Origin of the sequence: Pseudomonas sp. TWR1-1-4, from assembly GCF_049897165.1 — a bacterium.
Taxonomy (GTDB): domain Bacteria; phylum Pseudomonadota; class Gammaproteobacteria; order Pseudomonadales; family Pseudomonadaceae; genus Aquipseudomonas; species Aquipseudomonas canadensis.
In genome coordinates this window covers 55,033-111,023 of the sequence record NZ_JAFCVS010000010.1, presented here as the reverse complement: position 1 = coordinate 111,023, position 55,991 = coordinate 55,033, and the positions used below count along the sequence as shown (strand labels likewise).

52 protein-coding genes and 1 pseudogene (1 of these 53 running past the window's edge) are annotated in these 55,991 nt (G+C 60.6%); 36 read left to right on the top strand and 17 right to left on the bottom strand.

The window, feature by feature from the left end:
• The first annotated feature begins 203 nt into the window (after positions 1-203).
• The 9 genes from recC (at position 204) to ACP7C6_RS28740 (ending at position 14,953) form a co-directional block, all read left to right on the top strand.
• Positions 204-3,656: an exodeoxyribonuclease V subunit gamma gene (gene recC / locus ACP7C6_RS28780; protein ID WP_426109559.1), complete on the top strand. Its 3,453-nt coding sequence runs from the start codon at positions 204-206 to the stop codon at positions 3,654-3,656.
• Complete coding sequence (gene recB, locus ACP7C6_RS28775; protein ID WP_426109558.1) at positions 3,653-7,327, top strand: exodeoxyribonuclease V subunit beta; 3,675 nt, start codon at positions 3,653-3,655, stop codon at positions 7,325-7,327. The genes recC and recB overlap by 4 nt, the downstream gene beginning before the upstream one ends.
• Complete coding sequence (recD, locus tag ACP7C6_RS28770; RefSeq protein WP_426109557.1) at positions 7,324-9,390, top strand: exodeoxyribonuclease V subunit alpha; 2,067 nt, start codon at positions 7,324-7,326, stop codon at positions 9,388-9,390. Before recB ends, recD begins: the two co-directional genes overlap by 4 nt.
• A gap of 146 nt (positions 9,391-9,536) precedes the next feature.
• The gene (locus ACP7C6_RS28765) at positions 9,537-10,112 is read left to right on the top strand and encodes a YfiR family protein (protein ID WP_028617940.1); all 576 of its coding nucleotides are present in this window, start codon (positions 9,537-9,539) and stop codon (positions 10,110-10,112) included.
• Entirely contained in the window at positions 10,109-11,371 is a 1,263-nt protein-coding gene (locus ACP7C6_RS28760) for a diguanylate cyclase domain-containing protein (RefSeq protein WP_426109556.1), read from the top strand. Before ACP7C6_RS28765 ends, ACP7C6_RS28760 begins: the two co-directional genes overlap by 4 nt.
• Positions 11,372-11,375: 4 nt before the next feature.
• Complete coding sequence (locus ACP7C6_RS28755) at positions 11,376-11,867, top strand: OmpA family protein (RefSeq protein WP_426109555.1); 492 nt, start codon at positions 11,376-11,378, stop codon at positions 11,865-11,867.
• A gap of 295 nt (positions 11,868-12,162) precedes the next feature.
• The gene (locus tag ACP7C6_RS28750) at positions 12,163-13,104 is read left to right on the top strand and encodes a TauD/TfdA family dioxygenase (protein WP_426109554.1); all 942 of its coding nucleotides are present in this window, start codon (positions 12,163-12,165) and stop codon (positions 13,102-13,104) included.
• Between the two features lie 53 nt (positions 13,105-13,157).
• A complete protein-coding gene (locus ACP7C6_RS28745) occupies positions 13,158-14,006 on the top strand; it encodes an SMR family transporter (protein ID WP_426109553.1) in 849 nt (282 codons plus the stop codon).
• Entirely contained in the window at positions 14,006-14,953 is a 948-nt protein-coding gene (locus ACP7C6_RS28740; protein WP_177109953.1) for a LysR substrate-binding domain-containing protein, read from the top strand. The genes ACP7C6_RS28745 and ACP7C6_RS28740 overlap by 1 nt, the downstream gene beginning before the upstream one ends.
• 45 nt (positions 14,954-14,998) lie before the next feature.
• Here ACP7C6_RS28740 and ACP7C6_RS28735 read toward each other — a convergent pair whose 3' ends face one another.
• Positions 14,999-15,289: a DUF3077 domain-containing protein gene (locus tag ACP7C6_RS28735; protein ID WP_426109552.1), complete on the bottom strand. Its 291-nt coding sequence runs from the start codon at positions 15,287-15,289 to the stop codon at positions 14,999-15,001.
• Positions 15,290-15,615: 326 nt separating this feature from the next.
• The gene (locus ACP7C6_RS28730; protein ID WP_028617937.1) at positions 15,616-16,563 is read right to left on the bottom strand and encodes a LysR family transcriptional regulator; all 948 of its coding nucleotides are present in this window, start codon (positions 16,561-16,563) and stop codon (positions 15,616-15,618) included.
• A 129-nt stretch (positions 16,564-16,692) separates the two neighbouring features.
• On the opposite strand from ACP7C6_RS28730, the gene ACP7C6_RS28725 reads away from it, so the two are divergent.
• Positions 16,693-18,210 (top strand): CoA-acylating methylmalonate-semialdehyde dehydrogenase, encoded by a 1,518-nt coding sequence (locus tag ACP7C6_RS28725; protein ID WP_028617936.1) that lies wholly within the window; start codon positions 16,693-16,695, stop codon positions 18,208-18,210.
• Positions 18,211-18,225: 15 nt separating this feature from the next.
• Positions 18,226-19,113 carry a 3-hydroxyisobutyrate dehydrogenase gene (mmsB, locus tag ACP7C6_RS28720; RefSeq protein WP_028617935.1) on the top strand — a complete coding sequence of 296 codons (888 nt, stop codon included), beginning with the start codon at positions 18,226-18,228 and terminating at the stop codon, positions 19,111-19,113.
• Between the two features lie 48 nt (positions 19,114-19,161).
• On the opposite strand, the gene ACP7C6_RS28715 is transcribed toward mmsB, so the two are convergent.
• On the bottom strand, positions 19,162-19,506 hold the full coding sequence (locus ACP7C6_RS28715) for a cupin domain-containing protein (protein WP_025858010.1): 345 nt from the start codon (positions 19,504-19,506) through the stop codon (positions 19,162-19,164).
• A 375-nt stretch (positions 19,507-19,881) separates the two neighbouring features.
• Between ACP7C6_RS28715 and kynB the strand changes: the two genes are divergently transcribed.
• Together kynB and kynA are read left to right on the top strand one after the other, a co-directional pair.
• A complete protein-coding gene (gene kynB, locus ACP7C6_RS28710) occupies positions 19,882-20,532 on the top strand; it encodes an arylformamidase (RefSeq protein ID WP_028617934.1) in 651 nt (216 codons plus the stop codon).
• On the top strand, positions 20,529-21,386 hold the full coding sequence (gene kynA, locus ACP7C6_RS28705; protein ID WP_028617933.1) for a tryptophan 2,3-dioxygenase: 858 nt from the start codon (positions 20,529-20,531) through the stop codon (positions 21,384-21,386). The genes kynB and kynA overlap by 4 nt, the downstream gene beginning before the upstream one ends.
• Positions 21,387-21,523: 137 nt before the next feature.
• Here the strand turns inward: kynA and ACP7C6_RS28700 are convergent, their stop codons facing one another.
• The 4 genes from ACP7C6_RS28700 to antA form a co-directional block, all read right to left on the bottom strand.
• The gene (locus ACP7C6_RS28700; RefSeq protein ID WP_177096856.1) at positions 21,524-22,921 is read right to left on the bottom strand and encodes an amino acid permease; all 1,398 of its coding nucleotides are present in this window, start codon (positions 22,919-22,921) and stop codon (positions 21,524-21,526) included.
• Between the two features lie 72 nt (positions 22,922-22,993).
• Positions 22,994-24,001, bottom strand: coding sequence for an anthranilate 1,2-dioxygenase electron transfer component AntC (antC, locus tag ACP7C6_RS28695; RefSeq protein ID WP_305382782.1), 1,008 nt, complete (start codon positions 23,999-24,001; stop codon positions 22,994-22,996).
• 117 nt (positions 24,002-24,118) lie between these two features.
• The gene (gene antB, locus ACP7C6_RS28690) at positions 24,119-24,610 is read right to left on the bottom strand and encodes an anthranilate 1,2-dioxygenase small subunit (protein WP_028617930.1); all 492 of its coding nucleotides are present in this window, start codon (positions 24,608-24,610) and stop codon (positions 24,119-24,121) included.
• A complete protein-coding gene (gene antA, locus ACP7C6_RS28685; protein ID WP_028617929.1) occupies positions 24,610-26,001 on the bottom strand; it encodes an anthranilate 1,2-dioxygenase large subunit in 1,392 nt (463 codons plus the stop codon). The genes antB and antA overlap by 1 nt, the downstream gene beginning before the upstream one ends.
• Before the next feature lie 310 nt (positions 26,002-26,311).
• On the opposite strand from antA, the gene ACP7C6_RS28680 reads away from it, so the two are divergent.
• Positions 26,312-27,298, top strand: a complete 987-nt coding sequence (locus ACP7C6_RS28680) for an AraC family transcriptional regulator (RefSeq protein WP_028617928.1) — start codon at positions 26,312-26,314, stop codon at positions 27,296-27,298.
• Here ACP7C6_RS28680 and ACP7C6_RS28675 read toward each other — a convergent pair.
• Complete coding sequence (locus tag ACP7C6_RS28675; RefSeq protein WP_028617927.1) at positions 27,295-28,170, bottom strand: LysR family transcriptional regulator; 876 nt, start codon at positions 28,168-28,170, stop codon at positions 27,295-27,297. The two genes, ACP7C6_RS28680 and ACP7C6_RS28675, sit on opposite strands and share 4 nt — an antisense overlap.
• A gap of 114 nt (positions 28,171-28,284) precedes the next feature.
• On the opposite strand from ACP7C6_RS28675, the gene ACP7C6_RS28670 reads away from it, so the two are divergent.
• The 3 genes from ACP7C6_RS28670 to catA are packed head-to-tail and all read left to right on the top strand — an operon-like array spanning position 28,285 to position 30,686.
• Positions 28,285-29,412, top strand: a complete 1,128-nt coding sequence (locus tag ACP7C6_RS28670; RefSeq protein WP_028617926.1) for a muconate cycloisomerase family protein — start codon at positions 28,285-28,287, stop codon at positions 29,410-29,412.
• A gap of 12 nt (positions 29,413-29,424) precedes the next feature.
• A complete protein-coding gene (gene catC / locus ACP7C6_RS28665) occupies positions 29,425-29,715 on the top strand; it encodes a muconolactone Delta-isomerase (RefSeq protein ID WP_426109551.1) in 291 nt (96 codons plus the stop codon).
• A 41-nt stretch (positions 29,716-29,756) separates the two neighbouring features.
• A complete protein-coding gene (gene catA, locus ACP7C6_RS28660) occupies positions 29,757-30,686 on the top strand; it encodes a catechol 1,2-dioxygenase (RefSeq protein ID WP_426109550.1) in 930 nt (309 codons plus the stop codon).
• A 56-nt stretch (positions 30,687-30,742) separates the two neighbouring features.
• On the opposite strand, the gene ACP7C6_RS28655 is transcribed toward catA, so the two are convergent.
• The gene (locus ACP7C6_RS28655) at positions 30,743-31,216 is read right to left on the bottom strand and encodes an Lrp/AsnC family transcriptional regulator (protein ID WP_016974903.1); all 474 of its coding nucleotides are present in this window, start codon (positions 31,214-31,216) and stop codon (positions 30,743-30,745) included.
• Between the two features lie 144 nt (positions 31,217-31,360).
• On the opposite strand from ACP7C6_RS28655, the gene kynU reads away from it, so the two are divergent.
• Together kynU and ACP7C6_RS28645 are read left to right on the top strand one after the other, a co-directional pair.
• Complete coding sequence (kynU, locus tag ACP7C6_RS28650; RefSeq protein WP_426109549.1) at positions 31,361-32,611, top strand: kynureninase; 1,251 nt, start codon at positions 31,361-31,363, stop codon at positions 32,609-32,611.
• A gap of 134 nt (positions 32,612-32,745) precedes the next feature.
• Complete coding sequence (locus ACP7C6_RS28645) at positions 32,746-34,152, top strand: amino acid permease (RefSeq protein ID WP_028617923.1); 1,407 nt, start codon at positions 32,746-32,748, stop codon at positions 34,150-34,152.
• On the opposite strand, the gene ACP7C6_RS28640 is transcribed toward ACP7C6_RS28645, so the two are convergent.
• Complete coding sequence (locus ACP7C6_RS28640) at positions 34,098-34,988, bottom strand: LysR family transcriptional regulator (RefSeq protein WP_126571423.1); 891 nt, start codon at positions 34,986-34,988, stop codon at positions 34,098-34,100. The two genes, ACP7C6_RS28645 and ACP7C6_RS28640, sit on opposite strands and share 55 nt — an antisense overlap.
• A gap of 182 nt (positions 34,989-35,170) precedes the next feature.
• Here ACP7C6_RS28640 and ACP7C6_RS28635 point away from each other — a divergent pair, with 182 nt between their 5' ends.
• From ACP7C6_RS28635 to ACP7C6_RS28615, 5 genes are all read left to right on the top strand, one after another.
• The gene (locus tag ACP7C6_RS28635; RefSeq protein WP_426109548.1) at positions 35,171-35,935 is read left to right on the top strand and encodes a sulfite exporter TauE/SafE family protein; all 765 of its coding nucleotides are present in this window, start codon (positions 35,171-35,173) and stop codon (positions 35,933-35,935) included.
• Positions 35,936-36,036: 101 nt separating this feature from the next.
• Positions 36,037-36,627 carry an NAD(P)H-dependent oxidoreductase gene (locus ACP7C6_RS28630; RefSeq protein ID WP_028617920.1) on the top strand — a complete coding sequence of 197 codons (591 nt, stop codon included), beginning with the start codon at positions 36,037-36,039 and terminating at the stop codon, positions 36,625-36,627.
• A gap of 30 nt (positions 36,628-36,657) precedes the next feature.
• A complete protein-coding gene (locus ACP7C6_RS28625; RefSeq protein ID WP_028617919.1) occupies positions 36,658-37,554 on the top strand; it encodes a LysR family transcriptional regulator in 897 nt (298 codons plus the stop codon).
• 103 nt (positions 37,555-37,657) lie between these two features.
• The gene (locus ACP7C6_RS28620; protein WP_323987629.1) at positions 37,658-38,551 is read left to right on the top strand and encodes an NAD-dependent epimerase/dehydratase family protein; all 894 of its coding nucleotides are present in this window, start codon (positions 37,658-37,660) and stop codon (positions 38,549-38,551) included.
• Between the two features lie 209 nt (positions 38,552-38,760).
• On the top strand, positions 38,761-40,206 hold the full coding sequence (locus ACP7C6_RS28615; protein WP_028617917.1) for a SulP family inorganic anion transporter: 1,446 nt from the start codon (positions 38,761-38,763) through the stop codon (positions 40,204-40,206).
• A gap of 4 nt (positions 40,207-40,210) precedes the next feature.
• Here the strand turns inward: ACP7C6_RS28615 and ACP7C6_RS28610 are convergent, their stop codons facing one another.
• The gene (locus tag ACP7C6_RS28610; RefSeq protein ID WP_426109547.1) at positions 40,211-40,591 is read right to left on the bottom strand and encodes a lysozyme inhibitor LprI family protein; all 381 of its coding nucleotides are present in this window, start codon (positions 40,589-40,591) and stop codon (positions 40,211-40,213) included.
• 248 nt (positions 40,592-40,839) lie between these two features.
• Here ACP7C6_RS28610 and ACP7C6_RS28605 point away from each other — a divergent pair, with 248 nt between their 5' ends.
• From ACP7C6_RS28605 to ACP7C6_RS28590, 4 genes are read left to right on the top strand one after another with little or no spacing between them, the layout of a single operon-like run.
• Positions 40,840-42,189, top strand: a complete 1,350-nt coding sequence (locus ACP7C6_RS28605; protein ID WP_185035940.1) for a gluconate:H+ symporter — start codon at positions 40,840-40,842, stop codon at positions 42,187-42,189.
• Between the two features lie 25 nt (positions 42,190-42,214).
• Positions 42,215-43,075 (top strand): MurR/RpiR family transcriptional regulator, encoded by an 861-nt coding sequence (locus tag ACP7C6_RS28600; RefSeq protein ID WP_028617914.1) that lies wholly within the window; start codon positions 42,215-42,217, stop codon positions 43,073-43,075.
• 1 nt (position 43,076) lies between these two features.
• The gene (locus ACP7C6_RS28595) at positions 43,077-44,540 is read left to right on the top strand and encodes a D-aminoacylase (protein WP_323987625.1); all 1,464 of its coding nucleotides are present in this window, start codon (positions 43,077-43,079) and stop codon (positions 44,538-44,540) included.
• A 29-nt stretch (positions 44,541-44,569) separates the two neighbouring features.
• On the top strand, positions 44,570-44,938 hold the full coding sequence (locus tag ACP7C6_RS28590) for a glyoxalase superfamily protein (RefSeq protein ID WP_025858036.1): 369 nt from the start codon (positions 44,570-44,572) through the stop codon (positions 44,936-44,938).
• Between the two features lie 179 nt (positions 44,939-45,117).
• Here the strand turns inward: ACP7C6_RS28590 and ACP7C6_RS28585 are convergent, their stop codons facing one another.
• A complete protein-coding gene (locus tag ACP7C6_RS28585) occupies positions 45,118-45,981 on the bottom strand; it encodes a methyl-accepting chemotaxis protein (protein ID WP_371923957.1) in 864 nt (287 codons plus the stop codon).
• Positions 45,973-46,902: pseudogene (locus tag ACP7C6_RS28580) on the bottom strand (methyl-accepting chemotaxis protein); the annotation flags it as partial. The gene ACP7C6_RS28585 and the pseudogene ACP7C6_RS28580, both read right to left, overlap by 9 nt.
• A gap of 384 nt (positions 46,903-47,286) precedes the next feature.
• Between ACP7C6_RS28580 and ACP7C6_RS28575 the strand changes: the two are divergent.
• Positions 47,287-47,904, top strand: a complete 618-nt coding sequence (locus ACP7C6_RS28575) for an FKBP-type peptidyl-prolyl cis-trans isomerase (protein ID WP_068937259.1) — start codon at positions 47,287-47,289, stop codon at positions 47,902-47,904.
• A 139-nt stretch (positions 47,905-48,043) separates the two neighbouring features.
• Here ACP7C6_RS28575 and ACP7C6_RS28570 read toward each other — a convergent pair whose 3' ends face one another.
• The 3 genes from ACP7C6_RS28570 to ACP7C6_RS28560 form a co-directional block, all read right to left on the bottom strand.
• Positions 48,044-48,301 carry a hypothetical protein gene (locus ACP7C6_RS28570; protein ID WP_028617909.1) on the bottom strand — a complete coding sequence of 86 codons (258 nt, stop codon included), beginning with the start codon at positions 48,299-48,301 and terminating at the stop codon, positions 48,044-48,046.
• Between the two features lie 162 nt (positions 48,302-48,463).
• Complete coding sequence (locus tag ACP7C6_RS28565; RefSeq protein ID WP_027617845.1) at positions 48,464-48,805, bottom strand: zinc ribbon domain-containing protein YjdM; 342 nt, start codon at positions 48,803-48,805, stop codon at positions 48,464-48,466.
• Positions 48,806-48,920: 115 nt separating this feature from the next.
• The gene (locus ACP7C6_RS28560) at positions 48,921-49,889 is read right to left on the bottom strand and encodes a polyprenyl synthetase family protein (protein WP_005791318.1); all 969 of its coding nucleotides are present in this window, start codon (positions 49,887-49,889) and stop codon (positions 48,921-48,923) included.
• Positions 49,890-50,128: 239 nt separating this feature from the next.
• Here ACP7C6_RS28560 and rplU point away from each other — a divergent pair, with 239 nt between their 5' ends.
• The 7 genes from rplU to ACP7C6_RS28525 all read left to right on the top strand — a co-directional run bounded on the left by rplU (position 50,129) and on the right by ACP7C6_RS28525 (position 55,821).
• Positions 50,129-50,443, top strand: coding sequence for a 50S ribosomal protein L21 (rplU, locus tag ACP7C6_RS28555; RefSeq protein ID WP_007950961.1), 315 nt, complete (start codon positions 50,129-50,131; stop codon positions 50,441-50,443).
• 34 nt (positions 50,444-50,477) lie between these two features.
• Positions 50,478-50,735: a 50S ribosomal protein L27 gene (gene rpmA / locus ACP7C6_RS28550; protein ID WP_003176049.1), complete on the top strand. Its 258-nt coding sequence runs from the start codon at positions 50,478-50,480 to the stop codon at positions 50,733-50,735.
• Between the two features lie 192 nt (positions 50,736-50,927).
• A complete protein-coding gene (cgtA, locus tag ACP7C6_RS28545) occupies positions 50,928-52,151 on the top strand; it encodes an Obg family GTPase CgtA (RefSeq protein ID WP_016976186.1) in 1,224 nt (407 codons plus the stop codon).
• 111 nt (positions 52,152-52,262) lie between these two features.
• Positions 52,263-53,381 carry a glutamate 5-kinase gene (proB, locus tag ACP7C6_RS28540; RefSeq protein ID WP_025999729.1) on the top strand — a complete coding sequence of 373 codons (1,119 nt, stop codon included), beginning with the start codon at positions 52,263-52,265 and terminating at the stop codon, positions 53,379-53,381.
• 15 nt (positions 53,382-53,396) lie between these two features.
• Positions 53,397-53,861 carry a CreA family protein gene (locus ACP7C6_RS28535; protein ID WP_068932136.1) on the top strand — a complete coding sequence of 155 codons (465 nt, stop codon included), beginning with the start codon at positions 53,397-53,399 and terminating at the stop codon, positions 53,859-53,861.
• A 101-nt stretch (positions 53,862-53,962) separates the two neighbouring features.
• Complete coding sequence (locus ACP7C6_RS28530; protein ID WP_311893984.1) at positions 53,963-54,445, top strand: glutathione peroxidase; 483 nt, start codon at positions 53,963-53,965, stop codon at positions 54,443-54,445.
• A 272-nt stretch (positions 54,446-54,717) separates the two neighbouring features.
• On the top strand, positions 54,718-55,821 hold the full coding sequence (locus tag ACP7C6_RS28525) for an NADH:flavin oxidoreductase (protein WP_323987614.1): 1,104 nt from the start codon (positions 54,718-54,720) through the stop codon (positions 55,819-55,821).
• Here the strand turns inward: ACP7C6_RS28525 and ACP7C6_RS28520 are convergent.
• Positions 55,790-55,991, bottom strand: partial view of a glycosyltransferase family 4 protein gene (locus tag ACP7C6_RS28520; protein WP_426109546.1) — the end only. The gene runs 1,001 nt beyond the window's last position; the window shows 202 of its 1,203 coding nt (coding positions 1,002-1,203); its start codon lies beyond the right edge, outside the window; it ends in the stop codon at positions 55,790-55,792. The genes ACP7C6_RS28525 and ACP7C6_RS28520 overlap by 32 nt on opposite strands.

Genomic DNA, 55,991 nt, shown 5'->3' with positions numbered 1-55,991 from the left:
CGATGCATCGCCGATGGTAGTGTGGGGTTTCCCCATGTGAGAGTAGGTCATCGTCAAGATTAAATTCCGAAACCCCATTTGCGAAAGCAGATGGGGTTTTGTTTTGGGCGGTCGAAAAGACAGCTAACATCCCAATTCCTCCAACAACTGCCCACAGTGCTAAAGTCGCACCCTCGATTTTTGCTTTTCCCAAGGAAGCCGTTATGCCGGATGCGACGTCCCTCAGCCCTGGATTCATGGTGGTTCACGGCAACCGCTTGGACGAACTGCGCAGCCTGGTGGTCAGTTGGATGCGCCGCTATCCCCTGGCGCCCCTGGAAAACGAAATTGCCCTGGTACAAAGCAACGGCATCGCCCAATGGCTCAAGCTGGCCCTGGCTGAAGATCCGGAAGAAGACGACATGGGCGGCTGCGGAATAGCCGCAGCAATCGATGTTCAACTGCCTGGCAGCTTCATGTGGCAGCTCTATCGTATGGTCTTGGGCAAAGATGAAATTCCGCCCAAGTCCCTGCTCGACAAAGCCCCGCTGACCTGGCGCCTTATGCGACTGCTCCCGGAGCTTATCGATCAGCCGCACTTCGAACCGCTGCAGCGTTTTCTCACCCACGACACCGATTTGCGCAAACGCTACCAACTCGCCGAGCGCCTGGCTGACTTGTTCGACCAATATCAGGTCTACCGCGCCGATTGGCTCGAAGACTGGGCTGCCGGCCGCCACCAACTGCGCAACGGTCGAGGCGAATCAAAACCGCTCAACCCAGCCAACTGCTGGCAAGCCGAACTATGGCGCGCACTGTTGCTGGATGTCGGTGAAGAAGGCATGGCCGAAAGCCGCGCCGGCGTTCACCAACGCTTTATCGAGCGCATCAATACAATGGAAACAGCACCCGAGGGCCTGCCATCCCGAGTCATAGTTTTTGGCATCTCCTCGTTGCCCGCCCAGGCCCTTGAGGCCCTCGCCGGCCTCGCGCGATTCAGCCAAGTCCTGCTCTGCGTGCACAACCCCTGCCGTCACCATTGGTCTGACATCGTCGCCGACAAAGACCTGCTGCGTAACGAATATAAACGCCAAGCGCGTAAAGCCGGCATGCCGGTCACCATCGACCCACAAACCCTGCACCAGCACGCCCACCCGCTACTGGCCGCCTGGGGCAAGCAAGGCCGTGACTACATCAGCCTGCTGGACAGCTACGACGACCCCAACAGCTATCGCGCTGCATTCCGCGATGGTCGCATTGACCTGTTCAGCGACAGTGAGCCCACCACACTGCTCAATCAGCTCCAGGACGACATCCTGGAACTGCGTCCACTCAACGAAACCCGCGAGCTATGGCCTGCCGTTGATCTGGATCACGATACCTCAATCCGCTTCCACATTGCCCACAGCGCCCAGCGCGAAGTGGAAATCCTCCACGACCAACTGCTCCAACGCTTCAGTGCCGACCCCTCGCTGCGTCCGCGAGATGTCATCGTCATGGTTCCGGATGTCGACAGCTACGCGCCGCACATTCGCGCCGTGTTTGGCCAACTCGAACGCAATGACCCACGCTTCATCCCGTTCACCCTGACCGACCAAGGCCAACGCGGCCGCGACCCGCTGCTTATCGCCGTCGAACACCTGCTGAAACTGCCCGACAGCCGCTTCCCCGTCAGCGAGATCCTCGACCTGCTCGACGTTCCGGCCCTGCGCGAACGCTTCGCCATCAAGGAGCGCGACCTGCCTACGCTGCATCGCTGGATAGAAGGTGCCGGCATCCGCTGGGGGCTCAACGCCGAACAACGTGCCGGCCTGGGCCTGCCAAAGGAGTTGGAACAAAACAGCTGGCGTTTCGGCCTGCGGCGCATGTTGCTCGGTTACGCCGTAGGCACCGGCGCAGCGTGTGAGGGTATCGAGCCCTACGATGAAATCGGTGGCCTCGACGCAGCGCTCATTGGTCCTCTGGTCGCTTTGCTCGACGCACTTAACGACGCGCATCAAGCATTGTCGCTACCGGCTTCTCCGACGGAGTGGGGCGGTCGTCTGCAACGCCTGATGCAACTGTTCTTCCTACCCAGCAGCGAACACGATGACTACCTGCTGGGCCAACTTGAACAACTCAGGGAAACCTGGCTGGAAACCTGCGAATCTGTCGGCCTGCAGGACGAGTTACCTCTCACCGTAGTCCGCGAAGCCTGGCTCGCGGGTCTGGATCAAGGTCGCCTGTCCCAACGTTTCCTCGCCGGGGCTGTCAATTTCTGTACTTTGATGCCTATGCGAGCGATCCCATTCAAGCTCGTTTGCCTGCTCGGCATGAACGATGGCGATTACCCGCGCGCGCACCCCCCGCTGGACTTCGACTTGATGGGCAGCGACTACCGCCCCGGCGACCGTTCGCGCCGCGAGGACGACCGCTACCTGCTGCTCGAAGCGCTGCTTTCAGCCCGCGACCAGCTGTACATCAGTTGGGTAGGTCGTAGCATCCGCGACAACAGCGACCGCCCGGCCTCGGTATTGATAGGCCAACTACGCGACCATCTCGCCAGCGGCTGGCACCACGCCAACAGCAACGCATCGCTTATCGAAGCCATGACGCAAGAGCACCCACTGCAACCTTTCAGCGCCCGCTACTTCCATGAGGGCGACGCGCTGTTCAGCTACGCCCGTGAGTGGCAATTACTGCACGAAACGCCGGATGCCATGCAAAAAGAAGAGGAACTCAGCTCGCATCAACAGGACGAACCCCTGAGCCTCGGTCAGCTTCAAGACTTCCTGCGCAACCCGGTCAAACATTTCTTCAGCCAACGCCTGAAAGTGTTCTTCGAAGCCGCCGAAGTACCACTGGCCGACGAAGAACCCTTCGTCCTCGATGCCCTGCAACGCTACAGCCTGAGCGACAGCCTACTGAGCGCCGCACTCACCCAGCCTGATCATCTCGACCAGGCACTGAACGCCCAGGCCCTGCGCCTGCAGGGGAGTGGCCTGTTGCCGATGGTCGGTTTCGGCGAATGCCTACGCAACGAACTGATCGAACCGTTACCCGATCTGTTGCGACGCTATCAGCAATTACTCGCCCTCTGGCCCACCCCGCACACCGGTGCCGAACCGGTCATTTTTGAGCATAATGGCGTTCAGTTGGAAGGCTGGATCAGTGGTCTGCATCGACGCAGCGATGGCGGGTTGCTCAGCGTCACCACCATCCCTAACAGCATAGGCTCGATCAAGACCCGCAAGTGGCATCGCCTGATTCGCCCCTGGGTCAATCATGTGGTTGCCTGCGCCTGCGGTCTGCCATTGAGCACCGGCTTGGTGGCCAGCGATGACACCCTGTTGCTGCCGCCGCTGGATAAAACCAATGCCCAGGAACTACTCGGTAACCTATTGCTGGCCTGGCATACCGGGATGAGCCAGCCGCTGCCCGTCGCCGTCAAAACCGCTTTCGCTTGGCTTAGCCAAACCGATCCTGCCAAGGCCCGGGCGGCCGCCAGCAAAGCTTACGAAGGCGATGGCCTGACCACCGATGGTGAGCGCCGCGAAACTCCGGCGCTTACCCGGCAATTCCCCGACTACGCCACGCTGATTGCCAGCGAAGAATTCGAAGGTTGGTGCGAAACCCTGTATCGCCCGCTGCTCAACGCCCCATGGCGATCACTCACTGGCGAGGAGGCCGGCGCATGACCAGCAAACCCTTGGCCCTGGCCTTCCCGCTCAAAGGCAGCCAGCTGATTGAAGCCAGCGCTGGCACCGGCAAGACCTTCACCATCTCCGCCCTCTACCTGCGCCTGGTCCTCGGCCATGGAGGCGATGAATCAGGCTTTGGCCGCGAACTGCTGCCACCGCAAATCCTGGTAGTGACTTTCACCGATGCCGCCACCAAAGAACTGCGCGAACGCATCCGCATCCGCCTGGCCGAAGCCGCGCGGTTTTTTCGTGAAGAGATTGAACAGCCAGACGCCCTGATCGCCGATCTGCGCGCCGATTACCTAGCCGAACAATGGCCCGCCTGCGCCAATCGCCTGGACATTGCCGCCCAATGGATGGATGAAGCCGCCGTCTCGACCATCCACAGTTGGTGCCAGCGCATGCTGCGCGAACATGCCTTCGACAGTGGCAGCCTGTTCACCCAGACCCTGGAAACCGATCACAGCGACTTGCTCGGCGAAGTATTGCGCGATTACTGGCGACTGTTCTGCTACCCGATGCACGACGATGCGCTCAATTGGGTGCGCAACAACTGGAGTGGCCCCGCCGCGTTGATGCCGCGAGTGCGCGCTTTGTTCGGCAGCGAACGGCCGACGGATGAAACCCGCGAGCCCGCAGAACTGATCACGGCCTGCCTGCACGAGCGTCGAGAAGCGCTGACAACCCTCAAGATGCCTTGGCAACAATGGGCCGCCGAGCTGCGCGACATCTGCCTGCAAGCCGTAGCCGCCAAAGCCGTCGACGGGCGCAAGATGCAGGCGCGCTACTTCGAGCCCTGGTTCGAAAAGATCAGCGCCTGGGCTGCTGACGAAACCCTCGAACAACTCGACATCGGCACCGGTTTCACGCGCCTGACACCCGACGGCATGGCCGAAGCCTGGAAAGGTGAGCCACCGCAGCATCCCGGTATCGACGCCATGGCCGGCCTCAAGGCGGCGCTTGATGCGCTGCCAACCCCCGACGCCGCCGTGTTGCAACACGCGGCCGGCTGGGTCGGCAAACGCTTTGAAGAAGAAAAACGCCGTCGCGCCGAAATGGGCTTCGACGACATGCTCATCCGCCTCAACGCCGCGCTGCACGCTGACGGCGGCGAACGCCTGGCCAGCGTGATTCGCGAGCAATTTCCGGTGGCCTTGATCGACGAGTTCCAGGACACCGACCCGGTGCAATACGCCATCTTCGACAGCATCTATCGCATCGAAGAAAACCACCTCGACAGTGGCCTGTTCCTGATCGGCGACCCCAAGCAAGCGATCTACGCCTTCCGCGGCGCCGATATCTACACTTACCTGCGCGCCCGTCAGTCCACCACCGGTCGTCACCACACCTTGGGCACCAACTTCCGCTCCAGCCACGCGATGGTCGACGCGGTGAACCACGTGTTCCAGCGTGCGGAAACCGGTCGCGGCGCGTTCCTGTTCCGCGAGCCCAATGGTGAAAACCCGGTGCCGTTCCACTCGGTACTGTCCCAAGGACGTAAAGAACAATTGCAGGTAAATGGCCAAACGCTGCCAGCCTTGAACCTCTGGCACTTGCCTACTGACCAGCCGGTTTCCAACGTGCTGTATCGTCAGCAGCTTGCGGCGGCCTGTGCCACGCACATCGTTGAATTGCTCAACGGCGGGCAGCAAGGCAGCGCAGGCTTCCTACAACCGGACGGCAGCTTCAACGGCGTGCGCCCGTCAGACATCGCCATCCTCGTGCGCGACGGCAAAGAGGCCCAGGCCGTGCGCGCCGAGTTGGCCGGCCGTGGCGTGCGCAGCGTCTATCTGTCCGACAAGGACTCGGTCTTCGCCGCCCAGGAAGCCCACGACCTGCTGGCCTGGCTCAAGGCTTGCGCCGAGCCGGATGTCGAGCGCCCGCTGCGCGCCGCACTGGCCTGCGTCACCCTGAACCTGTCACTGCCGGAGCTGGAGCGTCTGAACCGGGATGAACTGGCGTGGGAAAGCCGAGTCATGCAGTTCCGTGGCTACCGTGCGATCTGGCGTACCCAAGGCGTGTTGCCGATGCTGCGTCGTCTGCTACACGACTTCAAACTGCCGCAAACCCTGATCGCGCGCAGTGACGGTGAGCGTGTGCTGACTAACCTGCTGCACCTCAGCGAACTGCTGCAACAGGCTGCCTCTGAACTGGATGGCGAACAGGCGCTGATCCGCCATCTGGCCGAGCATCTGGCGCTCTCGGGGCAGGCGGGTGAAGAACAAATCCTGCGCCTGGAAAGTGATGAGCAACTGGTCAAGGTCGTGACTATCCACAAATCCAAAGGCCTGGAATACGACCTGGTTTTCCTGCCCTTCATCTGCTCAGCCAAACCCGTGGATGGCAGCCGCTTACCGCTGCACTACCACGATGAAAACGGCAAATCTCAAGTCAGCCTGCGCCCTACGCCTGAGCTGATCGTCCAAGCCGACAATGAGCGCCTGGCCGAAGACCTGCGCCTGTTCTACGTAGCCCTGACCCGTGCCAAGCATGCGTGCTGGCTCGGAATCGCCGACCTCAGACGCGGCAACAGCAACAGCTCCGTGCTGCACCTGTCGGCGCTGGGCTATTTGCTCGGTGCAGGCGCCTCGTTGGGTGAATCCGCCGGCTTGGCGCGCTGGCTCCTGGACCTTCAAGAAGGTTGCACCGCAATCAACTACGTCCAGGTGCCCGAAGCGCAAGACATCCTTTTCCACCCTCCGCGCAACGAAGCCACACTGCGAGCGCCCTTGCTGCCCAAGCGCAAGGCTGCAGAAAACTGGTGGATAGCCTCCTACAGCGCCTTGCGCATTGGCGACAGCATGAGCGCTGCCACGCTCGAAGCACCGGAAAGCCCGCAGGCCCAGAAACTGTTCGATGACGAACGCCTCGACCCCGACGCACCCCGCGAAGTGGCGGCATCCGGCGGCGATATTCATCGTTTCCCTCGTGGCCCTAACCCAGGGACCTTCCTGCACGGCCTGCTGGAATGGGCTGGGGAGGAGGGTTTCAGCGTTACGCCCGAGGCCATCGAAAAGGCCGTGGGTGCCCGCTGCAACCGGCGCAACTGGGAAGGTTGGATCATCACCCTCAGCAGTTGGCTCGGCCACCTGCTGCAAACGCCACTGCCTGTGGACAACGGCCACGTCTCCCTCAGCGCTTTGCAGCAGTACCAGATCGAGATGGAGTTCTGGTTTGCCAGCCACAAGGTCGACGTACTCGCCCTCGACAAGCTGGTGTGCCAATACACCCACAACGGCGTTTCCCGCGTCGCCGCCGAGCCTGTGCTGCTCAACGGCATGTTCAAGGGCTTCATCGATTTGACCTTCGAACATGACGGCCGCTATTACGTGGCCGACTACAAATCCAACTGGCTTGGCCCCGACGATTCGGCCTACACCTTGGATGCCATGGAACAGTCGATCCTCGATCATCGGTACGACCTGCAATACGTGCTTTACCTGCTGGCCCTGCACCGCCAACTCAAGGCGCGCCTGCCGGACTACGACTACGACCGCCATGTCGGCGGTGCGCTGTACATTTTCCTACGGGGCACGCAGTCCGCGAGCCAGGGTGCGTATTTCACCCGACCGCCGCGGGAACTGATCGAAGGCCTGGACCTGCTGTTCCAGGGCAAGCCCATCCCGCCCAAGGTTGAGCCTGCCTGGGAACAAGGAGTGTTGTTATGAGCCTGTCGCCGTTACCGCTGGAGGAGCTGACGCCCCTCAGCCGCGCCGCCGACCTGGTGCAATTGCTGGAGCGTTGGGTCGACCGTGGCTGGTTGCGTGCTCTAGACAAAGCCTTCGTCGGCTTCCTGCACGAACTCGATCCACAGGCCGACCCGTTGGTGCTGCTGGCTGCCGCGCTGACCAGCCATCAACTGGGCCATGGTCACGTCTGCCTCGACCTGTTCGAAACCCTCAAGGCGCCGGACTTTGCGCTGTCGTTGCCGCCTGAAGGCGACCTGCAAACCGGCGCCATGTTGCTGCCGTCGCAGTTACTGGAAGGCCTGGACGGCGCCCACTGGTGCCATGCACTGGCCGCCAGTCATCTGGTCGCGCTGGCGGTCGATGGCAGCGAATCCGCGCAGAGTCGGCCTTTGGTCCTGTCCGGCAAGCGCCTGTACCTGCGCCGCTATTGGACTTACGAACGGCGCATCGACAGCGCCTTGCGCCTGCGTCTTGCCACTCAGGAAAACGTGGCCGTCGATTTGCCGCAGCGCCTCAACAGCCTCTTCGATCAACCGCCGCCTGACGGCGTGATCGACTGGCAAAAGCTCGCCTGCGCCCTGGCTACACGCGGCGCATTCAGCATCGTCACCGGCGGCCCTGGCACTGGCAAAACCACCACCGTGGTGCGCTTGCTCGCGCTGTTGCAGGCGCCGGCTGTGGAGTCCGGCAGTCCATTGCGCATTCGCCTGGCCGCGCCCACCGGTAAGGCCGCCGCACGCCTCACCGAGTCCATCAGCCAACAAGTGCTGTCACTGAAAGTGCCGGACAGCGTGAAGGAAAAAATCCCGACCCAGGTCACCACCGTTCACCGCTTGCTGGGTAGTCGCCCAGGCACGCGACATTTTCGTCATCACCTCGGCAATCCGCTGCCCCTGGATGTGCTGGTGGTGGACGAAGCCTCGATGATCGACCTGGAAATGATGGCTAACCTGCTCGACGCCTTACCACCCCATGCGCGCCTGGTACTGCTGGGCGACAAGGACCAACTCGCATCGGTGGAGGCGGGCGCCGTCCTCGGTGACTTGTGTCGCGACGCCGAAGCCGGTTTCTACAGCGCCGAGACCCGCCAATGGCTGCAAGCCGTCAGCGGTGAAGACCTCAGCGCCAGCGGCCTGCAGGAAGACCTCGACGCCAGCCATCCCTTGGCCCAGCAGGTGGTGATGCTGCGTTACTCGCGACGTTTCGGCGAAGGCAGCGGCATCGGCCAACTGGCGCGTTGGGTCAACCAGCAAAACGCAGAGGAAGCCCGCAAACTGCTGGCCGCGCGGAGTCACGCTGATCTGTTTTGCGTCAGCCTCAAGGGCGAACATGATCACGCCCTGGAACGCTTGGTGCTGGACGGGCAGGGTGAGGGTGCCGAGGGCTATCGCTATTACCTCAACCTGTTGCAAAGCGCCCGTCCGTCGCCGGATACGCCCCGTGAAAGCCAAGCCTGGACCCACTGGGCGCAACAACTGCTGCAAGCCTTCGACGCTTTCCAACTGCTCTGCGCGGTACGCAAAGGCCCCTGGGGCGTGGAAGGCCTGAACCTGCGCATCACCGCCGCCCTGCGCAAGGTGCGGTTGATCGAAGGCGACGAGCAATGGTACGAAGGCCGCCCGGTGCTGATGACCCGTAACGATTACGGCCTGGGCCTGATGAACGGTGACATCGGCATCGCGCTGAAACTGCCCGAAAGCGACGGCGGCCCCCAGATGCTGCGCGTGGCCTTCCCACGCAATGACGGTCAGGGCGGTGTGCGATTTGTGCTGCCCAGCCGTCTGAACGATGTAGAAACCGTGTACGCCATGACCGTGCATAAATCCCAGGGCTCGGAATTCACCCATACCGCGCTGATCCTGCCGGATGCGTTGAACCCGGTGCTGACCAAGGAGCTGATCTACACCGGCATCACAAGGGCCAAGCGCTGGTTCAGCCTGATCGAGCCCCGTGGCGGCGTGTTTGAAGAAGCCGTCAGGCGCAAGGTCAAGCGTTTGAGTGGGTTGATGCTGGAGTTGGGTCACGAATCCGAAAATAACTGACTGCTAGGTCATGTCAGATTTCTGGTTCAGTCGCCTGATTTTTCTGGAAAAATAGCGCCCCCTGCGAAGACCTACTCTTCGCGGGGTTTTCCGCCGCTGTGCTATCGTTGCGGCATCATCTAAAAAACACCTGAGAGAATCGCTGCATGAACGTGGCTGTCTCGCCCACAGAGCGCAGTTTGAGCTGGAGACGCATGCTGCTGGTGGCGGTCCTGTGCGTGGTCGCGCCACACACCTTCGCCCAGGCGTCCGACCCTGCGAGCCTTGCCGCCCATCGCGCGCAGGCCGTCACCCAAGTGGTACTCGGTATCCTCAGTTATGCGCGCTGGCCGGTAGAACCTGCGCAATTGCGCCTGTGCATCGTCGGCCCGACTCAATACACCGACGACCTGATCAAAGGCACCACCCAGGCCACCGGTCGCCCAGTGGTGGTGCAGCGCCTGCTGGCCAGCCATCCCGATATCGTCAATGCGTGCGACGCGGTGTACATCGGCAAGCTCAGTGCTGATGAGCGCAGCCAGCTGTTCACGTCGTTGATCGGCCATCCGGTATTGAGCATCAGCGAAGGCGGCGACCAATGCACCGTGGGCAGTCTGTTCTGCCTGCGCGTGAGCGATGAGCAGGTGTCGTTTGAGGTCAACCTCGACTCCGTCGCCCGCAGCGGCGTGCGCATTCATCCCAGCGTGCTGCAGTTGTCCCGTCGCCGAGCGCCGGCGTCATGAAAGCCGTCAAAGCGCGGCCGACCCTGCGTTCCGTCATCGGCCGGGGGCACATGATCCTGGCGCTGGTGGCGGTGGCGCTGGCGAGCGTCTCACTGACCCTGCTCGGCGTACTGGCGCTGCGGGTCTATGCCGAGCACAACCTGCACCTGATCGCACGTTCTATCAACTACACGGTGGAAGCGGCGGTGGTGTTCAACGACAGTGCGGCGGCCACTGAAGCCCTCAGCCTGATCGCCTCCACCGAAGAAGTGGCTGAGGCCGAAGTATTCGATGTCAATGGCAAGCTGTTGGCGAAGTGGATACGCCCGGAAACCGGCATGCTCTCGCGGGTCGAGTTGGAGTTGGCGCATACCCTGCTCGAACAACCCATCAGCCAGCCGATCCTGCATCAAGGCAAAGCCGTCGGCAGCATTCATCTCACCGGCCACGGCGGTAGCCTGCTGCGCTTCCTGCTCAGCGGCCTGGCCGGGATCCTCATCTGCACCGCGCTTAGCGCGTGGATTGCCCTACACCTGGCGCGACGCCTGTTGCGCGGCATTACCGGCCCGCTGCAAAGCCTTGCCGCCGTGGCCCACGCCGCCCGCAGCGAGCGCGACTTCGACCGCCGCGTGCCGCCGGCGCGTATCGCCGAACTCGACAACCTGGGCAGTGACTTCAATGCCTTGCTCGGCGAAATGGAAGCCTGGCAAAGCCACCTGCAAAGCGAGAACGAATCCCTCGCCCACCAGGCCAACCACGACAGCCTGACCGGCCTGCCCAATCGTGCGTTCTTCGAAGGCCGTTTGATCCGCGCCCTGCGCAGCGCAGCCAAGGCCAAAGAACAGGTGGCGGTGCTATACCTCGACAGTGATCGTTTCAAAGAGATCAACGACAGCTTTGGCCACGCCGCCGGCGACGCCGTCCTCGTCGCCGTCGCCGAGCGCGTGCGTGCGCAATTGCGTGAAGATGACCTGGTGGCACGCCTGGGCGGCGATGAGTTCGCCATCCTGCTGGCGCCGTTGCACAAGGCGCAAGACGCCGAGCGTATTGCCGAAAAGATCATCGCCAGCATGGACCTGCCCATCCCCGTGCCCGGCAACACCCAGGTATTGACCTCCCTCAGTATCGGCATTGCGATCTACCCCGAGCATGGCGCCACCCCTGGCACCTTGCTCAACGCCGCCGACGCGGCGATGTATCAGGCCAAGCGTTTATCCTCGGGCGGCCAGCAAACGGCGGAGTCGGATAACCCCGTCGTCAACGTTCAACACAGGAGTTGACCCCTTGTTCACGACCGCACGTTTCATGTTAATCACCCTGCTGGTAGCACTGCTCGCCCTCGGCGGCTGCCAGACGCCGCCCCCCAAAGGCCTGACCGCGGAGCAAGTGGCCGTTCTCAAACAACAAGGTTTTGAGCTGACCGACGACGGTTGGGCATTCGGCCTGTCCGGCAAAGTGCTGTTCGGCAGCGATGTCGAAACCCTCAACCAACCCAGCACCGACATCGTCCAGCGCATCGGCAAGGCCTTGCTGAGCGTTGGCATCGAACGCGTACGCGTCGACGGTCACACCGATGCGTCGGGCAAGGAAACCTACAACCAGCAACTGTCCCTGCGCCGCGCAAAAAGCGTGGCGGCGGTGTTGACCGGTGTGGGTATGAAGGAAGAGAACATTCAACTGCGCGGGCTGGGTAGCAGCGAGCCGGTGGCGCCGAATACCACGGTGGCGGGGCGCACGGAGAATCGGCGGGTGTCGATTGTGGTGATTGCGGACTGAACCCGTCCCGCCAATCACAATTTGAAACCCAATCAACTGTGGGAGCTGGCTTGCCGGCGATAGCGGTGTCTCAGTACCGGATGTACTGGCTGACACACAGTCATCGCCGGCAAGCCAGCTTCCACAGTTGGTTTTGCGGTGTGCATGAAACAGCGTTTGCTAAGTAATTTCTCCGTAGGAAAGCTCTGCCATGACGAATTTTGATGGCTAGGCTGACGAGGTTTCGCTTTCTCGCAAATGGTGGGCTTAGTTAAATGAACGCTCCAACTAAGCACCGTAAAGGATTGCGATGAACATGAACGTCAGTGATTTCCGGCAAGCAGTTTCAAAAGTTAAACTTTCAAAATTCGCCTTCGATGAACTTTTGAGCGCAAGAGAGTTGCTGAAAACTGAAAGTCAGGGGGCTCGGTTCGATACCAAGACTGCCTACATCAATTCTCTACAATCATCCGTCTTGAGTGAGGAGCTAGATAGAATCCGAACCATGATCGACCATGAATGCCATGTCTTGATTCTTGATGGTTTTAAGGTCGAGAAACTTGAGACCTTTAAATCACTGATATGGACATTTGGTTCGCTACTCGGCGTACCCATGGTACAGAATCATCTGGGTCACAAGGTGATTGAGGTTTATGACAGAGGCGGTAAGAGTATTGAGGAGGGGGCGAGATACCATCAAACCCGTCAAGGTGCGTACGTACACAACGATGGAGTGAGCGATCCGCTACCTATCGATTACTTGATCCTGGCTTGCGGACAGCAAGCGCTTTTGGGCGGCGAGAGCATCCTGATTGATGCAAGCGCGGTATACGCGGAGCTGATGGCGTTTCCAGAAATATTGGAAGAGCTTAAATGCAACTTCTTTTTTGAAAACCGCGGTATGTCAGATGAAGAGCAGCTTTTCAAGGCGCCCATTCTGAGTTTTTCCAATGAAGGCATTCCGCTGATCAGATACTTTCGGGTCTACATTGAATCCGCCCATATCAAGGCGGGAGTACCGTTAACGGTGGCTCAATGTCAAGCGCTGGACTTTCTGGATACTGTTCTCGATCAGTCATCCGTTCAGCAGCGAGTGTTGCTGGAACCAGGGCAGGTACTTATTTCGGCCGATAATAAGTTTCTTCATACTCGCACGCACTTCATTGACAGGAATACGCCACGTTGTGTGATAGATGATGCTGAGTCTTTGAGCGATCTAAATCGCTACATGCTACGGATGTGGTTGCGTAAACAATGATACCTCGATGCCCATAGCGTACATCCTCTACTATCCGCCATAAGCCGAGCCCCATGGACAACTCCGATATCGCGATCACGCTGGTCTTGATCTCAGCCTTCATGCACGCCACTTGGAACGCTGTCGTCCGCGCCGGCAGCAGTCGCTTCATGACCTTGGCCATGGTGGATGGCACCGCGCTGGTGATATGCCTGTTGGCGTTGCCGTTTGTCAGCGTGCCGAGCCTGGAGGTGTGGGGCTACATCCTCGTCTCCGTGGGACTCAATACGGCCTATCGGCTATTTCTGATCAAAGCCTACGAAACGGGAGATTTCGGGCAGGTGTACCCGGTGATGCGTGGGATACCGCCGGTACTGGTCGCGTTGTTTTCCTACTTTCTGTTGCATGAGCAGTTGTCACGCGAGGCGCTGGCGGGTGTGGTGTTGATTTGTGTGGGCATCATCAGCCTGACCTTTGTGCGCAGGATGACGGCGCAAATGTTCAAGCCGATTTTGATGGCAGTGTGTGCCGGGGCGTTTATCGCGGCTTACACGGTGGTGGACGCCAAAGGCGTGAGAGCCAGTGAAACGGTGTTGCAATACATCATCTACCTGACGGTATTCCAGAGCATTCCGATCCCGGTGCTGGCGTTTTCCAGGGAGCGTTTGGCCTTGATGCGTGCGATACGTGGGCATTGGCGAGTCGGCCTGTTGGGCGGTGTTTTTTACCTGGCGTCTTACGGATTGGTGTTGTTTGCGTTGTCGCTGGACGCGGTGGCCAAGGTCTCAGCGCTGCGGGAAACCAGTGTTATTATCGGCGCCATTATTGCCGCGCTGTTCTTTCACGAACGGTTCGGTTGGCGACGGATGCTGTCGGCATTCGTCATTGTTTGCGGGATCATCTTGATCAAAGTGAGCACCTGATGGCCCAGCGTCCGCCTCCCACTCCGATGCTTCAAGCGTTCGTCAGCGCCGCGCAAACCGGTAGCTTTGCGCGTGCGGCGTCGCAGCTTAACCTCACCGCCAGTGCCATCAGCCATCAAATTGCAGGCCTGGAGGAATGGTGGGGCGTGCAGTTGTTTGAGCGGCATTCGCGCGGCGTCAAGCTGACGTCAGCAGGGCAGGCTTTGTTGCCGGTCACCGACGGATTTTTCAAGGCGCTGGATGGGGTCTTGCATTCACTCAACCCCGCAAAGTCCCGACCGCTGTACCTCTCATGCACGTCCTCGCTCTGTTCGACATGGCTGATCCCCAGGATGCACGGCTCTCACACTGAGGCTTCGTTCAACCTTGATCTGGTGTTGACCAGCGCCGACATCAACAGCACCAGTCTGGAAGCGCATCAATACGATGTCGCGGTGGTGATGGGGTATGGCGATTACCCGGATCATCATGTTGAACTGCTGATGCGTGACGCGGTGTTCCCCGTTTGCTCGCCGGAATTTCTCAGGCCGAAGGGGGATATTGCGCCGGAGGATGTCGCCCAATACCCGCTGATTCATAGGGTGGACGATCAGGTGTGTCCGGGGTGGGAAAGCTGGTTTGCGTTTCAGGGCCTGCCGACGCCGCCTTATCACCATGGGCCGCGCTTTCCGGATTCGAGCCTGGCGATCAGTCTGGCGGTAAAGGGCACAGGGATTGCGCTGGGCAGGACTGCGTTGGTGTATGACCAATTGGAAAACGGTGCATTGGTTGCGTTGAAAAGCCCCGTGATGATGTCCCCAGCGGCCTACTACATCATTTGTCGAAATGGGCGGCAGTCAGAGCCGGATATTGCGCGTCTGATTGAATGGCTCAAGACCCGTGCGGGTGAGTTCCTGCGCGAAGTTCGGGCTCGGTATCCACAAATAGCCGGGACCACCGCCGTTTAAATGTTGGGAGGAGCAGGGCTCCTCCCGCATGCGAACGGTGTTCGCTTAACGACTTGGCGTCATCGCTTGCGTCAGGTCATCGACCACGGCCTTACCCATCTCACACAGGTAATGCGCGGCCCACGCGTATTGTTCGCCGCGCACATCCATGGCGGCTTCCATCGCGAGTTTCTTGGAGTAGAAGAGCAGAGTGGAGGCGTGGTCTAAAGCTTCCTCAATCGGCATGCCAGCGTTGACGCGGAACAGCGGTTTTTGGTTTTCGCCGTAGTTGCCGAAGGTGACGACGCCGAGGGTGGTGATGGAGGAGAGCGGTGGATCGGGGACGATTTTTGACATGATGTTTCCCAAATTTGCAGTAGGGGTCACCACGGCATGTCGCTAAACATGAAGAGGTGGCAGCTGTACACGGGTTAGCGAACCGGTAAATTTGGGAACCCGGCAGACCCGAAGGCCTCCCGCGTACAGCCGCCATAAAATGGTAGAGACAGGTAAAAAGCCTGGCAATACTTTGGCATCACATCCCAACTAATCCGAGTCGCTAAACCCGATCGCTGATGAGCAGCGAAGTCAGGAGGCTAGTGACCCAAACGGTAAGGCGCAATGGGGTAGAGAGTCTCTAGGAAACGTCCTGCAAATTAAAGCGAATCATCGTTGATGGCCCTTTAATCCGCAAACCTGATCTCCCGTGTCTCCCCCATCAACAACCCCTGATTCTGCTCCGTCACTTCCCTGATGTAGTCCCACAACAACGTAATCCGCTTCAACTTCCGCAAATCCTCCCGGCAATACATCCAGAACTGGCGAGTGATGGAAATCTGCTCCCCCAGCACCGGTAACAACCGTGGATCCTGCGCCGCCAAAAAACACGGCAATATCGCCATCGACCGACCCTGCTGCGCCGCCACGTACTGCGCGATCACGCTGGTACTGCGCAGGCTGGCGCTGGCGCCGGGCACCACGTTGGCCAGATACAGCAACTCCGAGCTGAACGCCAAGTCATCCACATAGCTGATAAACGGATGCTCGGCCAAATCCGCCGGTTTGCGGATCGGTGGGTGCTGGTCGAGGTATTCCTGGGTCGCGTACAGCTGCAATTTGTAGTCGCACAGTTTGCAACACACATACGGCCCATGTTCCGGCCGTTCCAGGGCGATGACGATGTCGGCTTCGCGCTTGGACAGGCTGATGAAGTGGGGCAGGGGCAGGATGTCCACTGAGATGGCCGGGTAGGTGTCGACGAAGTGGCTCAACTGCGGGGTGACGAAGAAGCTCCCGAACCCTTCGGTGCAGCCCATGCGCACATGGCCCGACAGCGCCACGCCGGAGCCGGAGACTTGCTCGCAGGCCATGTGCAGGGTGCTTTCGATGGACTCGGCGTAGCCCAGCAAACGCTGGCCCTCGGTGGTGAGCACGAAACCGTTGGTCCGGGATTTTTCGAACAGCAGGGTGCCGAGGGACACTTCCAGTGAACTGATGCGCCGCGACACGGTGGTGTAGTCCACCGCCAGGCGCTTGGCGGCCACGCTGGCCTTGCGGGTGCGGGCCACTTCGAGGAAAAACTTCAGGTCATCCCAGTTCAGGGAGCCCAGCGACGTGATGTTTTTTTGCATATTGGTCCGGCTTTTATGTGCGTTCTTATTAGAGATTTGCACATCTATACTCCAAAAACAGTCCGAACGCCTCATTTCCCAAGGCGGTTACGCGCCTTGTCTCTGCATAAATATAAGATTGGAGACCACATGAACGCATCTGCCGATATTTCCGTGCAACAGGTCAAGTTGCTGATCAACGGCGAGTGGGTCGAGTCCAAGACCACCGAGTGGCAAGACATCGTCAACCCGGCCACCCAAGAGGTGCTGGCCAAAGTCCCGTTCGCTACTGCCGATGAAGTCAACGCTGCCATCGACGCTGCCCACCGCGCCTTCCAGACCTGGAAGCTGACGCCGATCGGCGCGCGCATGCGCATCATGCTCAAGCTGCAAGCCTTGATCCGCGAACATTCCAAGCGCATTGCCGTGGTGCTCAGCAACGAGCAGGGCAAGACCATTGCCGATGCTGAGGGCGATATTTTCCGCGGCCTGGAAGTGGTGGAGCACGCCTGCTCCATCGGCACCCTGCAGATGGGCGAGTTTGCTGAAAACGTCGCAGGTGGCGTCGACACCTACACCCTTCGCCAACCCATTGGCGTGTGCGCCGGCATTACTCCGTTCAACTTCCCGGCGATGATCCCGCTGTGGATGTTCCCGATGGCCATCGCCTGCGGTAACACCTTCGTTCTCAAACCGTCCGAGCAGGACCCGCTGTCAACGATGCTGCTGGTGGAGTTGGCGCTGGAAGCTGGCGTGCCGGCTGGCGTGCTCAACGTGGTGCACGGCGGCAAGGATGTGGTGGATGCGCTGTGCACTCACAAAGACATCAAGGCCGTGTCCTTCGTGGGCTCGACCGCAGTGGGCACTCACGTCTACGACTTGGCCGGCAAACACGGCAAGCGTGTGCAGTCGATGATGGGCGCCAAGAACCACGCCGTGGTGCTGCCGGATGCCAACCGTGAACACACCCTCAATGCTCTGGTCGGCGCCGGTTTCGGTGCGGCGGGCCAACGTTGCATGGCGACCTCGGTGGTGGTGCTGGTGGGCGCGTCCAAGCAATGGCTGCCGGACCTGAAAGTGCTGGCGCAAAAGCTCAAGGTCAACGCGGGCAGTGAAGCGGGCACTGATGTCGGCCCGGTGATTTCCAAGCGCGCCAAGGCACGTATCCTGGAACTCATCGAGAGCGGCGTGAAAGAAGGCGCCAAGCTGGAACTGGACGGCCGCGACATCAAGGTGCCGGGCTTCGAGCAAGGCAACTTTGTCGGCCCGACCCTGTTCTCGGGCGTGACCACCGATATGCAGATCTACACCCAGGAAATCTTCGGCCCGGTGCTGGTGGTGCTGGAGGTCGCGACCCTCGACGAGGCCATCGCCCTGGTCAACGCCAACCCGTTCGGCAACGGTACCGGCCTGTTCACCCAGAGCGGTGCGGCGGCACGCAAGTTCCAGAGCGAGATCGATGTAGGCCAGGTCGGCATCAACATTCCTATCCCGGTGCCGGTCCCTTTCTTCAGCTTCACCGGCTCGCGCGGTTCCAAGCTCGGCGACCTGGGCCCGTATGGCAAGCAAGTGGTGCAGTTCTACACCCAGACCAAGACCGTCACCAGCCGCTGGTTCGATGACGACACGGTCAACGATGGCGTCAACACCACCATCAACCTGCGCTGATTCTGGGAGACGACCATGAAGATTGCATTTATCGGCTTGGGCAACATGGGCGCACCCATGGCCCGCAACCTGATCAAGGCCGGCCATGCGCTGAACCTGTTCGACCTGAACCAGACGGTGCTCAAGGAACTGGCCGAGCTGGGTGGCACCATCAGCGATTCGCCGCGTGATGCGGCCACCGGTGCTGAACTGGTGATCACCATGCTGCCCGCCGCCGCCCATGTGCGCAGCGTCTGGCTGAATGAAGACGGTGTACTTGCCGGCATCGGTAAAGGCGTACCGGCGGTGGATTGCAGCACCATTGACCCGCAGACCATCCGCGACGTAGCGGCTGTGGCGGCCAAACAAGGTGTGGCCGTAGCCGACGCCCCCGTCTCCGGAGGCACGGGCGGCGCCGCAGCCGGGACGCTGACCTTCATGGTCGGCGCTACCCCGGAACTGTTCGCCACCCTACAACCGGTGCTGGCGCAGATGGGCCGCAACATCGTGCACTGCGGTGATGTGGGCACGGGGCAAATCGCGAAGATCTGCAACAACTTGTTGTTGGGGATCAGCATGGTCGGCGTCAGTGAGGCCATGGCCTTGGGCGATGCGCTGGGCATCGACACCCAGGTGCTGGCCGGCATCATCAACAGCTCCACCGGACGTTGCTGGAGTTCCGATACCTACAACCCATGGCCGGGCGTGATCGAAACCGCACCGTCGTCGCGTGGTTATACCGGTGGGTTTGGTGCTGACCTGATGCTCAAGGATTTGGGCTTGGCCACCGAAGCGGCGCGTCAGGCCAAGCAACCCGTGATTCTGGGCGCTGTGGCCCAGCAGTTGTATCAATCGATGAGCCAGCGTGGGGAAGGGGGCAAGGACTTCTCGGCGATTATCAACAGCTATCGCAAGCCCAAATAGGAGCGTTTCCGGGAGCCTGCTAATAGTGGGCTCCCGGGTTTTTGCGGCTCAAGCAAACACAAAATACTTACGCACTGTCTCCACAACTTCCCACGTCCCCTTCATCCCCGGTTCCACCACGAAGATATCCCCAGCTCGCAAGTGAATCGGCGCCAACCCCTCGGGCGTGATGATGCAGTAGCCTTCCTGGAAGTGGCAGTATTCCCACTTCACGTAGTCCACGTACCACTTGCCCGGGGTGCAGATCCAGGTGCCCATGATCTTGCTGCCGTCTTCGCTGGTGTAGGCGTTGAGATTGACGGTATGCGGATCGCCTTCGAGTTTTTCCCATTTGCAGGCGTCCAGGACCGGCAGGGGGTGGGTGTCGCGCAGTACGGTGATGGGCTTGGACATGATGTCTCCGAGGCAGGGAATGGAAAGATGCACCCTAAGGCCTCGGGCGTTGTGTCAGTGGTCTGAACTCGACATCGGGATGCTCAGAAGCGCAGCGGTGTGATGATCCGGAAATTACCGCGAACCCTTGTGGGAGCCGGGCTTGCCCGCGATAGCGGAGTGTCAGGCTATGAGGATGCAAGCAGTGCCACCGTCATCGCGGGCAAGCCCGGCTCCCACAGGGCACGGTGACGCATCCGGACGATATATTTGTGCGATTTCTCGTCCGTTCTTCGCAGTAAGTGCGAAAGATTTCCTGCTTCACGCCAGAATTCGCAAGAAAATTCGCAGCTGGCCCTCGTATCATTCACCCCAGTAACCGCCGAGAGCCTTCAAATGAACCCAATAAAAACGTGGTGGGATATCAGCCCGCCCTTGAGTACGGCGACCCCGACCTGGCCGGGGGATACGCCGTTCCAGGAAGAGCGCGTGTGGCAGTTTGGCCCGGAGTGTCCGGTGAATGTCGGGCGTATCACCTTGTCTCCGCACACCGGCGCCCATGTGGACGCGCCGCTGCATTACAGCGCGGACGGTGCGCCAATTGGCGAAGTGTCGCTGGATGTGTACATGGGCCCATGCCGGGTGCTGCATTGCCTGGACAGCGGCGCGCTGGTGCAGCCGCATCAGTTGGAAAGCCGTGTGGATAACCTGCCCGAGCGTGTGTTGCTGCGCACTTATCCACAAGCGCCGCTGACTGAATGGGATTCGAATTTCACCGCCATCGCTCCACAAACCATCGAACTGCTGGCCAGTCTGGGGGTGCGCTTGATCGGCATCGATACGCCCTCGCTGGACCCGCAGCAGTCCAAGACTATGGATTCTCACAACGCCGTGGCCCGCCATGGCATGGCGATTCTCGAAGGCATCGTGCTCGATGACGTACCGGAGGGCGACTATGAATTGATCGCACTGCCGCTGCGGTTTGCCAACCTGGACGCGAGCCCGGTCCGCGCCATTCTCCGCCCGCTCAAGGAGCCCACGCGATGAGCCAATGTCCTTTCTCTGCTGACTACCAGCCGCCTGAAGAATGGCATAACGCCGAACTGAATTTCTCCGAGTCCATGAGCTACGGCGATTACCTGGACCTGGGCAAAGTCCTCAGCGCCCAGCACCCGCTGTCGCCGGACCACAACGAAATGCTCTTCATCATCCAGCACCAGACGTCCGAGCTGTGGATGAAACTGATGCTCCACGAACTCAAGGCCGCCCGCGAACACGTGCGCCTGGGCGAGTTGCCGCCGGCGTTCAAGATGCTGGCGCGGGTGTCGCGGATCTTCGATCAACTGGTGCATGCCTGGGCCGTGCTGGCGACGATGACGCCGTCGGAGTACAAGTCGATCCGTCCGTTCCTGGGGCAGTCGTCGGGGTTCCAGTCGTTCCAGTACCGTGAGATCGAATTTATCCTCGGCAACAAAAGCGCGGCGCTGTTGCGGCCTCACGCCCATCGGCCGGAGCTGTTGAACGAGTTGAAAGTGGCGATTGCCACGCCGTCGCTGTACGACGAAGCGATCAACCTGATGATCAAGGCTGGCCTGGCGATTGACCCGAAACGTGCCGAGCGCGACCCGACGGCGGCGACGGTTCACGATGAATCGGTGGAGGCGGCGTGGCGCGAGGTGTATCGCGATCCGAACCGCTACTGGGACCTGTATCAGTTGGCCGAGAAGTTTATCGACCTGGAGGACTCGTTCCGCCAATGGCGCTTCCGCCATGTGACGACGGTAGAGCGGATCATCGGCTTCCAGCCCGGCACGGGCGGCACGGAAGGTGTGGGGTATTTGCGCAAGATGCTCGACACGGTGTTGTTCCCCGAGTTGTGGCGAGTGCGCTCAACGCTGTAAACAAAAAGCCCCGGAATTCCGGGGCTTTTTATTGGATGAAACACGCCTTTTGTAGGAGCCCGGCTTGCCGGCGATGGCGTCCTCAAAATTACCGCAAGGCTTGAGGCCTATCGCCGGCAAGCCGGCTCCTACAGGTTTTATGCGGTCACGGCTTTTGCGTTTCTCACCCGCAAACGGTAGGCAATGTAGATAATCCCCACCCACACCGGCATCGCATACACCGACTCGCTGATACCTGGAATCGCCAGCATCACGCTGATGATCATCACCATGAACGCCAGGCACAGGTAGTTGCTGAACGGGAACCAGAAGGTCTTGAACGACGGCGTCAGGCCTTGTTCGCCCATGGCTTTGCGGAACTTGATGTGGGTGATGCTGATCAGCGCCCAGTTGATCATCAACGAGGCAACCACCAGCGCGAACAGCAGCTCCAGCGCGCTCTGCGGTGCCACATAGTTGACCACTACACACAGCATCGTCACCAACGCTGAAATCGCCAGGGCGCGGATCGGCACGCCTTGTTTGTTCAGCTTCATCAGCGATTTCGGTGCATCACCTTGCTCGGCCAGGCCGAACAGCATGCGGCTGTTGCAGTACACGCCGCTGTTGTACACCGACAGCGCCGCGGTCAGCACCACGAAGTTGAGGATGTGTGCGGCGGTGTCGTTGCCGATCAGCGAGAAGATCTGCACGAACGGGCTACCACTGTAGGCATCGCCCGACGCGCCGAGGGTTTGCAGCAGTTGGTCCCACGGGTACAGCGACAGCAGCACGGTCAGGGCACCCACGTAGAAAATCAGGATCCGGTAGACCACCTGGTTGATCGCTTTCGGGATCACTTTGCGCGGCTCGCTGGCTTCGGCGGCAGTGATGCCGACCAGCTCCAGGCCACCGAACGAGAACATGATGAACGCCATGGACATCAACAGCCCCATGCCGCCATTCGGGAAGAACCCGCCGTGGCTCCACAGGTTGCTGACCGTGGCTTGCGGGCCGCCGGTACCGCTGAACAGCAGGTAGCAGCCGAGCACGATCATGCCGACAATCGCCACCACCTTGATGATCGCGAACCAGAACTCGGCTTCACCAAAGAACTTCACGTTCAGGGTGTTGATCAGGTTCACCGCGACAAAGAACACCAGTGCACTGACCCAGGTCGGGATCTCCGGCCACCAGAACTGGATGTACTTACCCACCGCCGTCAGTTCGGCCATGCCCACCAGCACGTAGAGCACCCAGTAGTTCCAGCCCGCCAGGAAGCCTGCGTAGCCGCCCCAGTATTTGTGGGCGAAGTGGCTGAAGGAACCGGCCACCGGCTCTTCGACGATCATCTCGCCGAGCTGGCGCATGATCAGGAACGCGATGAAACCCGCAATCGCGTAACCCAGGATCATCGACGGCCCCGCCGACTTGAGCACCCCGGCCGAGCCGAGGAACAACCCCGTGCCGATCGCCCCTCCCAAGGCGATCAGCTGAATGTGCCGGTTCTTCAGGCCACGCTTGAGGCCTACCGGGTTAACCATGTCATCCGCCATTAACATTCCCTTCTACTTGTTTTTCTCAGGGTTGAGTGCACGCCGCATCAGCCCCTCAGAAGTGCTGAGGGGTCAGATATTACTCTGCGTAAACTTTTCGTAATACAGCTGAACGCCATCAAGTGCCTGATCCGCCAGCCATTGCTGGATGGATTCGACCATTGGAGGGGGGCCGCACAGGTACATATCCGCCGAACTGTCCCGTAATTCGGCCAGGTCAAAATGCTCGGTGAGGTAGCCGCGCTTGCCGGGCCAATCGTCGGAGGGGGCGCTGAGGACTTCGGTGTAGCGAAAGCCTGCGATTTTTGCAGCATAACCCTGGATACGCGCCGCTTCGCACAAGTCCTCGGCACCGCGCACGCCGTAATACAGGTGCACCGGTTGGTCGCAACCATTGGTGGCCAGTTCATCGAGCATGCCCAGTAGGGCCGACAACCCAGTGCCACCCGCCACCAGTAGCAATGGCTTGGTGACGTGGCGCAGGTAGAAGGCGCCGAGGGGCGCTTCCATCAACAGCTCATCGCCCACCTGGCAGCGTTCGCGCAGGTAGTTGCTCATTACCCCATCGGGCAACAGGCGCACTAAAAATTGCAGGTGATTGCCCGGCAGGTTGGCGAAAGAATAGGACCGCCAACTGTCCGTGCCAGGCACCGCTAGGCGCGCATATTGGCCCGGCAGAAAATCCAGTGCCTGATCCAACTGCACCTGCAGGATCGCCGTGCTGGCCGACACCTGTTCCATCGCGCTCACGGTACCCTTGACCTGAACCGGCCCCGGCGCGTTGCACAGGCTCGAATCAAAGTCGAAGTAAAACGTTGCGTCAGACTTCACCCGCGTCTGGCAACTGAGCATCTTGCGCTGTTGCAGGTCGAGGCTGGACAGGGCTTCTTCGTCTACATAGTCCTGGCTGTAATCGCCGGACTCGCAACGGCCCTGGCAGGTGCCGCACACACCTTCACGGCAATCCAGTGGGATTTTGATGCCGTTGCGCAGTGCCGCATCCAGCAGGATTTCATGGGCGCCGACGGGGAAGAACAGGGTCTTGCCGTCGGCAAAGCTGAAGGCCACTTTGTGATTCATCCACCATTCTCCATGGATTCAATAACTGTAGGAGCTGGCTTGCCAGCGATAGCGGTCTGTCGGGCGACAGTGTTCAACAGGTCAGACGCCATCGCCGGCAAGCCGGCTCCTACAGGGTTACAGGTGATAGAAATCCAGCACCGAGTTGATGGTGTCGTTGAGCAGCAACGCGTGTTTGCGGGTGATCAACCAACTGTCGTCATGGGGCTTGAGGCTGTAGGTAGCCTGTCCGTAGAACTGCTCCGACGTAGCCAATCGATAGAACAACGTGTGCCAGTTCAATTTCACCTCCAGCGTTCCATCCGCCTGCTCGGCAATGCGCACGTTATTGATCAGGTGCAAGGTGCGCGGCATCGGTGTGGCCGACGCGGCTTTGCCGGTGCGCAAACGGAACACACGGTCTTCCAGGCCCGAGCGGTTGGCGTAGTAGATCAACGACATCTCGCGCTTGGGATCACGGGTGTAGACGTGTTCCGAGTCCCATTGCGGCAGGTGGAACTCACTCTGCGGGTCGAACAGCTGCACATAAGCGTCCCAATCCTGGGCGTCGCACAGCTCGGATTTACGGTAGAAGAACTGCTCGATCTGGTACTGCAGTTGCGCATTCATCATTCCACCTCCCGCAATGTCAGCGCTTGTCTGTCCAGGCCCTTGAGCAGGAACTGCTGCCAGTTGCGGTGCTGGTTCACGTAAAGGCCTTCATGGGTGAATTCGGTGCCGGTCATGGCCGGTTGGATGCCGATGGCTTCGCTGTTCGGCGTGGGGCCGGTTTCCCAGCGATGGCTGCCGCGTGAGATGTCGCTCCAGCGTTCCAGGCGGCCCTGGAAACCGCGTTGGGCTTCGCGAAATTCCACCAGGTCATCCGGCGTGCCCATGCCCGAGACGTTGAAGAAGTCCTCGAACTGGCGAATACGGTTTTCGCGATCCGCGTCGGATTCGCCCTTAACCCCCAGGCACTGGCTGATGATCTCGGTCTTGTTCCACGCCACCGGGCGGATGATGCGCAGTTGCGAGCTGATCTGGTCGAGAAAGAACAGGCTCGGGTAGATATTCAGGTTGCGCAGGCGGTGCATCATCCACTCGGCCTTTGGCTGGCCGTGTTCTTCCACCAGGCGCGGCATGATGGTGGCGTAGCCGGAGCGCACGCTGGGGTTGGGCATGTCGCTGAACAACACACTGTGACCATTGTTGAAGGCAAACCAGCCGTCGTCGGTGTTGGCGTCACCCGCGCCAAGCTTGCTGTAGTCCAGGGTGCTACCTGCGCCGGTGCCGTTTTCGGTGTTTACTTGCTGGCGATGCTGCACCGTGGCCACGTAGTTGTAGTGCACGGTGCTGACGTGATAACCGTCCAGGCCGTTCTCGTTTTGCAGCTTCCAATTGCCGTCGTAGGTGTAGGCGGATTTGCCTGGCAATACCTCCAACTCGCCGGTAGCGGACTGGGCGACCATCATGTCGAAGAACACTTTGGCGTCGCCCAGGAAGTCTTCCAGGCTGTCGGTGCCCGCCACATCCAGGCTGATGAACACAAAGCCTTTGTAGCTCTCGATGCGTGCCTTTTTCAGCCCGCGCGTCGCCTTGTCGAAACCCTCCGGGTATTCCCCCGGCGCCTTGACCTTCACCAGCCGGCCATCGCTCTTGTAGCACCAGGCATGGAATGGGCAAGTGAAGGTGGACTGGTTGCCCTTGCCGACACGGGTAAGCGTGGTGCCGCGATGTTGGCAAGCATTGATCAGTGCATTGAGCCGACCTTCGCCGTCGCGGGTGATGATCATCGGCTGGCGCCCGGCGCGCATCGTCACGAAGTCATGGTTGTTCGCCAGTTCGCTTTCGTGGCAGGCGTAGATCCAGTTTTTTTCGAAGATCAGTTCCATCTCCAGATCGAACAGCTCCGGCTCGGTGAACATGTCACGGGCGATGCGGAACACTTCATCCGCCGGGCGAAAATCCAGACAACCTTCGATAAATGTTTTCCACTGCTCGACGCTTCTTGCACCACTCATGGGAGGCACCTTTTGATAGGGCTAATCGGTGGTTTATTAGAGGCAGCGGGGCAGGGCGCGGGCTATCCGCTTAGTGGGGGAACCTGCGCCGGATAATTGGGCAGCAAATACCCAACCCGGTGCGCAGCGGTGACGGGATGCGCTACTGTCTGGCAGGGCAATGGCCGTAAAAGTCGGCGTCTTATCCACTTAGTCGACCATTGCTATCCACCCGCTGGCCATTGCGTCGGCGTGGCGCATTATTTGCTGTCGAACAACAACGACGCGCCATCAGAGCGCGCAACAGCCTAACCGCCGTGGGTGCACCCTGATGAGCAGCCAAACGATTCAACGCTTCGACCTGGAAGGCGCACGCAGCTGGATGTCCGGCATCTGCGGGCCCCATCGCCTGGCCACCGCCACGCCCGAGCGCCTGCGTTTCCACCACAGTGCCAATATGTTCAAGTCCCGCGCCACCACCTTGGGTGTGATCGAATACGGCACCGACGTGACCATCGACATCGAAGACGCCGAGCACTTCAGCAGCTACAGCCTGAGCCTCCCGTTGGTGGGCGAGCAGGAGTTGAGCAAGAACGGTGAGCGCCTGAACTCCAACCGCGACCAGGGCGTGATTATCTCGCCCAACGAGCACCAGGTACTGGCGATTTCCGGCGACTGCCGCAAGTTGCAGGTGGTGATCACGCGGGCGGCGATGAGTGAGTCGCTGGAAGGTTTGCTGCAACGGCCGATTGATGCGCCGCTGCGCTTTGAGTCGGGGATGGACGCGGTGGACGGCGCTTCGGCGGCGTGGTGGCGCATGGCGCGCTACTTCATTGCAGAACTGGAGCACGGCAGCGAGTTGTATGAGCAGGCCGCCTTTACCCGCGACCTGGAAAGCTCGTTGATCAAGGGGCTGATCCTGGCCCAGCCGAACAACTACTCCGAAGAGCTGCGCGATGTACTGGGGGTGAAACTGCCGCATTACCTGATCCGTGCGCGCCAGTACATCCACGACAACGCCCGCGAAGCGGTGCACCTGGAAGACCTGGAAGCCGCTGCGGGTGTGTCGCGGTTCAAGCTGTTCGATGCGTTTCGCAAGTACTTTGCGCTGTCGCCGATGGCTTATTTGAAGAAGCATCGGCTTTCTGCGGTGCGCCAGGCAATCCTTGAGCACGGCTCTACACGCACCATCTCTGAGATTGCCCTGGGCTGGGGCTTTACCCACCTGGGGCGGTTCTCGGCGGAGTACCGCAAGCTGTTCGATGAGTCGCCGAGCCAGACCCTGCAGCGCAATGATGCGCGACGCCTGCGTGGCTAGATCAACTCTTCCACCAGTTGCAGGCAATGACTGAGCCCCGGCGATTGATCATTCACCCGTCGGCTGAGGATGATCGGCGAGGTCGCAGTCGCCTCCACAATCGGCGTGTAGCCGATGTCCGCACGGTGCAACACCTGCACCGACGCGGGCACCAGCGTCACGCCCATGCCGGCGCCGACCAGGCCGATGGCGGTCTGCAATTCGTTGGTCCACTGCGCCACCCTGAGGCTCAAGCCATGGGCGTCGAACAGTGCGATCACATGGTCGGCGTAGCTGGGGCGTGGGTTGCCGGGGTAGAGCACAAAAGGCTCGGCGGCCAGTTGGGCGAGGGTGGTGGGCGCGCCCAGCAACGGATGGCCGGCAGGCAGCACAGCGACCAGCCGATCCTCGACCAAGACGCGTTGGACAATGGCCGGGTCGTCGATGCGAATCCGCCCGAATCCCACATCGATGCGCCCGGCCTTGAGCGCTTCGACCTGCTGCAAGGTGGTCATTTCCGACAACCCCAACTCCAGCTCCAGCGCCTCATGGGTGCGCAGCCGGCGAATCAGTTCCGGCAGCACGCCATACAGGGTCGAGGGCGCAAAGCCGATGCCCAGCCAAGTCTTTTCGCCCTGGCCGATGCGTCGCGTGTTGTCGCAGACCTTGTTCAGTTGTTCCAGCAGCACGTTGGCGTGTTCATAAAAAAACCTCCCGGCCTCGGTCAGCCGCAGCGGTCGGCCACGCTCAAGCAAAATGACGCCCAGTTCATCCTCCAATTGCTGGATCTGCCGGCTCAACGGCGGCTGGGCGATGTGCAGGCGTTCGGCCGCGCGGGTGAAGTTGAGGGTCTCCCCCAGCACCTGGAAATAGCGCAGGTGACGCAGTTCCATGACGGCTCCTTTCATACCTTGAGGGTATTGTTCGAGACCCATTCTATATTGGAACCCTTGAAAGATACGGCACAGAATCGGCTCAAATCTATAAAGAACCCAACGGGTATAGCCATGCCGATTTGCGCCATCGAGTCGATCGACACGATCATCGTCGACCTCCCCACCATCCGCCCGCACAAGCTGGCGATGCACACGATGCAAAACCAGACCTTGGTGGTCATCCGCCTGCGCTGCGCCGACGGCATCGAAGGCATTGGCGAGGCCACCACCATTGGCGGCCTGAGCTACGGCAACGAAAGCCCCGACAGTATCAAGGTCAACATCGACCGCCACTTCGCGCCGCTGCTGATCGGCCAAGACGCGAGCAATATCAACGCGGCCATGTTGCGCCTGGAGCGCAGCATTCGCGGCAACACCTTTGCCAAGTCCGGGATCGAAAGCGCCTTGCTCGATGCCCTGGGCAAACGCCTGAACCTGCCGGTCAGCGAACTGCTCGGCGGCCGTGTGCGCGATGCCTTGCCGGTGGCCTGGACCCTGGCCAGCGGCAACACCGAAAAGGACATTGCCGAAGCGGAAAAGATGCTCGACCTGCGCCGCCACCGTATTTTCAAATTGAAGATCGGCGCCGGTGAAGTCAGCCACGACTTGGCCCATGTGATCGCGATCAAAAAAGCCCTGGGCGACCGCGCCAGTGTGCGCGTCGACGTCAACCAGGCCTGGGATGAAGCGGTGGCACTGCGTGCCTGCAAGGTGCTCGGCGACAACGGCATCGACCTGATCGAGCAGCCCATTTCACGCAACAACCGCGGCGGTATGGCGCGGCTCAACCTGTCGAGCCCGGCGCCGATCATGGCGGATGAGTCCATCGAGTGTGTCGAGGATGCGTTCAACCTGGCCCGCGAAGGTGCGGCCTCGGTGTTCGCCCTCAAGATCGCCAAGAACGGCGGCCCGCGTGCGGTGTTGCGTACGGCGGCGATTGCCGAAGCGGCGGGCATCGGCCTGTACGGCGGCACCATGCTGGAAGGCGGCATCGGCACCCTGGCGTCGGCCCATGCCTTTCTCACGCTGAGCAAACTGGCGTGGGACACCGAACTGTTCGGCCCGTTGTTGCTCACCGAAGACATCCTCACCGAGCCGCCGGTGTACCGCGATTTCCAGCTGCATGTCTCCACCGCACCGGGCCTGGGCCTGGCCATCGATGAAGAGCGTCTGGCGTTCTTCCGTCGTGACAAACACTAAGAGGCACCTGCCATGTTGTTCCACGTAAAAATGACCGTGAACCTGCCCCTCGATATGAACCCCGAGCGCGCCGCTGGCCTCAAGGCCGAGGAAAAAGCCTTGGCGCAGCGCCTGCAACAGGAAGGCAAATGGCGCCACCTGTGGCGCATCGCCGGGCACTACGCCAACTACAGCGTGTTCGATGTCGACAGCGTGCAGGACCTGCACGATTTGCTGATGCAACTGCCGCTCTTTCCCTACATGACCATCGAAGTGAATGCCCTGTGCCGTCACCCGTCGTCGATCCATGAGGATGACCGCTAAGCCGGTTTTCACCCTAATAACTACAAGATGAGGAATGCACCATGTCCATCCGACTGTCCAAGACTGCCCATGCCCAACAGTTTCTCGAAGAAGCCAGCGGCAACCTCAACGACGGCGGTAACCCGCGCACCAAGGCGCTGATTTACCGGATCCTGCGCGACACCGTGAACATCATCGAAGACCTGGAAGTGACCCCGGAAGAATTCTGGAAGGCGGTCAACTATCTGAACGACTTGGGCAAGAACCAGGAAGCCGGTCTGCTTGCCGCCGGGCTGGGCCTGGAGCATTACCTCGACCTGTTGATGGACGCGGCCGATGAGGAGGCCGGCAAATCCGGTGGTACGCCGCGCACCATCGAAGGCCCGTTGTATGTGGCCGGTGCGCCGCTGTCGAAGGTCGAGGCACGGTTGGATGATGGCAACGATGAAGCGGTGCCGCTGTTCATGCGCGGGCAAGTGCGTGACACCGAAGGCAAGCCGCTGGCTGGGGCGATTGTGGATGTGTGGCAGGCCAATACCGGTGGTACGTATTCGTGGTTCGATCCGACACAGTCCGAATTCAACCTGCGCCGACGCATCGAGACTGATGCCCAGGGCAACTACCGATTCCGCAGTATCGTGCCATCCGGCTACGGCTGCCCGCCGACCGGGCCGACCCAGCAACTGCTGGATCAACTGGGGCGCCACGGGCAGCGGCCGGCGCATATTCACTTCTTCATTTCGGCGCCGGGGCATCGGCACCTGACCACGCAGATCAACCTGTCGGATGACCCGTACCTGCATGATGATTTTGCCTATGCGACGCGGGATGAGTTGATCGCCGAGATTCGCTTCAGTGAAGATCCGCAGTTGGCGCGAGAGTTTGGCGTGGAAGGGCGGTTTGCGCAGATTGATTTTGACTTTGAGTTGCAAGTGGCGGATGCGCCGGTAGAGCAAAAGCGCATGCAGCGCGTGCGTGCTTTGGAAGATTAAACACGGTTAAAAATGTGGGAGCGGGCTTGCTCCCACAGAGTTTTGTGGTGTTGCCGCTATTTGCGGATGACCAGGTCAAGCACCTCATCCCGGTCCTTGATCTTCTGCAACACAATCTCCGAGCGTATATCCATCACCCCCGCCGTGCGGTTCAGGTGGTTCACGATAAAGTCCGAAAAGTGCTTGAGGTTGCGTGCCTGCACCCGCAGCACATAGTTGCTGGCGCCGGTGATCACATAGGCGCTGGCCACTTCCGGCCAGCCCTGCACCTTCTTGATGAACGTCTCATGCCAATCCTCCACATCCTGGCGCAAAGACAGGTGGACGATGGCCTCCAGTTCAATCCCCAGTTGCTCTGCGTTCAACACCGCGCGATAGCCGCTGATGATTCCCTCGCTCTCCAGCAAGCGCAAACGGCGCAGGCAGGCGGACGGCGACAGCGCGACTTTTTCTGCCAGTTCCTGGTTGCTGATGCGGCCATCCTGTTGCAGGAAATGCAGGAGGCGCAGGTCGGTGGCGTCGAGAATCATGGTTAGAATAAATCCGCGTGTTTAGGGGTTAAATTCGAATTTCCTACAGCTTAATTAGCCTGTTGCTACTCACTTTGCACGAAAATTCTCTAAAACTTCGTTCATTATTTGGTCCATTCTTACTTATAAAAACCAGGATCGCCCATGACCACTCGAAGCCATTGCCAAGCCCTCGATGCCCAAGACCCACTGGCGCCCTTGCGCCGCCAGTTCGCCTTGCCGCAGGGCGTGATCTACCTCGACGGTAACTCCCTCGGCGCACGCCCGGTGGCGGCGTTGGCGCGGGCGCAGGCGGTGATTGCCGAAGAGTGGGGCAACGGGCTGATCCGCAGTTGGAACAGCGCGGGCTGGGCGGATTTGTCCCAACGCCTGGGCAATCGCCTGGCGCCGTTGATTGGCGCGCGCGACAACGAAGTGGTGATCACCGATACCACCTCGATCAACCTGTTCAAGGTGCTGAGCGCCGCGTTGACTGTGCAGCGTCAACGCCAGCCGCATCGCAAGGTCATCGTCAGCGAGGCGAGCAACTTTCCCACCGACCTGTACATCGCCGAGGGCCTGGCCGAACTGCTGCAGCAGGGCTATTCCCTGCGCCTGGTGAGCAGCCCGGATGAACTGCCCCAGGCCATCGACCAGGACGTGGCGGTGGTGATGCTCACCCACGTCAACTACAAGACCGGCTACATGTACGACATGCAGGCGCTGACCGCCTTGAGCCATGAGTGCGGTGCGCTGAGCATCTGGGACCTGGCGCATTCGGCCGGCGCGGTGCCTATCGACCTGCATCAGGCGGGCGCCGATTATGCGATCGGCTGCACCTACAAGTACCTCAACGGCGGCCCGGGTTCCCAGGCGTTTGTGTGGGTCAACCCGGCGTTGGTGGATGTGGTGCGCCAGCCGTTGTCAGGCTGGTTCGGGCATACCCGGCAGTTCGCCATGGAGTCGACTTATGCACCGAGTGCCGGCATCGCTCGCTACCTGTGTGGCACGCAGCCGATTACTTCGCTGGCGATGGTTGAATGTGGGCTGGAGATTTTTGCCCAGACCGATATGGCGAGTTTGCGCAGCAAGTCCCTGGCGTTGACCGACCTGTTTATCGCGTTGGTCGAAGCCCGTTGCGCTGCCCATGACTTGAAGTTGATCACCCCACGTGAGCACGCCAGGCGCGGCAGTCATGTGAGCTTCGAACACCCCGAAGGCTACGCGGTGATCCAGGCCTTGATCGCCCGTGGGGTGATCGGTGACTACCGCGAGCCGCGCATCATGCGGTTTGGTTTTACGCCTTTGTACACCAGCTTTACCGAGGTGTTTGACGCCGTAGAAATCCTCGGCGACATCCTCGACCACCACACCTGGGACCAGCCGCAATTCAAAGTTCGCAACAGCGTCACTTAAGAACGACCCCTCCCTTGTAGGAGCCCGGCTTGCCGGCGATAGCGGCCTTGAGATCGCCATCGCTGGCAAGCCGGGCTCCTACACAGGACGGCGCAAATTTCCTGTGCAATCACAATAATAAAGGGGCACCCCACGTGACCACGCCAGACAACGGCTTTGCAGAGATCACCCACCGCGAACTGGGCCTGCGGCGCCAGCTCACTTCCGGCCAGATGAGCATGATCGCCATCGGCGGCGCCATTGGCACTGGGCTGTTCATGGGCAGCGCCTACGCCATCGGTTATGCCGGGCCCAGCGTCTTGGTGAGCTATGCCATTGGCGCATTGATCACCTTGCTGTTGATGGGCTGCCTGGCGGAGATGACGGTGGCCCATTCCACCTCGGGCTCCTTTGGTGCGTACGCCGAGTTCTACATCAGCCCGCTGGCCGGGTTCCTGGTGCGTTATGCCTACTGGGCGGCGATTGTGCTGGCGGTGGGCGCCGAGGTCACGGCGGTGGCGATGTACATGAAGTACTGGTTCGCCAACGTGCCGGAATGGGTGTGGATCGTGTCGTTTTCCAGCGTATTGATCCTGCTCAATGCGATCAGCGTGAAGACCTTCGGCAACTTCGAATACTGGTTTTCGACGATCAAGATCAGCGCCATTGTCGGCTTCATTATCCTCGCCGTGTACGTGGTGTTCGGCTCCGGCAACCCGGAATACGGGGTGCAGAACTATACGGCCCACGACGGCTTTTTCCCCCATGGCCTGAGCGGTATGTGGATCGCGGTCATCGTGTCGATCTTCAGCTACCTGAGCGTGGAGATGATTGCCGTGGCGGCCGGTGAAGCCGCTGATCCGGAACAGGCGGTGAAGAAAGCCTTCCGCGCCACCATCGTGCGGCTGGTGGTGTTTTACCTGCTGACCCTGGCGCTGATGCTGGCCATCGTGCCTTGGAACCAGGCTGGACAAACCCAGAGCCCGTTCGTCACGGTGATGCAGACCATCGGCATTCCCGGCGCCACCGGGGTGATGAACTTCGTGATCCTGATCGCGGCGCTCTCGGCGATGAACAGCCAGCTCTACATCACTACCCGCATGATGTTCAGCCTGTCCCGCGCCGGCTTTGCCCCCAAATCCATGGGTGCGTTGAGCAAGAGTGGCATCCCGCTGAACGCGTTGCTGTTGTCCAGCTCGGGCATTGCGCTGGCGACGTTGCTCAACGTTGTGTACCCGGAAAGCTCGTTCACCCTGATGATGGCGATCTCGATGTTTGGCGCGATCTTCACCTGGTTCATGATCTTCCTCACCCACCTGTTTTTCCGTCGCTACCGCAAGCGTCACGGTGGGCCGAAGCTGTCGTTCCAACTGCGGCTGTTTCCCTACAGCACGTCGCTGGGTCTGGTGCTGATGGGCGCGGTGATGATCACCACGTATTTCACCGAGGCGTTCAAGATGACCCTGGTGTTTGGTGTGCCGTTCCTGTTGATTCTGTCGGCGGTGTATTACGGGTTTTTCCGCAAGGGCAGGGCCAAGGCGTCGAACAAGGCCTTGGCATAACCGGGCAGCTGTTCGAACGAGCGCGCGCATAACAGCAGTTTCCGACAGGCCCACTCTTCTTGCAGAGGGTGGGCCTTGAAGGTGCGCTTCTGCGGCCAGCGCTCCAGCGCGGCTTGGGGCACGATGCCCAAGCCAGCGCCACGGGCGACCATGCGAATCACCCCGTCAAAGCCCTCGGCACGGATGCGAGTCTGCAGGCGGAAACCCGCGTGCAGTGCCTGTTCTTCGAGGTAAACCGTCAACGCGCTGTGCGTGGCGAGGCCGACAAATTCGTGTTGCAGGCTATCGACAAAACTCCCCTCGGTGAACGGATGATCCAGTGGCGCGATCAGCACCAGCGGGTCATCACGGAAGGGCTGGGTCTGCAGGCCGTGGGTGTCCACGGCGTCGGAGATGATCCCCAGATCCGCCGTGCCCTGGCGCAAGGCCTGGGTGATACGCAGGCTTGGCAGCTCTTGCAGGTCGATGTCGAGGTTGGGGTGCTCGCATAGAAAGTCTGCCAGCAGTTCCGGCAGGTATTCGCTGAGGGCGGTGGTGTTGCACAGCAAGCGCACCTGGCCTTTGATGCCGTTGGCGTATTCCGCGAGGTCCTGCTGCAGGTGTTCGGCCTGTTGCAGTAACAGGCGTGCGTGGCGGGCCAGGGCTTTGCCGGCGGGCGTTGGGGTGACACCTCGACGGTTACGCTCCAGGAAATCGATACCCAGCGAAGCCTCCATCGCCCGGATACGCGCACTCGCGGCGGCCAGGGACAAATGGCTGCGCCCGGCGCCAGCGGTGATGTTGCCGGTGTCGAGGATGTGCAGATAAAGGCGCAGGTCGATCAGGTCAAAGTGCATGCCGGTGTTCTCGGGTGACTGGACTGGCCCCTTCGCGAGCAAGCCCGCTCCCACATTTGGAACGCATTTCAAATGTGGGAGCGGGCTTGCTCGCGAAGGCGGCATCAGCCTATCACAAAACAAGAGGCTGCCTCAGTATATGGCGAATTTCAGCCTTCAGCGAAAAGCCGCACAATCCCCCCATGAGTACCTTCCTCGCGTTCTACCAACAAATCGGCCCCGCCTTGACCCTGCTGGTGATCGGCACCTTCGTGCTGGCCGGCACCGTCAAGGGTGTGATCGGCCTGGGCTTGCCGACAGTCTCCATGGGCTTGCTCGGCCTGGCTATGTTACCGGCGCAGGCTGCGGCGTTGCTGATCATCCCTTCGACGATCACCAACCTGTGGCAATTGGCGTTCGGTGGGCATCTGAGTGCGTTGCTCAAACGCCTGTGGCCGATGCTGCTGCTGATCTTCCTCGGCACCGGGTTTGGCACGCTGTGGCTGGGCATGAGCGGGGGAAGCTGGGTGGGCCATGCGTTGGGCGGTGCGTTGCTGGTGTATGCGCTGAGCGGATTGTTCCTGCCGACGCTCAAGGTAAAACCTGAGACTGAACGTTGGCTGGGCCCTCTGTGCGGGGTCATCACGGGAGTCATCACTTCAGCGACCGGTGTGTTCGTGATTCCTGCTGTGCCCTATCTGCAGGCCTTGGGCTTGAACCGTGATCAGTTGGTACAGGCGCTGGGGCTGTCGTTCACGGCTTCCACCCTGGCATTGGCGGCGGGGCTGGCCTGGCGCGGCACCCTCGGTGGAGGGGAAATCAACGCGTCACTGCTGGCGCTGGTGCCGGCACTGCTGGGCATGTGGCTGGGCCAGGCGGTGCGTCAGCGCATCAGTGCCGTGTTGTTCAAGCGCGTGTTTTTCGTCGGCATGGCCTTGCTGGGCGCGCATCTGCTGATCAGCGGTTAACAATGGGTGGTGCATTCGTGCTTTGCGGTCAAATGTATTTTGCCGTGCCGCCGCTTATTCCGAGGGGCCAATGTCGATAGCCTGCCGGCAGACATTTTCCCATGAAAAAAATCCTCCTGCTCAACGGCGGCAAAAAATTCGCTCACTCCGATGGCCGCTACAACACCACCCTGCATGATGCCGCCGTGGCCGTGCTGGACCGCGCCGGCCTCGACGTCAAAGTCACTCACATCGACGAAGGCTACGACGTGGCCGAAGAAGTCGCAAAATTTCTCTGGGCCGACGTGATCATCTACCAGATGCCCGGCTGGTGGATGGGCGCGCCGTGGATCGTCAAGAAATACATCGACGAAGTCTTCACCGAAGGCCACGGCAGCCTGTACGCCAGCGACGGCCGCACGCGCTCCGATGCCTCGCAGAAATATGGCAGCGGCGGCCTGATCCAGGGCAAGCAGTACATGCTCTCGCTGACCTGGAACGCGCCGCAGCAAGCCTTCGACGACCCGACCGACTTCTTCGAAGCCAAGGGTGTGGACGCGGTGTATTTCCCGTTCCACAAGGCCAACGAATTCCTTGGCATGACTGGCCTGCCGACCTTCTTGTGCGTGGACGTGATGAAGCGCCCGGCGATCGAGGCTGACGTAGCACGCTATGAGCAGCATCTGGCGCAGGTGTTCAATTTCTCGGTGTAAGCTGCTGTGAACCGATAACGAGGAGCGCCTGTGAAAGCCCGATCCGATGAGCTACAGATCTTCGTCAGCGTGATTGAATGCGGTTCGATTTCCGCTGCCGCGGAACAAGTCGGGCAGACGCCCTCGGCGGTCAGCCGCACCTTGTCACGCCTGGAAGCCAAGCTCGACACCACGCTGATCAACCGCACGACGCGACGCATGGACCTGACCGAGGAAGGCAAGTACTTCTTCGAACAGGCCAAGGTGATCCTGGCGCAGATGGACGAGTTGGAAGAACGCCTGTCGTCACGCCAGAAAAAACCGGCGGGGCGCCTGCGCATCAATGCGGCGGTGCCCTTTATGCTGCATGGGATCGTGCCGTATATCGCAGAGTTTCGCAGCCTTTACCCGGATATCCAGCTGGAGCTGAACAGCGATGACCTGATCATCGACCTGTTGGAGCAGAGTACCGACATCGCCATCCGCATCGGTGCGTTGGCCGACTCCACCCTGCATGCGCGCGCGCTCGGTTGTACGCCGCTGCATATCCTCGCCAGCCCCGACTACCTCAAGCAGTACGGCACGCCGACTACGGTCGCCGAATTGGCGAACCACACCTTGCTGGGGTTCACCCAGACCGAGACCCTCAACCACTGGCCGCTGCGCCATGTGGAAGGCGACCGCTGGTTGATCCAGCCCGGCGTGGCCGCGTCCAGCGGTGAAACCGTGCGTCATTTGGCGCTGGAAGGGCAGGGCATCTGCTGCCTGTCGAACTTCATGACCATCGACGACATTGAAGCCGGGCGCCTGGTGCCGGTCTTGGAAGCTTTCAACAGCGGTTATCGTCAGCCGATCCACGCGGTGTTCTACCGTAACTCGCAGCTGGCCTTGCGCATCCAGTGTTTCCTCGACTTCATCCAGGCCAAGCTGGCGCGGTATGCCTGCTGATTCGTGACCTTCGCGCAAGAGTGAATTGGGCAATAAGGGCTTATTCGTCAGGGATCGGCCCTTGATACTGGTGCCATCACTTACTCACTCAGGAGCACTCTCCATGAACGTATTCGTCACCGGCGCAGCAGGTTTTATCGGGGGTTCCATCGCAACCGGCCTGGTCAAGGCAGGCCACAGCGTGACTGGCCTGGTGCGCAGCGCTGAGCAGGCGGCCGAGATGACCGCATTGGGTATCACCCCAGTGATCGGCACTCTGGATGACGCCGCTGTATTGACCGAGCAAGCGCACAAGGCCGATGCCGTGATCAATGCCGCAAGCAGCGACCATCGCGCAGCCGTGGAAACCCTGCTGGCAGCGTTGAAGGGCTCGAACAAGCCATTCCTGCACACCAGCGGTTCAAGCATCGTGGGGGATGCGTCGGGCGGCAAGTCCAGCGATGTCATCTACTTCGAAGACAACCTTCCGGAGCCGACCGTCGACAAGGCCGCTCGCGTCGCTATCGACAACCTGATCCTGGCGGCTGCCAACGAAGGCGTGAACTCGGCGGTGATCTGCAACACCCTGATCTACGGTCACAGCCTGGGCGTGAAGCGCGACAGCGTGCAATTGCCGCGTCTGCTCAAGCAGGCGCGCAAGAGTGGGGTGGTGCGCCATGTGGGCAGTGGGCAGAACATCTGGTCCAACGTGCACATTGAAGACGTGGTGGCGCTGTACCTGCTGGCACTGAACAAGAACGTACCGGGCACCTTCTACTTTGTGGAAAGCAGCGAGGCGGCGTTTATCGACATGACCACCGCCATCGCCGAAGCCCTGGATCTGGGCAAACCCCAGGATTGGCCATTGGCCGATGCTGAAGCCGAGTGGGGCTACGAAATGGCCAACTATGGCCTGGGCTCCAACAGCCGGGTGCGTGGCAAGCATGCCCGTGAACTGCTGGGCTGGGCGCCGAAGCGTACGTCGGTGGTGGAGTGGATACGCCACGAGATGGTGTGATGTTCGCTTGATACCGGGGCGCTTCTTTCGCGAGCAAGTCGAATCGTCGCACCGCCGCTTCCACACTGACTGCATTTCAAAGCCGGAACTCGGTCAAATGTGGGAGCGGGCTTGCTCGCGAAGGGGACGATACGGTCTTCGAGACTAGCCCCATTCCCTTCAATTCCGTACCATTCCCCGCCTTATCCCCCGCAATGCCCTGGTACCTCATGAATCTCACCCGTCTGCGCGCCGATGCCCTGGCCGGCCTCACCACGTCTTTTGCGCTGCTGCCCGAATGCATCGCTTTTGCCCTGGTGGCTCACCTTAATCCGCTGATGGGGCTCTATGGCGCCTTTATCATCTGCACCCTTACGGCATTGTTCGGCGGCAGACCCGGCATGGTGTCCGGTGCGGCCGGCTCGATGGCGGTGGTGATCGTGGCGCTGGTGGTGCAACACGGTGTGGAATACCTGCTGGCGACGGTGTTGCTGGGCGGGTTGATCATGGTCGCCTTCGGCCTGCTGCGCCTGGGCAAGCTGGTGCGCATGGTGCCGCACCCGGTAATGCTAGGGTTCGTGAATGGCCTGGCGATCATCATTGCCCTGGCGCAGTTGGAGCATTTCAAGAGCGGTGAACACTGGCTCAGCGGCACGCCCCTGTACGTGATGATCGGCCTGGTGTTGGTGACCATGGCCATCGTCTACCTGTTGCCACGCATCACCCGCGCGGTGCCGCCTGCATTGGTGGCGATCCTCGGCGTGGGCCTGGCGGTGTACCTGCTCGGCCTGCCGACCCGCACCCTGGGCGACATGGCCCATATCGCTGGTGGCCTGCCCACCTTTGCCCTGCCGCAAATCCCCTGGACCCTGGAAACCCTCGCCATCATCGCGCCGTACGCGTTCCTGATGGCCATGGTCGGCCTGCTGGAAACCCTGCTCACCCTGAATCTCACCGACGAAATCACCGAGACCCGTGGCTACCCGGACCGCGAAAGCGTAGCCCTGGGCGCGGCCAATATGGTCTCGGGCCTTTTTGGCGGCATGGGCGGTTGCGCGATGATCGGGCAAACCGTGATCAACCTTAGCTCCGGTGGGCGCGGGCGTTTTTCCGGGGTGTTTGCCGGGGTGATGATCCTGCTGTTCATCCTGTTCCTGTCGCCCTTTATCGAGCGGATCCCGCTGGCGGCGCTGGTGGGCGTGATGTTCGTGGTGTCGCAGCAGACCTTCGCCTGGGCGTCCTTGCGGGTGATCAACAAAGTGCCGTTGAATGACGTGCTGGTGATTATCGCGGTGACGGTGATCACCGTGTTCACCGACCTGGCCACGGCCGTGTTGTGCGGGATTGTGATTGCGGCGCTGAACTTCGCCTGGCAACAGGCGCGCGAGCTGTATGCCGATGAGCATCTGGAGGCCGATGGCAGCAAGCTCTATCGCCTGCATGGCACCTTGTTCTTTGCCTCGACCACGCCGTTCCTCAACCAGTTCGACCCGGCCAACGACCCGGCCCAGGTGACGCTGGATTGCCGTCACCTGAGCTTTGTCGACTATTCAGCGATTGCAGCGCTGATGACCCTGCGTGAGCGTTACACCAAAGCCGGCAAGCACCTGCGGGTACTGCATTTGTCGGAGCGCTGCAAGAAACTGCTCAAGCGCGCCCGGGTCCATCATGAGTAAGTGATCACGGCCCGACCAGGTCTTCGAGTTCCTGGGCGCGGGTCTGGGTCATGTCCAGCACGCAGCCGGAGCCGTTGACCTGGTCGATGGTGCCGCCGGTCGCGGAGCCGGCGAAGCCGCAGTTGGCATCACGGTATTTTATCCACAGGCGCTGCACGTCTTGCAGTTGCTGCTTGCGCGCACCTTCCTGGGCGGCGAGGGCGGTCTTGTAGGCCTTGTTCAGGCGCGTGTCCTGGACCTTGGCTTCCTTGGCGTTGCAATTGACCATGTTCGCGGTCGTGTTGGCGCTGTCCATGCATTTTTTCAACGCGGCGTTATCAGCGGCCGCAGCACTGCCGCACAGGGCGAGAAACAAAGCGCTGACGGCTAGGGATGTGCGAATCATGGTCGGTTTTCCTGGGCATGAGGGGAGGCGCATTCTATGACTCGATGGCGGCGTTTGAGTTTCCAGCATCTTCTGATCTTCATGTAAGAACACCCCCCGAATTTTCATAGGCGACCGTTGGGCATATCCCAGCGCGACAGCGCTTATCCGTGGGCGAAAATTACTTTCATAAAAATTGAAAATACTCTTCGGTAATGATTTATGAGTTTCACAACCAATTCGACGTGACCCTTTCCGAGGAGTACCGCATGGCCGCATCACCGGGCTTCGGGCTATTGGCATACGCTGCCATCGCCATCATTGCTTTGATCGTGCTGATAGCACGTTACCGGCTCAACCCGTTTATCGTCATCACCCTGGTGTCCATTGGCCTGGCGCTGATGGCCGGGATGCCGGCAGACACCATCATGGGCTCGTATGAAGCGGGCGTCGGCAAGACCCTGGGGCACATTGCCCTGGTGGTGGCGCTAGGCACCATGCTGGGCAAGATGATGGCCGAATCAGGCGGTGCCGAGCAGGTGGCGCGCACACTGATCAACCGTTTCGGCGAGCGCAATGCGCACTGGGCCATGGTGTGCATCGCCTTCCTGGTAGGGCTGCCGCTGTTTTTCGAGGTCGGTTTTGTGCTGCTGGTGCCGATTGCTTTTACCGTGGCGCGGCGTGTAGGCGTATCGATCCTGATGGTCGGTTTGCCGATGGTCGCCGGCCTGTCGGTGGTGCATGCGCTGGTGCCACCGCACCCGGCGGCGATGATGGCAGTGCTGGCGTACAACGCGTCGGTGGGGCAGACCGTGCTCTACGCCATCCTGATCGGTATTCCGACGGCAATCATCGCAGGTCCCGTCTACGCCAAATTCATCGTGCCGCGTATTCATCTGCCGGCGGAAAACCCGCTGGAACGCCAATTCATCGAGCGCGAACCGCGTACTCGCTTGCCGAGTTTCACGCTGACCATGGGCACCATCCTGTTGCCGGTGGTGCTGATGATGATCGGTGGTTGGGCCAACGTGATTTCCACGCCGGGCACCGGTTTCAATCAGTTCCTGTTGTTTATCGGTAACTCGGTGATCGCGCTGCTGGTGGCGACCCTTGTCAGCTTCTGGACCTTGGGTATCGCCCAAGGCTTCAACCGCGAATCGATCCTCAAGTTCACCAATGAATGCCTGGCGCCGACCGCGAGTATCACCCTGCTGGTGGGCGCGGGCGGCGGTTTGAATCGCATCCTGGTGGATGCGGGTGTGACCAACGAAATTCTCGGCCTGGCCCATGCTTTCCAGCTGTCGCCTTTGGTAATGGGTTGGCTGTTTGCCGCGCTGATGCGTATTGCCACGGGCTCGGCCACCGTCGCCATGACCACCGCGTCCGGTGTGGTAGCACCGGTTGCCATGGGCCTGGGTTATCCACACCCTGAATTGCTGGTGCTGGCCACCGGCGCGGGTTCGGTGATCTTTTCCCACGTGAACGACGGCGGCTTCTGGCTGATCAAGGAATACTTCAATATGACGGTGATCCAGACCTTCAAGACCTGGACCGTGTTGGAGACTCTGATTTCTGTTGTCGCCTTCGGTCTGACTTACGGCCTGTCTCTTGTTTTATGAGCCGCATTTTGTAACCGGAGAGCCCATGGACATCCTCTACCAGATCCGCGCCCGCCAGGACTCTTTCAGCGCCGGCGAAGGGCGTATCGCCAAACTGATGCTCGAGGACGTGGGCTTTGCCGCGTCGGCCAGCCTGGAAGCGTTGTCCCAGCGGGCCGAGGTCAGTACGGCCACCTTGTCGCGGTTCGCGCGCAGTGTGGGTTGCCGGGATCTGCGGGATTTGCGTCTGCAATTAGCCCAGGCCAGCGGGGTCGGCAGTCGCTTCCTCGACCCGGCGGGGTTGCCGGAGCAATCGGCGTTTCATCGGCAGATCCTGGGGGATATCGAGGCGACGTTGCGTCAGCACTTGTCGGGGTTCAACCAGGCGGGTTTTGTCGATGCGGTCAACCTGCTGGGCAAGGCGCGGATGATCCACGCGTTCGGCATGGGCGGCCCGTCGAGCCTGTGCAGCGATGAGTTGCAGGTGCGCCTGGTACGCCTGGGTTATCCGATTGCCGCCTGCCATGACCCGGTAATGATGCGCGTCACGGCGGCGACGCTGGGACCGGAGCATGCGTTGATCGTGTGCTCCCTGACCGGCCTCACCCCCGAGTTGCTGGACGTGGTGACGCTGGCACGCAACTACGACGCGCGCATTGTCGCCATCACCCTGGCCGAGTCGCCCCTAGCCCAGTTGGCGGACGTGCTGCTGCCGCTGCAACCGGCCGAAACCAGTTTTATCTACAAGCCCACTGCGGCGCGCTACGGAATGCTGCTGGCCATCGACTTGCTCGCCACCGAGTTGGCATTGGCCCTGCCGGACGACAACCAGGAACGCCTGCGCCGGATCAAGCTGGCCCTGGACGATTATCGCGGCGGCCCCGACAGCCTGCCGCTTGGAGACTGATATGAAGTACGACACGTTGATCCGCCAGGCGCTGATCATTGATGGCAGTAACACCCCAGGCTACGTCGCCGATGTTGGGCTGCGCGACGGGCGCATCGAGACGATCGGCGACTTGTCGACGGCTGTGGCCGAGCATGAAATCGAGGCGTGCGGACGTGTGCTGGCGCCGGGGTTTATCGACGTGCATACCCACGACGATACCGTGGTGATCCGCCATCCGCAGATGCTGCCCAAACTGAGCCAGGGTGTGACCACGGTGATTGTCGGCAACTGTGGCATCAGCGCGTCGCCGGTGACGTTGCGCAGTGATCCGCCGGATCCGATGAACCTGTTGGGCAGTGCTTCGGCGTTTGTGTATCCGCGTTTCACCGACTATCGCACGGCGATCGAGAACGCTCACCCGGCGGTCAACGTCGCAGCGTTGGTCGGCCATACGGCGCTGCGCAGCAACCACATGGATGACCTGCACCGCACTGCCTCAGCGGATGAAATTGCCGCCATGCGCGCGCAGTTGCAAGAGAGTCTCGAAGACGGTGCCCTTGGTTTATCCACAGGCTTGGCCTACGCCAGTGCATTCAATGCCGAGACCGATGAAGTGCTGCAACTGAGTGAAGCACTCACCGCATTCGGCGCGGTGTACACCACCCATTTGCGCAGTGAATTCGAGCCGGTGCTGGAGGCGATGGACGAGGCGTTCCTGATCGGCCGGCATGCCAAAGCGCCGGTGATCATTTCCCACCTCAAATGTGCCGGCGCCGGTAACTGGGGGCGTAGCCCGCAGTTGTTGGCGTCGCTGGAACTGGCGGCTAAAACCCATCCCGTGGGGTGTGATTGCTACCCCTATGCGGCGAGTTCTTCGACCCTGGATCTCAAGCAGGTGACTGACGCCTTTCGGATCACCATCACCTGGTCGACACCACACCCGGAAATGGGCGGGCGTGATTTGCAGGACATCGCCGCTGAGTGGGATGTTTCGTTGATGGACGCAGCCCGTCGGCTACAACCCGCAGGGGCGGTGTATTACGGGATGGATGAGGCGGATGTGCGACGGATCCTGGCGCATCCGTTGTCGATGGTCGGGTCGGATGGGCTGCCCGAGGACCCGTTTCCACATCCACGTTTGTGGGGGGCATTTCCACGGGTATTGGGGCATTTCAGCCGCGACGTCGGGTTGTTCCCATTGCATACCGCCGTGCACAAGATGACGGGCCTTTCAGCCGCGCGTTTTGGCCTGGCGGAGCGGGGTGAAATCCGCGAAGGGCACTGGGCCGACCTGGTGTTGTTCGACCCGTTGCGCGTGCGCGATGTGGCGGACTTCAAGGAACCGCAGCGCGCGGCCGAGGGCATCGATGGGGTGTGGGTCAACGGGGTGTTGAGCTACAGCGATGGGCAGGCGAACGGCCAGCGGCCGGGTCGGTTCCTGGCGCGCAGTGGGGATTTGCGTCGGGGTTTTTCGCCTCTATAGTGGACGCTTATTTAGACGGAGCGGTTGCCATGCACTTAGGAAAAGTCACCCCCATCCTGCGGATTTTCGACGAGGCCAAGGCGTTGGAATTCTACGTCGACTTCCTGGGATTCAAGGTGGATTGGCAGCATCGTTTCGAGGCCAATTTCCCGCTGTATTTGCAGGTGTCGTTGGGCGACTGTGTGTTGCATCTGACTGAGCATCATGGTGATGCGTCGCCGGGTGCGGCGGTGCGAATTCAGGCGCAAGGCGTGGACGCCTATCAGCAGCAGTTGGCGGGCAAGGACTATCGGTATGCCAAGCCTGGGGTTGAGGAAACGCCATGGGGCTCGCGGGAGATGAGCATCAAGGACCCGTTTGGGAATCGGGTGGTGTTTGTTGAGGAAGGCGAGGGCTGAGGGGTAAATCGCAGGCAATAAAAAACCGCCTTAGTAGGGCGGTTTTTTTTGCAATCCCGGTTAGTGGCTGGGGTTGCGATCTCAAACGGCGCATTCGACCTGCAAGCCGGTATTAACGCTGGTCATGTCACCACGCAAGACCGAACGATGACCGACATGGAGGGTTTCCAGGCGTTCTATTACACCCGGAAATGACTGACCATCTGCTGCAACTGGCTACCCAACCGCGCCAGTTCAACACTCGACTTGGCCGTCTCGTCACTCGCCGTAGCGGTCTGCTCCGACACATCCCGCACATTCACAATGCTGCGGCTGATCTCTTCAGCCACGGCGCTTTGCTGCTCGGCGGCGGCGGCGATCTGCTGGTTCATCGACTGGATATTCGACACCGTACGGGTGATGTTCTCCAGTGACACACCGGCCTTGCGCGTCAGCTCGACACTGCTGTCGGTGAGGCTACGGCTGTTGTTCATCACGTTGGCCACTTGTTGGGTGCCGTTCTGCAAACCGGCGACCAGGCCTTCGATTTCCTCGGTGGATTTTTGCGTGCGCTGGGCCAGGCCGCGCACTTCGTCGGCGACCACGGCAAACCCACGCCCGGCTTCACCAGCCCGTGCGGCTTCGATCGCCGCGTTGAGGGCCAGCAGGTTGGTCTGTTCGGCGACGGCCTTGATCACGTCCATCACACTGCCGATCTTGTTGCTCTCTTGTTGCAGGTGGGTCATGGCGTCGGTGGAACGCGCCACTTCAGCGGCCAGACGCTCGATCTGAGCGATGGCCTCGGCCACCACCTTGTCGCCTGCGCGGGCTTGGCCATCGGCATCGGCGGCCGCCTGGGAAGCTTGCTCCGCGTTGCGCGCCACTTCCTGCACGGTGGCAGTCATTTCGTGCATCGCGGTGGCGACCTGGTCGGTCTCGATCTTCTGACTGTTTACGCCGGCGCTGGTCTGCTCGGTCACGGCCGACAGTTCTTCGGCGGCGCTGGCGATCTGTGTCACGCCGTCACGAATACCGCTGATCAACTCACGCAAGGTGGTGCCCATGCGCTGGATACCTTGTTGCAACACGCCCAGTTCATCGCGACGAGTGACCTGGATGTTTTGGCTCAAGTCGCCGGAGGCAATGCGCTCCACCACCGCCAGGGTTTCCTGGATCGGGCGGGTGATCTGGCGGGTGATGACCCATGCTGCGATGACGCCAACCAATAGGGCCAACAAGGTGCTGATCAGTTGAAGGCTGCGGGCCTGGGCGCTTTCTGCGTCGCGGCGGGTCAGTTGGATGTCATACAGTTTGTCGCTGATCGTGACGATATCAGCGCCCTGAGTGGTCATTTCGGCGCGGGCAGTGACGATGTTGGCGTTGGCTGCCTTGTAGTTCTGAACGGCGCTGCGATAGGCGCCCAGGGCCGTTTCCAATGCGGTCAGCGCGCTTTGCTGGCTGGCGCCGAATGCGGCGCTGAGGTCTTTCACGCCGGCGATGGCTTTTTCAATCTGTGCAGCCGCGCGTGCTTCGGTCTCCGGGCTGACGTTACCGGTGTAGCCGCGTACTTCGTAGCGAGCCAACTGGAACTGCATCTTGGCGTCGGCCACCGCCTGGAACTGTGCCAGGTGCTCCGAACTGTCGGGCATTTGCTTCACGCTGGTTTCCAATGCGTTGATCTGCGCATTGGCGATATCCGCCTTGTCGCCCATCACCTGGCGCGAGGCGTTGCCGTTACGGTAGGCCTCGCGCATTTTGTTCAGCGACTGCTGGTAAGCGGTGATGATGGACTTTTGCTCGTTGAGCAGCTTGAGGTTTTCCGGGCTTTTGAAGCTGTCGAGCAGCTTCTGTTGCTGGGCAGCGAACGCATCCAGGTTGGTCTGTACGTTCTGGGCCACGGCTTCATCGCCGTTGGCGAGCATGTACTGCAGGCGCACAATACGCAGCTTGGTCAACGACGCATTGAGCTGAGTGATGTCGCTCATCCAGTTGCTGCGATCAATCAGGCCGCCCAGGCTGGTCCAGCCGGTCAGGGCCAGGATCGAGGTGAGGACCAGTACCAGGCCGAAGCCCAGGCCCAGTTTGAGATTGACGCTAATGTTGCCGAACCAGCTATTCATCGAATGCTCCGCAAGAATGATGGGGGGTGCTGGACGGTTATTGGTTTTGGAGCCAGCTGCTGTGTAGGGCTGTATCGGCGGCAGGTGTTGAATCTGAAATGCTAATTCGTAAGGTGCGACGAAGGGTCGCCGCCGCAGTGGCTGGCCGGGGAGGGGGCTGATCTTGGGCCGGTCTTGTGTGCTAGTCTGCGGGCCCTTTTAGTTCTGGATTGCGCGGGAAACCGTGTTGTCCTACAGCGGAGCCTCTTCATGTCCGAAGTTAATCTGTCCACCGACGAAACCCGCGTCAGCTACGGTATCGGCCGTCAGTTGGGCGACCAACTGCGCGACAACCCGCCACCGGGTGTGAGCCTGGACGCAATCCTGGCCGGCCTGACCGACGCCTTCGCCGGTAAGCCAAGCCGTGTTGACCAAGAGCAAATGGCCGCCAGCTTCAAAGTGATCCGCGAAGTCATGCAAGCCGAAGCGGCAGCCAAGGCTGAAGCGGCTGCTGGCGAAGGCCTGGCGTTCCTGGCTGAAAACGCCAAGCGTGATGGCATCACCACTCTGGCTTCCGGCCTGCAATTCGAAGTGCTGACCGCCGGTGACGGCGCCAAGCCGACCCGTGAAGATCAAGTGCGCACTCACTACCACGGCACCCTGATCGACGGGACTGTGTTCGACAGCTCCTACGAGCGTGGCCAGCCTGCGGAATTCCCGGTAGGCGGCGTGATCGCCGGCTGGACCGAAGCCCTGCAACTGATGAATGCCGGCAGCAAATGGCGTCTGTACGTGCCGAGCGAACTGGCTTACGGCGCTCAAGGCGTTGGCAGCATCCCGCCGCACAGCGTTCTGGTGTTTGACGTCGAGCTGCTCGACGTTCTGTAAGACCTGCTGATTACTGCGCCTGGCTTTGTGTGGGAGCCGGGCTTGCCCGCGATGCCGGCGACTCGGTCTGATGTCTTACCGAGTTGATGCCATCGCAGGCAAGCCAGCTCCCACATAAAGCAGGTGCATTCAACCTCGCTCATGGATGGAACTTGCCATTCAGCTCTGTCGCCGGGCGCAACGCTCGGGCATAGCAGAACAGAAACAGATTGCGCACCACCTCCTTCAACACGCCAGGTTCGCTCGAACTCAGCCCATTGACGTCCAGGTCGCCCTGGTCCTGCAGTTCATTCAGTGCTTCTTCTTCCAGCACGGCACAGACTTCACCGGTTTCCCGATGCAGGATCCGCAGGTAAGGCTGTGGGCGGTCCAGCCAGGCATCTATCAAATAAGTCATGGGTCTCATCTCCTTGATGGGTTTCAATGAGAATAATTCTTATTCATAGAATAGCAAGTGCCTATTGGCGGTTTCTGGGTTTTTCTGTGTGGATATTGCGCGGGATCAAACGGGAGGGCGAAACGCCATCCCGCGGCGGGCGCGGGATGGGGGGCAGCATATTCAGACTTTGCGCACGAACTCGGACTTGAGCTTCATCGGGCCGATACCGTCGATCTTGCAGTCGATATCGTGGTCGCCGTCGCACAGGCGGATGTTCTTGACCTTGGTGCCGACCTTCACCACCAGGGAAGTGCCCTTGACCTTGAGGTCCTTGATCACGGTGATGGTGTCGCCGTCCTGCAGCACATTGCCGACGGAGTCTTTCTTCACGGTTTCGTCGCTGGCTGCTTCGGCCTCGCCATTGGCGGACCACTCATGGGCGCATTCCGGACAGATCAGCTGGGCGCCGTCTTCGTAGGTGTATTCGGAATTGCATTTCGGGCAGGGTGGCAACGTGCTCACTAAGGCTCCTTGAGAGTCAGGATGGCTAAAGGGCGCACATTATATAGGGTTTTGCAGTCTTACAGGTTGTATGAAATCTAAATGTGGGAGGGGCCCCTCCCACATAGGCCGCGCTTTAGTGAGTACGCGCGACCGCGAACTCACTCAGCTCGACCAGGGCGTCGCGGTATTCGCTGGCGGGCAGGGCTTCCAGGCACTGGATGGCACGGGCCACGTAGTCACGCGCCAGTTGTGCGGTGTACTCCAGCGAACCCGAGGCTTCCACGGCGGCACGGATGGCCTCGAGGTCTTCGATCCCGCCTTTCTGGATCGCCTTGCGCACCAAGGCGGCCTGTTCCGGCGTGCCTTCGCGCATGGTGTAGATCAGCGGCAGGGTCGGCTTGCCTTCGGCCAGGTCATCACCGACGTTCTTGCCCAGGGTTTCAGCGTCGCCCTTGTAGTCGAGCAGGTCGTCGACCAATTGGAACGCCACGCCCAGGTGGTCTCCAAAGGTGCGCAGGGCTTCGGCCTGTTCGGCCGTTGCGCCGCACAGCGCGGCGGCGCTGTGGGTGGAGGCTTCGAAGAGCATCGCGGTTTTGCCGCGAATCACTTCCATATAGGTTTCTTCGGTGGTGCTGGCGTCGCGGACCTTCGACAGTTGCAGCACTTCGCCTTCGGCGATGATGCGGGTGGCCTGTGAAAGAATCTTCATCACCGGCATCGAGCCGAGTTCAACCATCATTTCGAACGAGCGCGAGTACAGGAAGTCGCCCACCAGCACACTAGGGGCGTTGCCCCACATGGCATTGGCGGTCTCGCGGCCACGGCGCATGCCGGACATGTCGACGACGTCGTCATGCAGCAGGGTGGCGGTGTGCAGGAATTCGATAGTGGCGGCCAGCAGGCGCAGGTCATCGCCTTCGCGACCCAGGGCCTTGCCGCACAGCAGCACTAATAAAGGACGCAGGCGCTTACCGCCCGCCGACGTAATATAGTCACCAATTTTGGAGACCAGCGGCACTTTAGACGTCAGCTGCTGCTTGATGATGCCGTCGACGGCGCTAAAATCGTCCGCGACCGCGCGGTAGAAAGCTTGGGGTTGCATCAGCGACAGTCGCTCCAGAAGGGTTGCGCGGCATGCTAGGACCCACGCCCCGTAGTGTCAAGGCGCGATAGACGGCCACTTGCAACGCATCAAAGCCTTGCGTACAATCGAGCACCCTGAACTTCCTGGGCAGCACCTGCCTTACGCAATTGCATTCGGGACGTCCATCCCATGCAGCCATGCCAGCCAATACCTCTTCTTATAAAGCGCTGGGTGAGCAGGATTATCGGAGAAATACCATGTCGTACGCAGTAATTGTTACTGGTGGCAAGCAATACAAAGTCGCCCCAGGTGAATACCTGAAGATCGAAAAACTGGAAGTCGCTACCGGCGAATCCGTTACTTTTGATCGCGTTCTGTTGGTCGCCAATGGCGATGACGTGAACATCGGCGCTCCAGTTGTTGCTGGCGCTACCGTTGTGGCTGAAGTGATCTCCCAAGGTCGTCACGATAAAGTCCGCATCATCAAGTTCCGTCGTCGTAAGCACCACATGAAGCGTATGGGCCACCGCCAGTGGTACACCGAGATCAAAATCACCGGTATTCAGGCTTAATTTCAGCCTAATTCCTCACTAGGAGAATTGACTCATGGCACACAAAAAAGCTGGTGGTAGTACCCGTAACGGTCGCGACTCAGAAGCCAAACGCCTTGGCGTGAAGATGTATGGCGGCCAGAAAATCATTCCGGGCAACATCATCGTGCGTCAGCGCGGCACCCAATTCCACGCCGGTTACGGTGTTGGCATGGGTAAAGATCACACCCTCTTCGCGAAAATCGAAGGCGTGATCAAGTTTGAAGTAAAAGGCGCGTTCAACCGCCGTTACGTGAGCGTTGTCGCAGCTTAATTGCGAGATCGCTGGAAAAGCCCTGTCTTGCGACGGGGCTTTTTCGTTTGTGGAGTGAGTCTCTTGCAAAGCTGTTTGTAATGGGCTCAGGCGCTGGTTTGCGGTCGCTGATTGAGGTCGCTGCGCTCATTTTTGCAAGAGTCTTATGTCTTGGTTCTTTAAGCTCGTCCATGCGACGAGAGGCGTTTTGTTATGAAGTTCGTTGATGAAGTTTCCATCCGAGTAAAAGCAGGCGACGGCGGTAACGGTTGCATGAGTTTCCGTCGCGAAAAGTTCATCGAAAACGGTGGCCCCAACGGCGGTGACGGCGGTGACGGCGGTTCCATCTACATGATGGCCGACGAAAACCTCAACACCCTGGTCGACTACCGTTACACCCGGCACTTCGATGCCGAGCGTGGCTCCAACGGCGGCAGCACCGACTGCACCGGTAAAAAAGGCGAAGACCTGGTACTGCGCGTACCGGTCGGTACCACGATTATCGATTCTGCGACCCAGGAAGTGATCGGCGACCTGACCAAGGCTGGCCAGAAGCTGATGGTTGTACAGGGCGGCTGGCACGGTCTGGGTAACACCCGATTCAAGTCCAGTACCAACCGTGCGCCACGCCAGACCACGCCAGGCAAGCCGGGCGAGCAGCGTGACCTCAAGCTGGAAATGAAAGTACTCGCTGACGTGGGCCTGCTGGGCCTGCCGAACGCTGGTAAAAGTACCTTCATTCGCTCGGTTTCGGCCGCCAAGCCGAAAGTCGCCGACTACCCGTTCACCACCCTGGTGCCAAACCTCGGTGTGGTCAGCGTCGACCGTTGGAAAAGCTTTGTGATCGCCGACATTCCCGGCTTGATCGAAGGCGCCTCCGATGGCGCCGGCCTGGGGATTCGCTTCCTCAAACACTTGTCGCGTACCCGTTTGCTGTTGCACCTCGTCGACATGGCGCCGCTGGATGACACCAGCGCACCGGACGCCGCCGAAGTGATCGTCAGCGAGCTGACCAAGTTCAGCCCGGCCCTGGCTGAGCGTGATCGTTGGTTGGTGCTGAACAAGTGCGACCAGATCCTGGAAGAAGAGCACGAAGAGCGCGTCAAGGAAATCGTTGACCGCCTGGAGTGGGAAGGTCCGGTCTACGTGATCTCGGCCATCGCCAAAGAAGGCACCGAGCGCCTGACCCGTGACATCATGCGCTACCTCGAAGACCGCGCCGACCGCCTGGCGGCCGATCCGGTGTTCAAGGCCGAACTGGCTGAGCTCGATCAACAGATCGAAGACGAAGCCCGCGCCCAGTTGCAAGCGCTGGACGACCAGCGTGCCCTGCGCCGCAGCGGCGTGAAGTCGGTCCATGACATCGGTGACGACGATTGGGACGAAGAAGACGTGGATGATGAAGACGGTCCTGAAATCATTTACGTGCGCGACTGAGTCGTTGCGATAAACTTGAACGCCGCTCCTGTTAGAGCGGCGTTTTAGTATCCGGGTTTAACGTTATGGGCCGCGCTGGGTCGCGCAGCCCTCAATCTAAGGTTGAAGATGATGCGGAGCAAAGTGACAGGTGCGCAGCGCTGGGTCGTAAAGATCGGCAGTGCGTTGCTGACGGCGGATGGCAAGGGGCTCGATCGTGCAGCCATGAGCGTCTGGGTCGAGCAGATGGTGGCCTTGCATGAGGCCGGTGTGGAGTTGGTGCTGGTGTCGTCCGGAGCGGTTGCCGCCGGGATGAGCCGCCTCGGCTGGACTGCGCGACCCAGCGCGATGCACGAACTGCAAGCCGCCGCCGCCATCGGTCAGATGGGCCTGGTGCAAGCCTGGGAATCCAGCTTTGCCGAGCACGGCCGGCACACGGCGCAGATCCTGCTGACCCACGACGACCTGTCCGACCGCAAGCGTTACCTCAACGCCCGCAGCACCCTGCGCGCGCTGGTGGAACTCAAGGTTATCCCGGTGATCAACGAAAACGACACCGTGGTCACTGACGAAATCCGCTTTGGCGACAACGACACCTTGGCCGCCCTGGTGGCCAACCTGGTGGAAGCTGACCTGCTGGTGATCCTCACCGACCGCGACGGCATGTTCGACGCCGACCCGCGCAACAACCCCGAAGCCCAGCTTATTTATGAGGCTCGCGCCGATGACCCGGCGTTGGACGCCGTGGCCGGCAGTGTTGGCGGCGCCCTGGGCCGCGGCGGCATGCAGACCAAGCTGCGTGCGGCGCGCCTGGCGGCGCGTTCCGGCGCCCACACCATCATCATCGGCGGGCGCATCGAGCGCGTGCTGGACCGGCTCAAGGCGGGCGAGCGCATCGGTACGCTGTTGTCGCCGGAACGCGGCATGCTGGCGGCGCGCAAACAATGGCTGGCCGGTCATCTGCAAACCCGTGGCACCCTGGTGTTGGACGATGGCGCCGTATCGGCGTTGTCCCAAGGCAACAAGAGCCTGCTGCCGGTCGGCGTCAAGCTGGTGCAGGGCAGCTTCCGCCGGGGCGAGATGGTGGTGTGCGTGGCGCCGGACGGTCGTGAGATCGCCCGTGGCCTGGCCAACTACAGCGCCCTTGAAGCCCAGAAAATCATTGGACAATCCTCCGATGCGATTGTCGGACTACTCGGTTACATGGCCGAACCAGAGCTGGTTCACCGCGATAACCTGATCCTGGTCTAACCAAAGGAATACACGATGCGCGTAATGAAGGGATTGCTCGGCCTGCTGCTGGTCATGCCGCTGTTGGCCTCGGCAGAAGAAATCGGTCAGGTGTCGACAGTGTTCAAGTTTGTCGGCCCCAACGACCGGATCGTGGTTGAAGCCTTCGATGACCCCAAGGTCGACGGCGTGACCTGCTACCTGTCGCGTGCCAAGACCGGCGGCGTGAAAGGCGGCCTGGGCCTGGCCGAAGACCGCGCCGAAGCCTCGATTGCCTGCCGTCAGGTCGGCCCGATCCGCTTCAAGGGCGAGCTCAAGGACGGCGACGAAGTGTTCAAGGAACGCACCTCCCTGGTGTTCAAGACCATGCAGGTGGTGCGCTTCCTCGACAAGAAGCGCAACACCCTGGTTTACCTGGTGTACAGCGACCGCCTGATCGAAGGCAGCCCGCAAAACGCCGTGACCGCCATTCCGATTTTGCCCTGGCCGACCGCTCAGTAACTCGCGGGCGGGTTTTGCAATCGGCGTCTATGATTGCAGGCTTGCGGGTTGTAATCTCGACGTGCCGCAATGCGAAGAACATGGGATATCTGGAGTTCGTCATGAGTGCTTTCCACGACCTGAAACTCAAAGCTTTGGACGGACAAGAGCTACCGCTGGCGCCCTTCAAGGGGCAAGTGGTGCTGGTGGTCAACGTGGCCTCCAAATGTGGTTTGACCCCGCAATACTCCGCGCTGGAGAAGCTCTACCAGCAGTACAAGGACCAGGGGTTTACCGTACTTGGCCTGCCGTGCAATCAGTTTGCCGGTCAGGAACCGGGCACCGAGGAAGAAATCCAGGCGTTCTGTAGCCTGAATTACGGGGTGACCTTCCCGTTGGGCAGCAAGCTTGAGGTCAATGGGCCTGACCGTCATCAGCTGTACCGCTTGCTGGCGGGCGAGGGGGCCGAGTTTCCTGGGGACATCACCTGGAATTTCGAGAAGTTCCTGCTGGGCAAGGATGGGCGGGTGCTCGCACGCTTTTCCCCGCGTACTGCGCCGGATGATCCGACGATCGTCCAGGCCATCGAAAAAGCCCTGGCCTGAAGACATCCAGGAGGCTTTTGTGGTGAGCGGGCTTGTCCCGCGCTGGGTGGCGAAGCCGCCCTAAAATCAGACGCCGCATTTCTAGACAGAACGCGGCGTTTTTACTGGGGCGGCTTCGCCACCCAGCGCGGGGCAAGCCCGCTCACTTCAGGTTAGCGGCAACCGGTTGTGCCACTTTTACCCCTTAATCACCCAGATCAATAGTGCTACCCAGCACCTTGCGCTCCCCATATTATCCACATCATAAACCCCGTCTTCCGTGGAGTGCTCCCATGCCCGTCCAAGCTTTGTTCAAACCCTTTCAGCTCGGTGCATTGCAACTGTCGACCCGGGTCGTCATGGCACCGATGACCCGCTCGTTCTCGCCGGGTGGCGTTCCCAACGCCAAAGTCATCGAGTACTACCGTCGCCGCGCCGCTGCCGGCGTAGGCCTGATCATCACCGAAGGCACCGTGGTCGGTCATCAAGCCTCGAATGGCTACCCCAATGTGCCGCACTTCTACGGTGAAGCCGCGCTGGCTGGCTGGAAAAAAGTCGTCGACGCGGTACACGCCGAAGGCGGCAAGATCGTCCCGCAGTTGTGGCACGTGGGCAGCGTGCGCCGCATCGGCACCGAGCCGGATGCCAGCGTGCCGGCCTATGGCCCGATGGAAAAACTCAAGGATGGCAACGTGGTCGTGCACGGCATGACGCATCAAGACATCAAGGAGGTGATCAACGCCTTCGCCCAAGCCGCCAAGGATGCCCAGAGCATCGGCATGGACGGCGTTGAGATCCACGGCGCCCATGGCTATCTGGTCGACCAGTTCTTCTGGGAAGGTAGCAACCAGCGTACCGACGAGTACGGTGGCAGTCTGGCCAACCGGTCGCGTTTCGCCATTGAGCTGATTCAGGCCACCCGCGCCGCCGTGGGTCCGGACTTCCCGATCATCTTCCGGTTCTCCCAGTGGAAGCAGCAGGATTACACCGCGCGCCTGGTGCAAACCCCCGAGGCGCTGGGCGAGTTTCTCAAGCCATTGTCTGAAGCGGGTGTGGATATTTTCCACTGCTCCACCCGTCGTTTTTGGGAGCCAGAGTTCGAAGGTTCCGACCTCAACCTGGCAGGCTGGACCCGGCAGCTCACCGGCAAGCCGACCATTACTGTAGGCAGCGTCGGCCTGGATGGCGAGTTCCTGCAGTTCATGGTCAACACCGACAAGGTCGCGCAACCGGCGAGCCTGGAGAAGTTGCTGGAGCGCCTGAACAACGACGAGTTCGATCTGGTAGCCGTGGGCCGTGCCCTGTTGGTGGACCCGGACTGGGCCGTGAAGGTGCGCGAAGGCCGCGAGAGCGACATCCTGCCATTCAGTCGTGACGCGTTGACGACCCTGGTGTAAGTGGCAACAGGGCGGGCACCGGGTGCCCGTCCTTGCATACCCCGCGCAGCTGGCGCTCGAACTGCTCGATTATCGCCGGCCAACCCTGGCGACTCGCATGCTGGCGCGCGTTCAGGCGCATACGACGCAGGCTTTCAGCGTCTTCCAGCAGCCAGTTGGCCGCCTCGCAA

What these genes read in the sequence shown, in the direction of transcription:
- recC (WP_426109559.1), top strand. Translation starts at nt 204, where the DNA reads ATGCCGGATGCGACGTCCCTCAGCCCTGGATTCATGGTGGTTCACGGC.
- recB (WP_426109558.1), top strand. Translation starts at nt 3,653, where the DNA reads ATGACCAGCAAACCCTTGGCCCTGGCCTTCCCGCTCAAAGGCAGCCAG.
- recD (WP_426109557.1), top strand. Translation starts at nt 7,324, where the DNA reads ATGAGCCTGTCGCCGTTACCGCTGGAGGAGCTGACGCCCCTCAGCCGC.
- ACP7C6_RS28765 (WP_028617940.1), top strand. Translation starts at nt 9,537, where the DNA reads ATGAACGTGGCTGTCTCGCCCACAGAGCGCAGTTTGAGCTGGAGACGC.
- ACP7C6_RS28760 (WP_426109556.1), top strand. Translation starts at nt 10,109, where the DNA reads ATGAAAGCCGTCAAAGCGCGGCCGACCCTGCGTTCCGTCATCGGCCGG.
- ACP7C6_RS28750 (WP_426109554.1), top strand. Translation starts at nt 12,163, where the DNA reads ATGAACGTCAGTGATTTCCGGCAAGCAGTTTCAAAAGTTAAACTTTCA.
- ACP7C6_RS28745 (WP_426109553.1), top strand. Translation starts at nt 13,158, where the DNA reads ATGGACAACTCCGATATCGCGATCACGCTGGTCTTGATCTCAGCCTTC.
- ACP7C6_RS28740 (WP_177109953.1), top strand. Translation starts at nt 14,006, where the DNA reads ATGGCCCAGCGTCCGCCTCCCACTCCGATGCTTCAAGCGTTCGTCAGC.
- ACP7C6_RS28735 (WP_426109552.1), bottom strand. Translation starts at nt 15,289, where the DNA reads ATGTCAAAAATCGTCCCCGATCCACCGCTCTCCTCCATCACCACCCTC.
- ACP7C6_RS28730 (WP_028617937.1), bottom strand. Translation starts at nt 16,563, where the DNA reads ATGCAAAAAAACATCACGTCGCTGGGCTCCCTGAACTGGGATGACCTG.
- ACP7C6_RS28725 (WP_028617936.1), top strand. Translation starts at nt 16,693, where the DNA reads ATGAACGCATCTGCCGATATTTCCGTGCAACAGGTCAAGTTGCTGATC.
- mmsB (WP_028617935.1), top strand. Translation starts at nt 18,226, where the DNA reads ATGAAGATTGCATTTATCGGCTTGGGCAACATGGGCGCACCCATGGCC.
- ACP7C6_RS28715 (WP_025858010.1), bottom strand. Translation starts at nt 19,506, where the DNA reads ATGTCCAAGCCCATCACCGTACTGCGCGACACCCACCCCCTGCCGGTC.
- kynB (WP_028617934.1), top strand. Translation starts at nt 19,882, where the DNA reads ATGAACCCAATAAAAACGTGGTGGGATATCAGCCCGCCCTTGAGTACG.
- kynA (WP_028617933.1), top strand. Translation starts at nt 20,529, where the DNA reads ATGAGCCAATGTCCTTTCTCTGCTGACTACCAGCCGCCTGAAGAATGG.
- ACP7C6_RS28700 (WP_177096856.1), bottom strand. Translation starts at nt 22,921, where the DNA reads ATGGCGGATGACATGGTTAACCCGGTAGGCCTCAAGCGTGGCCTGAAG.
- antC (WP_305382782.1), bottom strand. Translation starts at nt 24,001, where the DNA reads ATGAATCACAAAGTGGCCTTCAGCTTTGCCGACGGCAAGACCCTGTTC.
- antB (WP_028617930.1), bottom strand. Translation starts at nt 24,610, where the DNA reads ATGAATGCGCAACTGCAGTACCAGATCGAGCAGTTCTTCTACCGTAAA.
- antA (WP_028617929.1), bottom strand. Translation starts at nt 26,001, where the DNA reads ATGAGTGGTGCAAGAAGCGTCGAGCAGTGGAAAACATTTATCGAAGGT.
- ACP7C6_RS28680 (WP_028617928.1), top strand. Translation starts at nt 26,312, where the DNA reads ATGAGCAGCCAAACGATTCAACGCTTCGACCTGGAAGGCGCACGCAGC.
- ACP7C6_RS28675 (WP_028617927.1), bottom strand. Translation starts at nt 28,170, where the DNA reads ATGGAACTGCGTCACCTGCGCTATTTCCAGGTGCTGGGGGAGACCCTC.
- ACP7C6_RS28670 (WP_028617926.1), top strand. Translation starts at nt 28,285, where the DNA reads ATGCCGATTTGCGCCATCGAGTCGATCGACACGATCATCGTCGACCTC.
- catC (WP_426109551.1), top strand. Translation starts at nt 29,425, where the DNA reads ATGTTGTTCCACGTAAAAATGACCGTGAACCTGCCCCTCGATATGAAC.
- catA (WP_426109550.1), top strand. Translation starts at nt 29,757, where the DNA reads ATGTCCATCCGACTGTCCAAGACTGCCCATGCCCAACAGTTTCTCGAA.
- ACP7C6_RS28655 (WP_016974903.1), bottom strand. Translation starts at nt 31,216, where the DNA reads ATGATTCTCGACGCCACCGACCTGCGCCTCCTGCATTTCCTGCAACAG.
- kynU (WP_426109549.1), top strand. Translation starts at nt 31,361, where the DNA reads ATGACCACTCGAAGCCATTGCCAAGCCCTCGATGCCCAAGACCCACTG.
- ACP7C6_RS28640 (WP_126571423.1), bottom strand. Translation starts at nt 34,988, where the DNA reads ATGCACTTTGACCTGATCGACCTGCGCCTTTATCTGCACATCCTCGAC.
- ACP7C6_RS28635 (WP_426109548.1), top strand. Translation starts at nt 35,171, where the DNA reads ATGAGTACCTTCCTCGCGTTCTACCAACAAATCGGCCCCGCCTTGACC.
- ACP7C6_RS28630 (WP_028617920.1), top strand. Translation starts at nt 36,037, where the DNA reads ATGAAAAAAATCCTCCTGCTCAACGGCGGCAAAAAATTCGCTCACTCC.
- ACP7C6_RS28620 (WP_323987629.1), top strand. Translation starts at nt 37,658, where the DNA reads ATGAACGTATTCGTCACCGGCGCAGCAGGTTTTATCGGGGGTTCCATC.
- ACP7C6_RS28615 (WP_028617917.1), top strand. Translation starts at nt 38,761, where the DNA reads ATGAATCTCACCCGTCTGCGCGCCGATGCCCTGGCCGGCCTCACCACG.
- ACP7C6_RS28610 (WP_426109547.1), bottom strand. Translation starts at nt 40,591, where the DNA reads ATGATTCGCACATCCCTAGCCGTCAGCGCTTTGTTTCTCGCCCTGTGC.
- ACP7C6_RS28605 (WP_185035940.1), top strand. Translation starts at nt 40,840, where the DNA reads ATGGCCGCATCACCGGGCTTCGGGCTATTGGCATACGCTGCCATCGCC.
- ACP7C6_RS28600 (WP_028617914.1), top strand. Translation starts at nt 42,215, where the DNA reads ATGGACATCCTCTACCAGATCCGCGCCCGCCAGGACTCTTTCAGCGCC.
- ACP7C6_RS28595 (WP_323987625.1), top strand. Translation starts at nt 43,077, where the DNA reads ATGAAGTACGACACGTTGATCCGCCAGGCGCTGATCATTGATGGCAGT.
- ACP7C6_RS28590 (WP_025858036.1), top strand. Translation starts at nt 44,570, where the DNA reads ATGCACTTAGGAAAAGTCACCCCCATCCTGCGGATTTTCGACGAGGCC.
- ACP7C6_RS28585 (WP_371923957.1), bottom strand. Translation starts at nt 45,981, where the DNA reads ATGGGCACCACCTTGCGTGAGTTGATCAGCGGTATTCGTGACGGCGTG.
- ACP7C6_RS28575 (WP_068937259.1), top strand. Translation starts at nt 47,287, where the DNA reads ATGTCCGAAGTTAATCTGTCCACCGACGAAACCCGCGTCAGCTACGGT.
- ACP7C6_RS28570 (WP_028617909.1), bottom strand. Translation starts at nt 48,301, where the DNA reads ATGACTTATTTGATAGATGCCTGGCTGGACCGCCCACAGCCTTACCTG.
- ACP7C6_RS28560 (WP_005791318.1), bottom strand. Translation starts at nt 49,889, where the DNA reads ATGCAACCCCAAGCTTTCTACCGCGCGGTCGCGGACGATTTTAGCGCC.
- rplU (WP_007950961.1), top strand. Translation starts at nt 50,129, where the DNA reads ATGTCGTACGCAGTAATTGTTACTGGTGGCAAGCAATACAAAGTCGCC.
- rpmA (WP_003176049.1), top strand. Translation starts at nt 50,478, where the DNA reads ATGGCACACAAAAAAGCTGGTGGTAGTACCCGTAACGGTCGCGACTCA.
- cgtA (WP_016976186.1), top strand. Translation starts at nt 50,928, where the DNA reads ATGAAGTTCGTTGATGAAGTTTCCATCCGAGTAAAAGCAGGCGACGGC.
- proB (WP_025999729.1), top strand. Translation starts at nt 52,263, where the DNA reads ATGCGGAGCAAAGTGACAGGTGCGCAGCGCTGGGTCGTAAAGATCGGC.
- ACP7C6_RS28535 (WP_068932136.1), top strand. Translation starts at nt 53,397, where the DNA reads ATGCGCGTAATGAAGGGATTGCTCGGCCTGCTGCTGGTCATGCCGCTG.
- ACP7C6_RS28530 (WP_311893984.1), top strand. Translation starts at nt 53,963, where the DNA reads ATGAGTGCTTTCCACGACCTGAAACTCAAAGCTTTGGACGGACAAGAG.
- ACP7C6_RS28525 (WP_323987614.1), top strand. Translation starts at nt 54,718, where the DNA reads ATGCCCGTCCAAGCTTTGTTCAAACCCTTTCAGCTCGGTGCATTGCAA.